This window comes from Streptomyces sp. NPDC059256 (genome assembly GCF_042753785.1).
In the GTDB taxonomy this organism is placed as follows: Bacteria; Actinomycetota; Actinomycetes; order Streptomycetales; family Streptomycetaceae; genus Streptomyces.
On the sequence record NZ_JBHYZO010000008.1, the window covers coordinates 231,966 to 289,459 of the forward strand.

Below are 57,494 nucleotides of genomic sequence, written 5' to 3' on the forward strand. Positions count from 1 at the left end.
CCGCCGTGGTCCCCGCGCATGCGGGGGTGGTCCCGGGCTGGCTAGGGTCGTTCCTGGCGTTGTCGTGTGGTCCCCGCGCATGCGGGGGTGGTCCCGCCTCTACGCGTGGGAGCTCACGGCCCGATTCGTGGTCCCCGCGCATGCGGGGGTGTCCGCGCAATCGCGCGGGCTCACGTCAGGCTTTGCGGAAGAAGACCAGAACGGGAGCCACACGCCTCAACACACGGTGGACAGTCACGGACGACAGTAGATGCGATGGCCCCGGCCCAAGGCGCATGGGCCACGCCTCCAGCAGGAGGCTTCCAGACTCTGATGACACAAGAGGTAATGCCCGCACTGACGTGTCAGCGTCATGGGGTGCTGACAAGGCACGTCGCTGATCCGGAGAATGGTCCAGGTCAACGCTCGATCCACCCTCGTTCCACGGCTGCTCCGGATCCACCGCGGCCGGGGGCGCGTCCGATGGGAGTTACCTTGGCAGCATCACCCGACCGCGGCCGGCAGATCGCCGATTTCACCCTCCCCGGGGGAGTTCTGGTGGACGGGGCCTTCGAGCGTCGCGACTTCACCCTGAGCGAGCAGCGGGGGAAACCGCTGGTGCTCGCCTTCTATCCCGGGGACGACACGAGCGTCTGCACCAAGCAGTTGTGCTCCTACTCCAGTGGGCTCGATGCCTTCACCGACTGCGGTGCGCAGGTCTGGGGCATCAGCCCGCAGGGTGTGGACAGTCATGAGGCGTTCGCCCGGAAGCACGGACTGCGGATGCCCCTGCTCGCCGACACCGACAGGGCGGTGACCCGTGCCTTCGGGGTGACGATGCCCGGGCTGGGGGTGCGGCGCTCGGTGTTCATCATCGCCGGCGACGGCACCTTGCACTGGAAGCACATCGCCGTGATCGGTGCGACCTTCCGCTCCACGCGGACACTGACGGAGCAGTTGGCCGCGCTCGGCTGACCCGGCGGGGCGGCCGGTCACCGCCCGTCGCGCTCCGCCCGACACGCGACGCCCTTCGGCCCGGCGAGGTTCCTCGTCGGACACCCACCCATCAGCCGAATCAACAACGCTGCGGGGCAATACAGCTAGCGGTCTCCCGGCGGGTAGGGCTCCAGCGAGCGCCGGAAATCCTCCTGCTCCGGGTCGCCCCCGATCTCCGTCACCGGGATCTGCGGCCCGGTGCACTCGCGCAGCCAGCGCTTGAGCACCCGGTGGAGTTGCTCCGCGCCCACGAGTTCACCGCCCGTGTCTCCCTCCCCTTCGAGCGGGTCGCCGAGTTCGACCGGTGCCATGAGGAACGGTTGGGACTGCTCGCCGCCGAGCCCGCCGTGCGAGCCGATCTGCTGCTCGAACGCGTGGATCCTGCCGGTCGCCGGGTCGTACATGGAGTTGACCATGATGTCGGCGACATGGGGGAAGGTGTCCGTGCGGCGTACCGCGTCGGCGGCGCCCTTGCCGAAGGGTGCGAGTGGACCGTCGTCGGTCAACTCGGCGATGGGCACCTCGGCTCCCGCGGGGCCGAGCACGACCGAACCGTGCCGCTCGCTGGCGACCAGGAGGAACCCGATGCCCGGGTGGTTGGCGAGCGTGCTCAGGAGGGCGGGGTGGCGGGCTTCGATCTGCTCCCGGGTGAGCCGGCCCGGCTGGTCCGGGAAGGAGATCAGCCCCAGGTTCCCCGAGGCGAGCACGATGGGGTCGGCGCCTGCCTCGCCCCGATGCTCGCGCTGGGCGCCGGCGTCCGAGCCCGGGCCTGCCGGCGGCGAAGTGGCGAAGCCCTGTTCGTCCTCCTGGTGCCGTCGGTGCAGACCGATCCGCAGGGCGTCAGCCGCCGCGTCCCGGGCCTCGGCGCCACAGGCCGTTCGCCCGGCGCGCCGGGACACCGGTAGTCCGCAGCCCGCCCGGACCAGGTCCTTCAGACCGAGCCCGTACTCCCCTTCGAAGGTCTCGCCGGGGCTCTGTCCGTGGTCGGACAGCAAGACGATCCGATAGGCGCGCGGCGCATGGGCGGCGGCCTTGGCCAGCAGCGCCACCGAGCGGTCCAGGGACTCCAGCACCTTGGCCGCGTCCCGGCTGTGCGGCCCGGAGTGGTGGGCCACCTCGTCGTAGGCCACCAGGTCGGCGTAGACGGCGGTGCGTCCGGCGAGCATGTCGCCGATCACCGCGGCGACCACGACGTCCCGTTCCACCACGGTCGCGAAGGCCCTGATGAGGGGGTACGTGCCACCGCGCGCCACCCGGGGGCTATCACCGCGGAATCGGGCCCGGGTGGCCTGCTGGATCTCCCGTACGACCTCGGCGCAGAAGGACAGCGCCGTGCGGACGGCGTTGGCGGGATCGGAGAAGTACGCGAAGTACCCGGCGCGGGACCGGTTCTCCCGGCCGCGGCGGGTGGAGACGGAGAGCACCAGGGCGACCTGGTCGGCTCCCCCGCTGAAGAGGTTGCCGCGGCTCGCCCCGTCCAGGGTGAGCAGCCCGCCGTCCCCGGTCCGTTCGATCGCGCGGCGTTGGAGTTCCACGGCGCTGGCGGGCCGGTTGCTCACCACGATCCGCCCGGTGTCCTTCTCGTACCAGCGGAAGGCGGGTACGTCGTGGTTGGAGCCGTGGAGGATGCCCAACTGGCTCGCCCCGGTCTGGCTGGACCAGTCCGTACGCCACGGTGTGAGGCGGTGGGTGCCGTCGAGCCAGCCGGCGAGCGTCGGCATCAGTCCGTCCTTGACGGCTCGGAGCAGCACGTCGTGTCCGACTCCGTCGAGTTGGAGGAAGACCATGCCCGGGCAGTCCGCACCGGTGCCGTTCGCGCCCTGTCTGCGCCGGCGCCTGGTCGCCAGCCGGGAGAGCCTGCGGCCGTAGGCGTCGTCGTCCCTGACGGCGAGTGCGGTGGAGGTCGCGGAGGCCACGGCGGACATCACCGCGGCGACGACGACCGCGGTCTCGGGCGCCGCGTCGCCCCGGTCGTCGGGGATGAGCCTGAGGGCGATCAGCAGCAGCGAGCCGTTGAGGAAGAAGACCAGCAGACCGAGCACCAGTGCGGGTACGAGGAGCAGGGCCCGCACGACGAGTGGCCATACGAGGGCGGACAGCAGGCCGAACGCGCCGGCGCCCCAGGCCGCGGTCACGGCGGTCCGGGTGGCGCTGTCGCCGTCGTCGGACTGCAACTGGAAGTCGGGCAGCAGCCCGGCGAGCGCCAACAGTGTGAGCGTGGACACCGCCCACACCACGATCACCCGAAGCAGGGCACTGCCGGCCCTGCGCCACCGCCTTTCGGCCACTCCGATACCGCCTCACTCGGGAACAGGACTCCAGCGTGGCACAGCCCGGGCGGTGGTCGATCCGCAGATCGCAGGTCTCAGGGATGGCTCAGGGACGGGTCGGGACGGGGTTCGTCGATCGAGGACCAGCCATATCCGTACCGGGGCGGGCTGCGGCGCTCACGGGGGCGTACGCGGGCCGTCAGCAGCCGTCGTAGCCGGCGGTCGGCATGGAGAGCCGTCGATGGACATCCGCCTTCATCGTCGCGTCGTACACCGGCTCGGGCAGGTCCGCGGTCCGTACGTCCACCCCGCGCCGGGCGCACTCCGCCATGAAGTCCGGCACCGATACCAGAGCCCGTGCCAGTACCCGCTCATTGGGCGCGAGGAAGAAGTCGACGCGGTCGTCCTCCACGTCCGCCCAGAGCGCGCAGAGATCGTGGCGCACCCCACAGAACACCAGCTGTCTGGTGATGGTGTGACCTTGCTGACCTGCCCAATGGGCGCACATCCGCTGCTGGCTGCGGGTGTCCACCAAGAAGGGGTGCCGGTCGAGTTCTTCGAGGGGTGTGAGGCTCGCGATCGCCGCCACCCGTAGGCCGCCCATGGTCGTCCCCTCCGATTTCGCCGTTGGCCCGCAGACCCTACTCCGGCCGAGGCCCTAGGCTCGTACCAAAAGCCCGTACGAACGAGGGAGGACGGACGTGCCGGTCGACGTCACCTGGTGGGGTCATGCGACCTGCACGGTCGAGGACTCCGGGGTGCGGGTGCTGACCGATCCGCTGTTCGTGCGCAGGCTGGCGCACCTGCGCCGACGCCGGGGGGCGGTACCACCCCCCGAAGCGGCCGTCGCGGACGCGGTGCTCGTCTCGCACCTCCATCGTGACCATCTCCATCTGCCGTCGCTGGCCCGGCTGGCCGGCGGCACCCGACTCGTGGTGCCCCACGGGGCCGCCAGGGCGGTCCCGGGGCTGAGTCGGCTGGGGCTGGAGCTCACCGAGGTCTCCCCGGGCGAGGAGACACGCGTCGGGGACGTAACCGTACGGGCGGTGCCGGCGCTCCACGACGGACGGCGGATTCCGGTGGGGCCGCACCGCTCCCCCGCACTGGGTTATGTGATCACCGGTGAGGCGCGCACCTACTTCGCGGGGGACACCGGACTCTTCGACTCCATGGCGGCGGAGGTCGGTCCGATCGATCTGGCGCTGCTTCCGGTCGGCGGCTGGGGGCCCTATCTCGGGCACGGCCATCTGGATGCCGGGCGGGCGGCGCAGGCGGTGGCCGCGCTCGGGCCGCGCTCCGCGGTGCCGGTCCACTACGGCACCTACTGGCCGATCGGGATGGACGGGGTACGGCCCCATGAGTTCCACGCCCCGGGCGAGGAATTCGTCCGCAAGACCGCCCGGCTCGCCCCCGAGGTGGCCGTGCACCGGCTCGGTCACGGCGAACGGTGGAGACCGGAGGTCAGCTGGTGACCACCCTGTTCTCGGACGCTCTGGCGGGGATCTCGGACCTCGTGGAGCGGTTTCCGCCCGAGTCGACCCAGCAGGCCGCGGGCTATCCCTCGCTCTTTCTCCTGGTGGCGCTGGGGGCTTTGGTTCCGGTGGTGCCCACGGGTGCGGTGGTGAGTTCGGCAGCGGTGGTGGCGATGCACCAGACGGCCCCGCTTGCCTTGCTGTACGTCTTCCTGATCGCCTCCTTCGCGGCCTTCCTCGGGGATGTGACGCTCTACTGGCTGGGCCAGCGCGGAGTGCGTTCCAAGAGCGGCTCCCGGTGGCTGGAGGAGTTGCGCGGCCACGCCGATCCGGACCGGCTGGAGCAGGCACAGCGCAAGCTGGAGGACCACGGCGTGGCCGTCCTGGTGCTGTCCCGGCTGATTCCGGCCGGGCGGATACCGGTGATGCTGGCGTGCCTGTTGGCCACCATGCCGCTGCGCACCTTCATCCGGGGCAACCTCCCGGCGTGCCTGGCCTGGGCGGCGACGTACCAGTTGATCGGCATTCTGGGTGGGTCGTTGTTCGACGAGCCGTGGAAGGGGGTGGCCCTCGCGGTGGTACTGACGGTGGTGATCAGTGGGGCGCCCGCGCTCTGGCGGGGTGTACGTCGACGGTGGCCGGGTTCGTCCGGTCAGCACGCCTGAGCGGGCCGGCGCATCCTGCCGTCCCGGACGGTTGCTCGGCTGCTCAACGGGGACCGGCGTACCCGAACCGATGGGGCCGGCCGGTGGAGGCGCGTCGGTCGACCGGGCCCCGCACCGAGGCAAACAGTTCACCCGGCTCCGGGCGGTACGGATCTCAGGCGGTCAGCACTCGGGAGCCGCCGACCGGCAGGTCCCAGAGCTGCCCCCGCGGCCGTCCCGTGTGCGCCCAGGCCGCTCTGACTCGCGCCAGGGGTTCCAGCACCGGTTCGCTGGAGAGGACGAAGGTCGCCCAGTGCATGGGGGCCATGTTCCGCGCCCCCAGGTCGACGAAGGCGCGCACGGCCTCCTCGGGGTCGGTGTGCACATCCCGCAGCCACCAGCGCGGCGCATAGGCGCCGATCGGTAGGAGGGCCACATCCAGGTTGGGGTGGCGCCGGCCGATCTCGCGGAACCAGTGTCCGTATCCGGTGTCACCGGCGAAGTACACCGACTGCCCCAGCCGGTCCGTGAGCACCCAGCCGCCCCAGAGCGAGCGGTTGGTGTCGGTGAGGGTGCGTTTGGACCAGTGGTGGGCCGGGACGAAGTCGAACCGGACACCGGCCAACTCCGCCCCCTCCCACCAGTCGAGTTCGGTCACCCGGGTGAAGCGGCGGCGGCGGAACCAGCGGGCGAGGCCGGCGGGGGCGAAGACGGGGGTGCGTCGGGGCAGCCGCTTGAGGGTCGGCGCGTCGAGGTGGTCGAAGTGGTTGTGGCTGATCACCACGGCGTCGACGGTCGGGAGATCTGTCCAGCGCACGCCGACGGGGGTGATCCTGGCCGGGGTGCCGAGGATGCGCCGGGACCACACCGGGTCGGTCAGGACGGTCAGACCGCCGATGGAGAGCACCCAACTGGCGTGGCCCGCCCAGGTCAACGCGATGGTGGTGTTGTCCACCGCGGGGAGGGGACCGGGAGCGAAGGGCAGGAGGGGAATGTCCCGCAGTCCCTCCGCACGGGGGCGGGCCGCGCCCTCACGCGCGAGGCGGGCCAGGGCCCGGACACCGGGCAGCGGGGCGGTGAGCCGATCGGTGAAGGAGCGCGGCCAGTGACGGACCTCGCCCAGCGGGCGGGGGGCGGACCCGGAGGTGCGCGGGAGCCTCCGCCCGCCCCGACCACCGAGCGTCCCGATACCGCCCGGGGCCGGTTCCCCCTCCTGAGGCGGGTCCATCGGGTCCGTCGGCGTTCCGTGCTCGGCCATCCTGCCTCCGTTCACCGCAGTTCGTCGAAGGCCGTTCCCAACATGCTCAACGCGGTGGCGACATGGGGCAATTCCAGGGGCGCCGGTGAGGTGAGGGACTCCTGCCGCTCCGGTGCGGTCGCCCCAAGGAGTGGCGCGGTCGCCAACCGGGTGCGGAGTGCGCCCAACTCGTCGCCGAACCGGTGCCCTCCTGGTGCGGGTGTGCCGAGACGGGCGGTCAGATACTCCTCCAGCTCCATCGAGTCGGCGACGCCGTTCTCGGCGAGCCTGCGGCGCAGCGGTCCGAGGTCCGCATAGAGGTGGCGACCGGCCTGTGGTGGACGGGACAGGACACCGCGGGACAGGACGGTCCGGTGCAGGGCCCCGGCGACTGCTGCATGGAGGGCCACGGCGCGCTCCCGGTGGGCGGTCAGCGCTGCGGGTTCGCCGAGCGCGTGGGTGGCGGCGGCGGCCAGGGGTTCGGCGACGAGCGCGCCGAGGGCGGTGAGCACGTCGAGGGTGCTGGCCCGGTGGGCTGCGCCGGAGGCGGTCGCCGGGAAGCGGGCCATGGCCACGGGCCAGGAGGAGGGGAGGAACCCGCCCGCCAGGTCACCCACGACCGTGACGTCGTCGGGGCACATCTCGGCCGGGCTGAGCAGCACGGTTCCCGCGGGCCGGTGCAGGGTGTCCCGCCAGGTCTCGTCGCTGATGATGTGCAGCCCCTCGCCGATCGCGGCCTCACATGCCTCGCGCACCGTCTCGGGCGGCGGGACGGTCGCGGTGGGGTCGTCGGCGACGGACAGCAGCAGCAGCCCGGGACGGCCGCCTTCGGTCCGTACCCGTCGGATGGTCTCAAGGAGGGCGTATGGATCGGGTACGCCACCACACTCGGCGGGGGTGGGCACGTGGTAGGCCGGACGGCCCAACAGTCTGGCTTGCGGGGTCCACCAGGCGGGGCAGGGGCGGGGCATCAGCACATCCCCGTGATGGGCACCGATGATCGCGAAGAGGAGTTGTTGGGGACCTGCGGCTGCGACCACCTGGTCGGAGCGGGTGTGCAGCCCGCGCCGCCACCAGTAGCCGGCTGCCGCCTCGCGCAGGAGTGGGCCGCCGCCGGGCGGTTCGCCCTCGGCGCTGTTCGCGGCGGCGGCCAGGACCTCGGAGAGCTCGGGCGGAACGGGCAGCCCCGGCTCGGGTGCGGGCGGGCCGTAGCGGACGGGTCCGTGCCCTTCGGTGTCCGTCCGCCGCATCCTGCTCCTCCGACCGCCGGTGCCGTACTGCCGGAGCCGGCCCGTCGCCTAGCTCACGTGCGCCTAGCTCACGTGCCCTTTATACGGAGGTTCGGACCGGGCTGCCCGGTGAGCGTTCGCACTGGCAGCGACGACGGTGACCGGGTGTCGCACGACTGCGTCGAAGAGATACCCCTGGGTGTTGTGGGGAGTGCGCTCGGGTTGGCGGTTCCCGGCCCGGTCGGTGGTCCGGGCGAGCAGCTCGACGGGACCGGTGCGGCGCGGGTGCCAGGGCAGTGACCAGCGCACCCAGCCGTGTCGACGCGGGGTGTCGTGCAGTTGGGCCCGGCGCCAGTGGGCACCGCCGTCGGTGCTGATCTCGACCGCCCGGACGGGGGCCGCGGCCGACCAGGCCCGTCCGGTGAGCCGATGGGGCCTGTCGGCCTCCAAGGCGGCTCCGAGGGGGAGTTCGAAGGCGCTCTTGAGGGTCTGCCGGCTGAGCGGCTGGCTGCCCTCGGGCGGATGGTCGGCGCCGAAGAGGCGGTAGAACTGGGTGTTCCACGGCGACTGCAGCGGTGTGTCGCTGACCTCGATGTCGCCGAGCCACTTGATGGAGGCGATGCCGATCCAGGAGGGGACGATCACCCGCACCGGGAAGCCGTGGTCGTACGGCAGGGGTTCGCCGTTCATCTCATAGGCGAGGATCACATCGTCGAGCGCTTTGGCGATGGGCAGCGGACGCCGCACCCGGCCGAGGTTGACCCCGCCGCTGATGAACTCGTCGTCCAGGCCGCGCGGCATGACGTCGACGGCGGCCGAGGAGACTCCGGCCCGGTGGAGCACATCGCGCAGCCGGACTCCGCGCCAGCGGGCGGCGCCGATCGCCCCGAGCGTCCAGGAGGTGCCGCTGACGGTTTCGCCCTGCTGGGTGGTGAAGAAGCTGCGGCCGTTGCCCGCGCACTCCACGACGGCGGTCCGGGTGACCGACGGCAGGGACCGCAACTGTCCGTAGCTGAAGTCCACGGGCCGGCGACGACCCAGCGCGCTGCCCCACACGGTGAGTCGCCAGTCGTTCTCGTCGAGGCGGGGTGTGGAGGTGTGGTTGCGGACGAAGAACCGGTCGACGGATGTGAGGGCGCCGGTGTCGCGGAATGCCTCGAAGCGGGTCTCCGCGTTGGTGCCGCGGATGGTGAAGGTCTCGGGCGGGAGGGGTTTGACGATGCCCGGGGCGGTCACGGTCGCGGTCAGAGCCGGAGCCGGAGCCGGAGTCAGAGCCGGAGTCGGAGTCGGAGCGAGGGGGTTGGCGCGGGCGGGTAAGGCGGGCAGCACCCCTGCGGCCAGCGGGACGGCCCCGATGAGTTTCAGCAGTTCGCGACGGTGCGTGGGGAGAGCGGACAGGGACGGCATGGGGTGCTCCTCGGAAGTGGGTACGTGTGCAGCGCGCGATGAGGGTCGATGGGGATCGTCGAGGTACCCGGCCGCGCCGGCGGTTCGACACGGTCCCCCGCGCGGCGTGACGCGGGATGAGCGGACGGCCCTGCGCTCACCCATCGCGGCGGTGGGTGAGCGGAGCACAGCGGCCAGGGCTGACACGGCGGGCCGCAGGCTCGGAACCTCTCAGGTCAACAACAGGGACACGGGCGCGGTCGACGCGGTATCGCTACCGGGAGGGCCCTGGCGCCTCGGTTGATGACCATGCGGGCGATCCTAGCCATGCCTTCGGTGCTTTCAACAGGGCGAGGACGCCCGGAGCACCGACAGCGGGGTGGTCGGCGAATGGGGGGCACGGTGCGTGGGGAGCGCCCGGGCGGGGTACGCGCGATCCATGTCTCCTGCGCACGCACAGCCCGACCCGAGGTTGCGGACGGATGTCCCCGGCCTGCTCAGCCGTCTGGACCGCCAGGTGTTCCAAGCCGTCGCGGCCCGGGAGTGGCCAGGGGCCGAGCCGGTGCTGCCCCGGCTGAGCCGCAGCGCCAACCACGGGCTGTTGTGGTTGGGGGCCGCGGCCGGCATCGCGGCGCTGGGCAGCAACGCCCGCGCACGGCGGGCGGCGGTGCGCGGGATGGCCTCGCTCGCCCTGGCGTCCGCCACGATCAACACCATCGGGAAGCGGTCGGTGCGCAGGGCGCGCCCGGTACTCGACGCGGTACCGGTGATAAGGCAACTGAAGCGCCAGCCCTTCACGACCTCGTTTCCGTCGGGCCATGCGGCATCGGCTGCCGCGTTCGCCACCGGTGTCGCGTTGGAGTCCAAGGGTTGGGGTGCGGTGGTCGCTCCGGTGGCCGCATCGGTGGCGTTCTCCCGGGTGTACACCGGTGTCCACTACCCCAGCGATGTGCTCGCGGGCGCGGCGCTCGGGGTGGGTGCGGCCTTCGCCATCCGGGGCTTGGTCCCGACGCGGTCGCAGTTGCCGACACCCGGCAGGCCGCAGACGAGCGCGCCTGCGCTGCCGGACGGCGCGGGACTGGTGATCGTGGTGAACCGTCGCTCGGGTTCGGCCGAGTCGGCGGATCTGATCGGTGAGGCGTTGCCGCTCGCCGAGGTGGTGGAGTGCGGACCGGGTGAGCTGGGTCCGGCGCTGGAGAAGGCGGCCCGCAACTGTCGGGCCCTGGGTGTCTTCGGCGGTGACGGCACGATCAACCTGGCGGCGGCGACCGCCATCGAGCAGGGTGTGCCGTTGGCCGTGTTCCCGGGCGGGACGTTCAACCACTTCGCCTATGACCTGGGGATCGAGACCCCGGAGGACACCTATCGGGCAGTGGTCGCAGGGGACGCCGTCAAGGTGGACCTGGGTCGGTTCACCCCTGGTCCCGAGGAGTGCGGCGGCCGGCCCGGGTACTTCCTCAACACCTTCAGCCTCGGTGTCTATCCGGAGTTGGTGAACATCAGGGAGCGTTGGTCGCCGCGGATCGGTGGCTGGCCTGCGGGTGTGCTGGCAGCCACCCGGGTGTTGCGTCACGGGCGTCCGTTGGAGGCTGCGGTACAGGGGCGGCACCGGCCGATGTGGTTGCTGTTCGCCGGCAACGGAATCTACCAACGGGTGGGGCCGACGCCTGGGCACCGTCAGGATCTGGCGGACGGGCTCCTGGACGTCCGGGTGGTGCACGGGGGCCGCTGGCCCGGGCTGCGGCTCCTGGCCGCGGCGCTCGCAGGACCGATCAGCCGTTCGCCCGTCCATGCGGCGGAGCAGTTGCACCGACTGCGGATCACGGGAGTGGAACCGGGGACTCCGTTGGCGTACGACGGTGAAGTGACCCTGGCCCCGGCGGAGTTCACCGTGGACAAGGTGGTGGGCGCACTGACGGTCTATCGACCGCAGGCACTGCTCTAGTCGTCCATATATCAAGACACTCATCTCATTATTTGGCAGGCGGCCTTACGGTGGAGCTCCCAACCACCCCAGGGAGGTCCGCCATGCCGCAGGAGTCCGCCGTCTACACCCATGGCCATCACGAGTCGGTGCTGCGTTCGCACACCTGGCGTACGGCCGCGAACTCCGCGGCGTACCTCCTGGATGAACTGCGCGATGACATGCGCATCCTGGACATCGGTTGCGGACCCGGCACCATCACGGCTGACCTGGCGGCACTGGTACCCAACGGCCATGTCACCGGCGTGGACATCGCACCGGAGATCGTCGACCAGGCACGGAAGCTGGCCGAGGAACGGGGGCTCGCCCACACCGACTTCGCGGTGGCCGATGTCGGTGAACTGGACTTCCCCGATGACTCGTTCGACGTGGTGCACGCCCATCAGGTGCTGCAACACCTGGGAGATCCGGTGGGCGCCCTGCGGGAGATGCGGCGGGTCTGTCGTCCAGGTGGCATCGTGGCCGTGCGGGACAGCGACTACGGCGCTTTCACCTGGTTCCCCGAGGTGCCCGTGCTGGACGAATGGCTGGCGCTGTACCGCAGGGTCGCCCGGGCGAATGGCGGCGAGCCCGACGCGGGCCGAAGACTGCTGTCGTGGGCCCAGGACGCCGGTTTCACCGAGATCCGCTCCACCGCATCCACCTGGTGCTTCTCGACACCCGAGGAACGCGCCTGGTGGAGCGGGCTGTGGGCGGACCGTACGACCGCATCGGTGTACGCCGCCATCGCGGTGGACAGCGGCCACACCACGGCCGAACGCCTCTCAGCCATCGCGGACGGCTGGCGGGAGTGGGGTGCACAGGGCGACGGCTGGTTCCTGGTGCCGCACGGTGAGCTGATCTGTCGGGCGTGACACCACTGCGGCCCAACCCCCCACCCGGCCGGCGCGGGGAGCGGAACGCCGCCGCCTCCGGCCGGGCTCGCGCGCTCCGAAAGAAAAGCCCTAGGCTTCTGATATGGAGATCCTCGGAACGACCCTGCGCGTCTGCGTCGACGACTTGGAGGCCGCAGCAGCCTTCTACCAACGCCTCACCGGCACCACTCCGTTGCGCTTCGAGCGCGGTGGTGTGTCCGTGGCGGCGGTCGGGTGCTTCTTGCTGATGAGCGGGCCCGAGTCCGAGTTGGAAGTGCTGCGCAAGGTGACGGCGACCATCGCCGTCAGCGATGTGGACGAGACCCTGGCCACGCTCAACGAGGTGGGCGCCAAGGTCATCGCCGGACCGGTCCCGACCCCGGTGGGGCGCAATTTGATCGCGGTGCATCCGGACGGATCGGTCTTCGAGTACGCCGACCGCAAGCCGTCCCTGTAGAGCGGCCCAGGCCCCGCGTCCCGTGCGTGGTGCCCGCAGGCCGACCGGAACGCCCGATGGCGTACCGGCCCGGACCGCGGGCACCAGGGCTGCCGACCGTCGCGGGTCAGAACACCGCACCCCGTGGGGCCTGAGCGCGAGTTGTGATGACCGTCAGTCGGCGGGACGCATCCGGAAGTCGTACTCCTCGGGCAGCGGCTCGTCCGAGAGCTCGGACCAGAGCTGCGCCAACAACTCGGATCCCTCATCGAGATCCGCCACCTCGAAGCCACCTTCGAAGATCGCCCGTGCCTCGTCGCGATACCCCTCGGCGAGCAGCAATCGCGCATGGACCAGTCGGAACCGACCGCGTTGTTGTACGGCCGGCCGCAGCCTCGCCCACACCAGACGGGCTTCCTCCGTACAGCCCGCCGCGAGCAGTGCTTCGATCGCTTCGCGGCCGAGTGCCGCCGTCGCAGCCGTCCAGGTCTCCCCGTTGTCGCGGCGCTCCTGACAGAGGTCGTCGAACGCCTCGGCGAAGCGCTCGGCCGCCCGTTTGGGATGTCCCCCCACCTGGTCCGCCACCGCAAGGCAGCGCAGCAGCGGCCAGCGGGAGGGGGCGAGCTCCAGGCCACGTTCCCAACTGCGCACCGCCTGGGCGAGATCGCCCGCGTGCCATTGGGCGACGCCGAGGTGGTACTCCGTCAGCGGGTCCGCGGGGGCGGTCTCCAGCATGTCGCGCCAGTGCGGGGCGACCAGGGACGACCCGGGTGGCAGCACTCGCCGCGGCTCGGGGAAGACCCCGGTGGTGAGCAATTCCTGCCAAGGCGCCTGCTCCTCGCCGAGCGTGGTCGCGTCGAAAGGGGTACCGGGCAAGGCGAATCCGGCGCGGAGCACTTCGAGTGCGCCCCACCCCGATCCGGCCGCGAGCGAGCGGAACGGTTCGGTGTCCGCATGGGGCAGCCAGGCACGGTACGCGGCGTCCACGGCCTCGCGGGGCAGTGCGTCCGTCAGCCGTGACTCGACCTCGGCGCGTGCCGCGGCCCAGTCCTCGCCGTGTGTCACCTGGGCGTCGGCGCTCAGCGGTCCGTACGCCTCCAGCCAGCTGAACTCCTCGCCCCCTTCGAGACGCACGTGTTCGAGTTGGGTGCGGGCGAGCCCGGCCTGGATCTCGGCGTATCCGGGGGTGTCCGGTTCGGTGAGCCAGCGCTGCCAGCGTGCACCGCCGCGTCCCGATCCCCAGTGGAACAGCTTGCGTCCCCGAAGCGTGTCGGTCGAGGTCTGGATCAGACCGTGGCCCTCGCCACCGACCGCGGCGATCCAGGTGCGGTCCCCGGTCGCCACATCGTAGAAGTGGTCCGCCGAGTGTTCACTGCGGGACGGATACGTGCGGTCCACTCCCTCGTGTTCGGGTACGGGCACCGAACGGAGCGGGCCGGAGTGCTCACGGTGCCAGGCCCGATCGGCGGGGGCGAGGACACGAATGTCGGGGTGCTCCTCCACTGCGGTGTTGGACCACCAGTAGACGGGGACGGTCCGCTCGTGCGGATTGCGGATACGGACGCCCACATGGAGGAAGGCGGAGTCCTCGGGGAGCCATAGGTCGATCTGGAAGGGCAGATCACGCAGCCGCTCCCACTCCCAGAGCCTGAGCATCTCGCCCCCGTCAGGGGCGGGGACGACGGCGGCGTGCAGGGGGGCACACGAGAGGGGCGAGTGCCCGGTGGCGCCGATGTTCCATTCGATGCCACCGGAGAACCAGGCTCCGTTGAGGGCGAAGTGCGCGGGTTGGAAGACGGGGTTGCGGTAGAGGAGTTCACGTCCCGTGGCCTTGTGGTGCAGGGAGTGGACCCGGCCGCCGAATCCCGGTAGCACGGTGGCGCGCAGTTGGTCGTTCTCGATGACCAGCGCGTCGAGTTCGGTGGGCGTGCGCTCGCGGTCATAGCCGTCGAGCATCCGCACGGGCAGCAGGCTGCGCAGGGGCTCGTACCCTATCTGGCGGGCCATGTCCCGGGGCAGTCCGGCCGCGGCACGCTCGTCGAGTGAGTACGACGTGGGGAGCGGTCGCAGTGCCGGCAGCGGATTGGCCGGGCCCACCGGGGCCGCGGGCAGGTTCAGTACGGTACGCCGCACGGATGTGGCCAAGGCAACCTCACTTCGCTTTCCAAAGGCCGCCGACTCCAGCAGACGACGGCCCGATGACCATCGAACAGGGTCATCGGGCCGTGGAACAGGGGGGTCGGGGGGTCAGTCTTCGGCGCGGGAGTTCGTCCGGGCCACGATCATCTCGCTGGTGAGGGCCCAGCGCTCGTGATCGCGCCATGCCCCGTCGACGTGGAGGAAGGCCGGTGAGAACCCCTCGTGGCGAAAGCCGGCGCGGCGCACGAGGGCCAGGGAGGCGTGGTTCTCCGGTTGGATGTTGGCTTCGAGCCGGTGCAGGTGCAGGCGGCCGAAGGCATGGCGCACGACCAGGTCGAGCGCCTCGCTCAGCAGACCGCGCCCCACGGCGTGGGCGAAGGCCCCGTATCCGAGGGCCCCACAGCGAAAGGCGCCGTGCACGATGTTGTTGATGTTGATGAAGCCGGCGAGGCGGTCGGGCACCGAAGGAGACGCGGACGTACCGCGGGATGCATCGCCGTCCCGCCCGCCGTGTCGCTCGTAGACGAGGAAGCCGATCCGGGCCGGGTCGTCGATCAGGCGCTGGGCGTAGCCGCTGTAGGTCTCGGGGGTCAGCGGCGGGAACAGCCAGGGTCGGTGGTGGCCGGTGCTGGCGCGCGCTGCCGCAGTGAACTCGGTGCCGTCCTCGTGGGTGATCTCCCGGATGCCCACGTGGGGGCCGAGGGCCAGATAGCGCGGGCCGGTCGGCCGTGCGGTGGACGGAGGAGGCATCCGGCCAGGCTAGGCGGTGCGTGAGCGGCCGGCCTCAGCGGGGACGTCGACGGAAGAAGTACCCACCGCACAGTGCACCGATCACGAACATCGCCAGCAGGGCGAAGTAGAGCGGCATGGTGACTTCGGGAATCAGGAGTCGGATCTTGACCTCCCGGGTGTTCTCGAAGATGAAGATGATGGCCAGGATCGTGAGCACGCCGACCGCGATCCGCGCCGGCGTCAGCCGATCCCTGAAGCCCCTCTTCCTGCCTCTCGATGCATCCTGAGCGCTCATGGCACCAGGATGGTCCGTGCCGTGCGGTGCGGTGCGGTGGAGCGGTCCGTTCGGGTGAGGGCAGGCCCGCATCGACGACCCGCATGAGCCGCACATGAGCTGCAGGAACCGCAGGAACCGCAGGAACCACAAGAACTGCAGGAACCACAAGAACTGCGCGACCTGCGCGACCCAACGCACGGCAGAAGGTGCATGCTGTCTGACAAGTAGCAGGGTCCCCGTTGTCTGACAAGCTTGGGCCTCAGCCCGTGATCTCCGATGATCCCGGTGACTTCGTGTGCGAGGAGCGGACCGTGGCCGTCAACCGACCTCAGCGCCGACCGGTCGTGGCGCTGTACGAGCGCATCGCCGACGCCATCCACGAGGGGGTCTATCCCCCTGGCTGCACCCTGCCGTCGGAGCCCCGGTTGGCGAGCGAGCTCGGGGTCAGCAGGCCGGCGCTGCGCGAGGCGCTGCTGCTCCTCCAGGAGGACGGGTTGCTGACCGTGCGCCGCGGGGTGGGCCGGACGGTCAACCTCAGCCCACCGCGCCGGGGCCATGAGCGCATCCAGCCACTGGAGGAGACGCTCTCCGGCAGTACGCCGGTACGGGTGCGTCCGCTGCTGAGGGCCGTGGAGGAGCCGACCGACTTCACCACCGGGCAGTTGCTCGCCCCGGCCGACAGTGAACTGCGGTTCTGGGAATCCGTGCTGGAGGCGGAGGGCACGGCCGCGGCGCTGAGCCAGGAGTGGGCCGCTCCGGACGGTGTGCTGGAACGCGCGCACCCCGCCTTCGCCGAGGCGCTGCGGTCGGCCGCGGGCGAGGCGGGTTCCATGCTCGCCGCGCTGGTCGGAGCCTCGCGCGCCCTGCCGCTCGCCGGACACAGCACGGTGACCGCGACCCTGCTCGGCCGACGCCGCGGCGAGCAGTTGGACCGGGCACCGCAGACCCCTGCGGTGCTGATCACACAGGTGGTGCGGGTGGACGGCGTGCCCGTACTCGCCGCCAAGCACATGTTGCCGACGGGCGCCCCCGCCCTCCCGATCGTGCAGTCGGGCTGACCCGCCGACGGGCTGTCCCCCAACCCCGGCGGCTGCCCCCTGCGGGCGCCCCACCCGCACGCCGGCCTGCCCGCGCGCCCGCTCTGGGGGGCACCCGCAGGGGGAGACGGCCGTCACGGCGCCGCATCGAGAGGTGCCGTACACTCCCGCTGCATGCACTTGTCTGACATCACCCGCGCGCCCAAGGCTGTTCTCCATGACCATCTCGACGGTGGTCTGCGCCCCGCCACCATCATCGAGCTGGCGCGGGAGCACGACTACCGGGGACTGCCCACCGAGGACCCCGCGGCGCTGGCCGACTGGTTCCGCGACGCGGCGGACTCCGGTTCGCTGGAACGCTATCTGGAGACCTTCGCCCACACCTGTGCGGTGATGCAGACCCGGGACGCCCTGGAGCGGGTGGCGGCCGAGTGCGCGGTGGACCTCGCTGCGGACGGGGTCGTCTACGCCGAGGTGCGGTACGCGCCCGAACAGCATCTGGAGCGCGGTCTGACCCTGGACGAGGTCGTGGACGCGGTGAACGCCGGTTTCCGTGAGGGCGAGCGCCATACGGGCGGACGGATCACGGTCCGCGCCCTGCTCACCGGGATGCGGCACACCGACCGTTCACTGGAGATAGCCGAGCTCACCGTCGCCCATCGCGACCGCGGAGTGGCCGGCTTCGACATCGCCGGTGGTGAGATCGGCAATCCCCCGGCCCGTCATCTGCCGGCCTTCCAGCACCTCAAGCAACACAACTGCCACTTCACCATCCACGCCGGCGAAGCCGTCGGCGCCGAGTCCATCCATGAAGCCGTACAGGTCTGCGGTGCGGAGCGGATCGGACACGGCGTGCGCATCACCGACGACATCGTGGTCCACGAGGACGGCACGGCCGACCTCGGCCGGCTGGCCTCCTACGTCCGGGACAACCGCATCGCCCTGGAGGTCTGCCCGACCTCCAACCTCCAGACGGGCGCCGCGAAGGACTACGCCACCCACCCCATCGATCTGCTGCGCCGCCTCGGCTTCCGCGTCACGCTCAACACGGACAACCGCCTGGTCTCCGGTACCACCATGAGCCAGGAGTTCGAGCACATGGTGCGTGCCTTCGGGTACGGGCCCGAGGTCTTCGAGGAGTTCACCGTCGCCGCGGTCGAGTCCGCCTTCCTCCCCCTGCCGGAGCGCCGTCGACTGATCGACGAGGTCATCCGCCCGGGGTACGCAGCGCTGACCGCCACGTCGGCCAGCTGACCGAGCGCCGCTCGCAACGGCTCCCGGGCGCTCCGTCGGCCCCTACCGGCCGCGGAGCGCCCCGCTCCCCCGAGGCCGCAGCAGCCAGCCCATGACCGTGCTGCGTTCCTGGTGGTGACCGATCAACCCCGCGGCTGCGCCGGCGGTCGGCTCTGGGTGTAGATGTCATTGACGGTCTTGCGCATCACATCCGCGTGTTCCTCGGCGACCACGGTCCGCAGCCCCAGCAGGTAGTGGCGACCGTCCAGGCTGAAGGCACGTACCAACTCGACACAGCGCAGCCCGTCCGGATCCGGCCGGTCGGTGGTCGGCTCGTCCCGGCAGGAGAAGTCGGCGATGACAGTCGTGGCATCCGCCCACGACCAGTCGGTCGCCGTGGTGCGCCGGGTGGAGACGGCATCGAGGTAGCGCTCGATGGCCTCGCCGTCGCAGGGCGCGGCACCGCACGGGCGCAGGTCAGCGGTCAGCCGGCCGTGGAGCGATCCGACGGCCGTGGCGGAGTCGACGGATTCGGTCCGGCACACCGGACCGCGCTCGCACTCCATCGGCGGCCCCCGGAAGACGAAGGGGAAGCCTTCCAGTTCCAGCAGTTGGGAGCGGTCGTTCGGCTGCCAGACCGGGCCCGCGAGCGAGCGCGGGCCCTCCTTGCGGTAGCGCAGGTACTTGGACTGCGCCGACAGCGGGGGGCTGGATACGGCGTCGAGGGCGGTGCCCGGGGAAGGGCCGAGTCCGGCGTTGTGCAGCACCTGACGGGTCAGGATGCCCGCCATGGAGGCGACCCGGGGCCGGTCGGACGCCTGTTCGCGGTAGTGGAGGTCCACGACGACGTTCTTGGCCCGGGCCCGTACCGACGCCGTGGCCTCTCCCGGCCGCAGGTCGTCGGAGCGGATCTCTGCCGCGTCGCCCACTCCGCTGAGCCGGTCGCCGCGATGGGACTGCACCCGGCGGTCGGCCACGGTGAGAGCACTCCGCCCACCGTCGGGCCGCTCGACGGTGACGGTCAACTCCACGCGGACATCGCGGTGGAAGGGCGCGAGTTCGGTCCACCGGCACCGATCCGGGCCCCCGATTCGACGGTCCGGTTGGCTGTGCGGGTCGCTCATCGCGGGCGCGAGTTGGCCGGGGGTGAGCAGGGAGCACGCCGACGCCACGGTGTGCACGGGTCCGGGCGGGCCGAGGGTGTGCACCGCAGCGGCGAACAGCCAGACCATGATGGTCAGCCCGGCACCGATCTCCAGGGCGGCCCGGTTGACACGGCGCTTGCCGCGCGGGGGTGCGGCCCGCCGCGGGAGGTCATCCCCCGCGAGCCGGTTCAGGAGTGCTCCATGGCGGAAGCGGTAGCGGCCACCGCTCTGTCGTAGTACGCCGCGGCGGTGCGCATCGTGCAGGAACGCGCTCAGCTGCCACGGCAGTTCGCCCCGGGCCGCGAGGTAGATGCGCGCCACGGTGTAACGCCCCCAGGCCGAGAGGGCGACTCCGTACAGCAGCCAGGCGATCAACCCCAACAGTACGGGGGCGGCCCAGGCCCGGTCCCCGCTCTGGTCGGCTCCCGCGGACAGCAACCACAGCAGTACGGCGATCGGGGTGAGGATCAGTGCGGTGCGCAGCGCGCCGAGCCAGCCGTCCTGGCCGAGCGGTCGCTGTACCCCGGTGAGGAAGGCCGCGGTCCGGTCCTGCCCGAGCAGTTGCCAGGGGGTGCTGGCCGCCGTGGTGTCCGCGGGCTCGGTCAGCGGCAGCGGGCGGGAGAGCCGGGCGCGCCAACGCCGTGGCGCCGGCAGCACGGCTGCGTCGATCACCCGCCACCCCAGCACCAGGGCGATCAACGCCAGGAGCGCCAGGGTCGGCCAGACCGTGCCGCCGGGGGCAACGGTCGTACGGGCGGCGCCCAGGCCGATCCCGTAGACGACGGCGGTCATGGCGGCGATGGCCGGCAGGAATCCCAGCGGCCCCGTCCAGCGGGGAGCGGCCAGATCGAGCCGCCACCACTCCAGTTCCTGCGTGCCGCCGGCGCGCACATGGCGGGCGAGGAAGCGCAGCCAGCGCTCTGCCGCGACCGGGTTCCAACTGCGGTCGGCGAGCGGGCCCTGGTAGACGGAGGGCAGGAAGCGGTCGAAGAGGTGGGCCCGGATGGTGTCGGCGTCGGGGAACTTCTCGGTGTCGTGGAGCAGTTCCGCGGGATCGGCGCGGGTGTCGCTGTAGGAGGCGCGGGCGAGCGCGACCATGAGGGGAGTGGAGAGGACGCTGCGCAGCCGATCGGCGGCCCCTTCGCCAAGCTCGGCCTCATCGGTGGTCCCACGGTTCGTCCCGGTGCTGGTCCCATCGGTGCGGAGCCGGTCGAGGACGGGGTCCCACTGGGGGGCTATGCGGCCGGCGGCGCTGGTGGGCCGGCTCGTACGCGGTAGGTATTCGGCCAGTTGGGCGACGGTGAGCCGCTCCAGTTCCACGACGGCGGCAGCGGTCAGGACCTGACTGCCTGCGACGGTGCTCCGGTAGGCGTCCGTACGGCTCGTGAGCACGAATCCCGCGGCGGGGCGCAGGGTGGCCTGGAACTCGGCGAGCGCACCGGGCCGAAGCGCGGTCGGGATGTCGTCCCATCCGTCGAGCACGGGCAGGATACGACCGCTGCGCAGCAGCGCGGAGGCGAGCGCCCGCCGCTCCTCGTCAGGGCCGGCGAGCCGGGGGTGTCGGTCGGCGATGTACTCGGCCGCCCACTGCCACAGGGACTGGCGCCCCGGCTGCCAACAGGCCAACGGGAGGATCACCGGCACGGGCCCCTTGCCCAGGGCGCGCCGGGCGAAGCGCAGGGCCAGCACCGACTTCCCGGCCCCCGTGGCGCCGAGCACCACCAGTCGACGCGATGGCAGCCGCGCGAAGACGTCGTTGATGTCGTCGAACTCTCCGCCGAGGTCGGGCATTTGACTGCTGCCCCGGCTGATGCTCGCCACATGGTCCGACAGCCGTGGGTCGGCAGCGCGCCAGCGGACCTGGAGGGGGATCGGATCGTGGAGGCGAGCGCGCCGTTCTTCCTGGTCGTAGGCCGTGCGCAGCCAGTCGCCTAGTCGTGCGGCGGCCAGGTCGAGCCGATCGGCGCCGAGGTCGAAGTCACGGCCGCGTCTGGACCATGCCGCACGGGTCAACTGCCAGAGCCCGATGGCGAGCACACCACCGCCGAGCCAGAGGGGCCCGGTCCAGTGCGGATCGACGCGCCACAGCGTCAGGGCACCGCCGGTCGTGGCCAGGAGCAGCGCCACCACCATGTGCAGCGGCTGTGGGCGATATGGCCGAGGCGGATCGATGCGAAGGTGCGGCTCGTCTTCGAGTGAGCCGGTCCGGGTGAGGTTCGCGGCGTGTCCGCCGCTCGCGGGGTGGACGACCGTGCTGGGGACAGGGCGGGTCCGCCGTGCGCTCCACGACTCCAACTGCCCCTTCATATGCTCATCGTGCCACCCCGACGATCAGTACACGCCACCTTTGCGAACGTCTACGCGCCCGCACCGTCCCACCATGCGGAACGCCATGGCTCAAGGCACGGCCGCAGCGTACCCCCGAATCCGCTCCCACCGCCCCGAGTGGGCCCACTCCACCGGGCTGGCGTTGAGAGCAGGGCGGGCGTTTGAGGCAAGGCGGGCGTTCAGAGCAGGGCCGGCTCGTCCAGGGTCAGGGTCGCCGCGTCCGCGTCCAGCACCGCAGCCACGCCGAGCGGCATGGTGAGGTTCTGCCCTCCGTGGCCAAATCCCAGTTCCTCGACGACGGGGACACCGAGTCCGCCGAGTCGGTCCACCAGTACCCGCCGTACGCGGTCATAGGGTCCGCACTCCGCCCATGAGCCCAAGGCGATGCCCTGCACCCCGTCCAGCCATCCCGAGCGCAGCAGTTGGGTCAGGATGCGGTCGAGGCGGTAGTCGTCCTCGCCGACGTCTTCGAGGAGCAGGAGTCCACCGGCCGCGTTCGGGCGGGCGTGGGGCGTGCCCAGGTCGGCCGCGAGGAGGCTGGCACAACCGCCGAGCGTGATGCCGCGGGCCCGGCCGGGCACCAGGGTGCCCGCGGTCTCCAGTGCGAGGACGCGTACCGACTCCGGTTCGAAGAGGGTCGCCCGGAGGGACTCCCGGGTCGTCTCGTCCTTGAGGAACGTCAGGGCGCCTGGCATGGCGCCGTGCAGGGTGGCCAGTCCCATCCGGGTCGCGAACGCCTCGTGCAGGGCGGTGATGTCGCTGTAGCCGGCGAACACCTTGGGCCCTGCGGCACGGATCGCCGTCCAGTCCAGTAGGTCGACCATGCGCTGTGCGCCGTAGCCGCCGCGGGCGCACAGGACGGCGGAGACGGTCGGATCGCACCAGGCTTCGGTGAGGTCCCGGGCCCGCTCGTGGTCGGTCGCCGCCAGATACGGGAAGTTCTGGTGGCCACCGCGGACATGCGGCATGACCAGCGGGTCGAGCCCCCAACCGCGCAGCACCTCAAGTCCCTCGTCGAGCCGTTCGTCGGGTACCGGACCGCTGGGTGCGACAACGGCGACCTTGGCCCCGGGCCGCAGTCGGGCGGCCCGGGTCAGGGGGGTGAGGGTCACTTCTTGAGCTCCAGTGGGGGAACGTCGGACCGTTCGAAGCCGAAGGTCTGGGCGTAGAGGGAGATTTCGGCTTCGATCGCGCGCACCATCGTGTCCGCCCGGCGGAAGCCGTGGCCCTCGCCGTCGAAGGCGATGTAGGCGTGCGGAACGCCGCGCCCCGCCATCTGTCCCAGGAACCGTTCGGCTTGTACGGGCGGGCAGATGACGTCGTCGAGCCCTTGGAGCAGCAGGAAGGGGGTGGTGATGCGGTCGGTGTGCTGGAGCGGTGAGCGCTGCCGGTAGCGGTCCGGTACCTCTGCGAGGGGGCCGATCAGGGATTCCAGGTACTGCGATTCGAAGTCGTGGGTTTCGCCGTCGGCCCATCCGATGAGGTCCAGTACGGGGTAGCTGATGCTTCCGCAGGCGTAGACATCGGTGTGGGCGAGGGACGCGGCGGTGGTCCAGCCTCCGGCGCTGCCGCCGCGGATGGCGAGCCGCGAGGCATCGGCGGTGCCCTCGGCGGCCAGTGCCCGGGCGACGGCCGCGCAGTCCTCGACGTCGACGACGCCCCATTGTTCCCGCAGGCTGTCCCGGTACTCACGGCCGTATCCGGTGGATCCGCCGTAGTTGACCTCGGCCACCCCGATGCCGCGGGAGGTGAAGTAGGCGATCTCCAGGTCCAGTACGAGCGGGGAGTGACCGGTGGGGCCGCCGTGGGCCCAGATGACGTACGGGGGCAGTTCGTCGTCGGGCGCGGTTCGGTCGGGGCTGTGCGGCGGATAGATGTGCGCGTGGATCGCGCGGCCTGCGGGCCCTGCGAACGTACGGATGTGGGGTTCCGGGTAGTACGTGGGGTCCACGGGGTCGTCGTGGGGTGCGCCGATGACCCGGGTGTGTCCGGTGCGGGTGTCGAGTTCGACGATCTCGTACGCGCTGCGGGGACTGGCGGCGATACCGACGATCCGATCGCCCTGGACGGCGAGGGAGGACGCCCATTCGGTCCAGGGGCCGGTGGCGTCCACCACTTCCCCGGTCTCCGGGTCGAGGACGCCCAGCGCCGTGGTGCCGGTGCCGTGGACGACGGCGATCAGCCCGTTGTCCAGGGGCTTGAACCACTGGAGGCCGATCTTCCACAGCGGTCCGCCGAACTCCTCGCGACGTCCCGGGCACAGGGCCTCGCCCGCGCCCGCGACGGGAGAGGACTGCGCCGAGGACTCCGTCAGGGCGTCGGGGGTCAGTCGTCGCGGTTCCCACCAGCCGGTGGCGTCCGACAGGAACAGCAGTGAGCCGTCAGGGGCCCACTCGACCTGGCAGATGGATTCCTCGGTGCCTCCGGCGACCGCGCGCACCTCGGAGAACGGGCCGTCCGGGGCGACATCGCCCACCATCGCCAGGGTGCCGTCCCAGGGCATGCGGGGATGGTCCCAGACGATCCAGGCGACCTGCCGCCCGTCGGGGGAGAGCCTCGGGCCGGTGGTGAAGCGGTGCCGGTCGTCGGTGAGTTCGCGCACGGCGCCGCGGTCGTCGGCGGCCGAGCCGTCCAGCGGCACCGCGGCGATCACCCGGCGTACGTCGGTGAGGGAGGCACCGGTGAACTCCTCCAGCACGCACCACACCTCGCCCCGGTCCAGGTGCAGTTGCGGATCGGCCCAGCGTGCGCCGTCTCCGACCGGTGAGAGAGGGGTGAGCGGCCACGGTTGGGCACCGGGGACGTCCGGTTCGTAGGCGTAGAGCCGCTGGTCGGGGAAGTGGACGAAGACGACAAGCGGGGTGCCGTCGGGGCGCAGGGCGCCCGCCCAGGGGTGGCCCCCGTACTCGATGACCCGACTGCGGACGTTCCAGGGCGCGGGGAGCACCGATTCCTCGGCTCCGTCGGTTCGCCCCCGCACCAGGGCGCGTCTGCCTCCCTCCGCGGGCCGGGGTGCGGTCCACCACAGTTCGTCGCCGACCGTGCCGAGGTACTCGGGCCGACCGTCGTGCGAGGCGGCGAGCGCGGCGTCGATCGGTGACGGCCAGGTACCGAAGGCGGCGGTGGGTGCCATGTCCGACTCCCTTGTCAGCAGTTTCACTCGGAGTTCACGCGGATCGGAGGTAGTGGTCGAGCACCTGGACGCCGAAGTGCAGGGCTTCGACGGGTACCCGCTCGTCGACGCCGTGGAACATCGCCGCGTAGTCGTATCCCGCGGGGAGCTTCAGCGGTGAGAAGCCGTAGCCGGTGATGCCGAGGCGGGAGAACTGCTTGGCGTCGGTGCCGCCGGCCATGCAGTAGGGCACCACATGGCCGTCGGGGTCGAAGCGTTCGACGGCCTCGCGGAGCTTGGCGAAGGTCGGGGAGTCGACCGGTGCCTGCAACGCCACCTCGCGGTGGTCGAACTCCCACTCCACGTCGGGTCCGGTGAGCCGGTCCATGGTCTGTGCGAACTCGTCTTCGGCGCCGGGCAGCATGCGTCCGTCGATGTAGGCGGTGGCATGGCCGGGGATCACATTGATCTTGTAGCCAGCAGCCAGCATGGTCGGGTTGGTGCTGTTGCGCACGGTGGGTTCGACCAGTGCGGCGGCGGGTCCGAGCTTGCCGATCAACTCGTCCACGTCGAAGTCCGGGGCATGTACATCTGCGGGTACGCCGTGCAGCCGGGCGAGTTCTGCCAGTGCGGCACGGACGGTCGGGGTGAGCCTGACCGGCCAGCGGTGGTCGCCGATGCGGGCGACTGCGGCAGCGAGCCTGCTGACCGCGTTCGACCGGTTGACCTTGGAGCCGTGTCCCGCCCGGCCGTGGGCGGTGAGCTTGAGCCAGGCGGTGCCCCGCTCGCCCGCGGCGATGGGGTAGAGCGTCATTCCGGGGCCGGCGTGGAAGCTGAAGGCACCGGATTCGCTGATCCCTTCGGTGCACCCCTCGAAGAGGTCCGCGTGCTTCTCGGCGAGGAAGCCGGAGCCGTCCTCGGCGCTGGCCTCCTCATCGGCGGTGAAGGCGACCACGATGTCCCGGCGGGGTCGCACCCCGGCCCGTTCCCAGGCCCGGACGACCGACAGGATCATCGCGTCCATGTTCTTCATGTCGACGGCGCCGCGCCCCCAGACCACCGAGTCGCGGACCTCCCCCGAGAAGGGGTGGACCGTCCAGTCGTCGGGCTCGGCGGGGACCACGTCGAGATGGCCGTGGACCAGCAGGGCGGGTGCGGTGGGATCGGTGCCCTCGATGCGGGCGACGACATTGGTACGACCGGCGGTGCGCTCCAGCATCGCGGGCTGGAGCCCCGCGGCGGCGAGCCGTTCGGCCGCGTACTCGGCGGCGGGACGCTCACGGCAGTCTCCGCCGCCCCGATTGGTGGTGTCGATCCGGATCAACTCGGAGGTGAAGGTCACCACCTCGTCCAGGGCCTGCGCATCGACGGGGCTTGCGTCGATGGGCTCCTGGCCCTGGGCGGTTGCGTTCGTGTTAGCCATACTGCTCCTCCACGGCCGCCGAAACGATGGTGGTGACCGCCTTGAACGTGCGAATGGTGTCGTACATCGTCTCGTTGGTGTACGAGACGCGGCGCTCGCCGTCGATCGCAACACCGGGGACCACGGTGGCGGCGGCGGAGAGGTGTTCGGCGTCGAACTCCAACTCCACGGTGAAGGGGCCGGCCGGCACCGGTTCGTACCGCACGGCGAGAGCTGTGGCCTGGTGGGCGGCGGCGCGGATGTCGGCGGCGGTTCGGGTGGGGGTGCGGCAGACGGCCGCGTACCGCGAGACATGGTCCTTGACGGCGACCTTGCGGGCGTCCGGTGCATAGCCGTCGGCGTCCACGCAGGTCAGGTCGTCGCCGGTGACGAGGACGACCGGGACTCCGTACTCGGCGACCACCTGGGCGTTGAGCAGGCCCTCGCTGGCGCGGGTGCCGTTGAGCCAGACACCGGTGATGGAGTTGGCGAGGTAGGTGTGGGCGAGCACTCCTTCGGCGCCGGCGGCGGTGTGATAGCCGATGAAGGCGATCCCGTCCACATCGCCATGCTGGACGCCCTCCACCATGGAGAGGGATTTATGCCGGCCCGTCAGCATCTCCACGCGCTCGTCCAACTGCTCCAGCAGCAGGTTGCGCATGGACCAGTGCGCCTCGTTGATCAGGACCTCGTCGGCGCCGCCGTCGAAGAAGCCGAGCGCCGCCGCGTTCACATCCGAGGTGAACATGGTGCGACAACGCTCCCACTGGGGTGTGCCGGGCAGCACATCGGCCGGCCAGGTGACACCGGTGGCGCCCTCCATGTCGGCGCTGATGAGGATCTTCACAGCTCGCCCTGCTCTTCCCGGATCAGTGGGGTCCGCTGACCCACCGACCTCCGTCGTTGGCATCGGTCGCATCGGCTTCGAGTAGATCATCCGTACCGTCCGAGGCGGGCGCTGGGCCCGTGCCGTGTCCTGGCGCGACCGCTGGAGGCGGTATGACCCGAACGGCACCCGATCGCCCGATCCAGCCAATAGGCCACGGCGGGGTCGAGCAAGTCGCCCGGGAGGCCGTTCCCTCCCCGCCTACTCGACGGTATGGCACCTTGACCTGGGAAGAATCATATGCGTACCTCAAGAGGGAGGGCCGGGCCGGACAAGGCGACCCTGCTCGTCGCGCGGTTGCGGAGAGCTGCTCGCCGACACACGGCAGCGGCCCGATCGGTGACGACCTGCTCGTAGACGCGGTGCGGCATCCGGATGGCACCTGACGGTCCAATGAACCATGGGTCATCTCGTACCCAGACCCGGTACCGCGAGCCCATCGGGGGTACGTCGATGATGTGTGTCGATGCGGGCGGCGCGGGCCCACGCCCTCGCACTCCGATGCAACCTCCCCTGCACCGGGGGGAGTTCAGAGGCACCCGGGATGAACAGGCATGGGGTTTTATGGGCGGTTGCGTTGGGATGACGTCCGACGGCCGGTCTGGAGACGGTCTGGAGTACTACGGGTGCGGTGTCGACGCGAACTGGTCGACACACACAAGGAACGGGTATTGGTCCAGACCTTTACGGACATGGGCCGAAGCTTATAGCGTGACGCCAGATTCGAACGCATAGCTCAGTCACATCCCCCCACCCCCCACGAGGAACCATGCGTTTGACACAGAGCCGATCGGCGCCCCCATGCGCCCCCACACTACGGACCCCTGGCCGACACACCGTTGAATGTCATGCCCCCAACATGATCAGCGCTCGTACGGCGGCACTCCCCCAACATCCCCGGGTGCCATCACGTCCCACTGCGAGACCGCAGTCACCCACGGCGCCCGCCCCGGCTCCTGCGCGAGTCCCTCGTTCCGGGCGGTCGTCACCGTGGCCATCGCAGGGCGTCGGCGGCCCCCACCGCCGCCGCTCTGCCCGGCCACCGATCGGTAAGGGCGCCATCTAGCCCCAGAAACACGCACACAGCGCATCACCGCGGGATTGCCCTGCCATGGCCGTCATGCCCTCCGGTTCCCTGCCGGTGACCGGACGGACCAGCCGGATCGGCCAGCAGGGCAGTCGCCGTTTCCCATGCGCGCAAGACCGGCGGTCGCACCCCACGAGCGATCGTCAGGAATGACACGAGACCGAGGCGTTGGCGGACCGCTCCCACGGTGAGTTCGGGACATCGGGAGCCGGGACGGCGCCATCGGGAAGGACGGACACGATGAGCTACACCGAACGGACCAGCAGCACCACCCGGCGGATGGCCGAACGGCCCCTGGTGATGACCCCGACGGGGAGACGACGACGCAGCAAACCCCTGATCGGCGCCGCGCTGGCCCGCTATCAGGTACACAGCACCACCGTGCTCAGGATCTCTGTCGGACTGGTCTTCTTCTGGTTCGGAGTGATGAAGTTCGTACCGGCGGCGAGCCCGGCGGAGGACGTCGCCACCCGGACCATGAGCGTACTGACCTTTGATCTCGTACCACCGGAGTTCTCCAGGCCGTTGCTCGCGCTCTTCGAGACCGCGATCGGCGTGGGACTGATATCCGGAGTCCTGTTGCGCCTGGTCCTGACGGCGTTCTTCCTCCATATGACGGGAGTCTTCGCCGCGCTGTTCATCCTGCCGGACGAGATGTGGAACGGGCAGATGGGCACCCCGACCCTGGAGGGGCAGTACATCATCAAGAACGTGGTGCTGATCGCCGCGTGTCTCGCCGTGGCCGCGGATCGACGCAGTCCATAGACGCACCGGGTGGGGCGAAACCTGGTCGTACGGGAGCAGAGTGCCCGTACGACCAGGCCCGGCCCAGGTCAGGCGAACTCGGCGCAGCTGGATTCAGGACATCCATACATCCGGCGACACCCGTCTGTGGAACGACGGTCCCGCCCGACGCACGGACGGGACCTGCCACAGCCCTTCAGCGGGGACGCCCCAGGACGAGCCACTTCGACGGTAGTTCGACGCGAGAGCCGTCGAGTTCGTACTCCGTCGTGATCAGAGGCAGATCGCCGCTCGCCAAGGTCGAGAGCCCGGACCGGGCGAAGAGCTCGATCAGTTCCTCGTCCGGCAGTGCACTGGGCACGATCCCGTGCCGGAACACCGGCAGGAGTTTGGCCGGCGGCCCCGACGGCGAACTGACGAGCTGGGCGAGCCGGGTCCCGGCGACCTCCGTCAACTCCACCACGAAGGCGCGTCCACGCTCACCCACCAGCAGGCCGACCGCCTCCGCGAGATGTTGCCGATCTCCGGGGTCTGCCTGGTGGAGCACCCCGCGCACATAGACGTTGCAGTCGCCCACCTCCTCGTGCAACCGGGCGACCGACTCCATGTCCACGGCGTCGAACGTCCGGAAGGAGAGCAGCCCCGAACACCGGGACGGTCTGGCCTTCTCCTGCTGCCGTCGAGCCAGGTCGATCGCCGCGTCCGCGAGGTCGAGACCCAGTACCGCGGGGAATCTGTCGGCGAGGAAACGGGCCTGGGTGCCGTTGCCGCAGCCCAGGTCGACCATGGTGAGGCCGGCGTCCTCCACCAGTGGTTCGTAGCGCGCCAGATGGCGGCTCGCCGTCAGCGCGGGCTCGGCGTCCCAGAAGACGGCTCCCGGCTCATCGGGCACCTCGGCCCAGAATCCTTCCCAGGCATCCCGATATCGGCTCGTCACGCTCATGGCCAGCCCCCCAGGGATATGACAAAACGTCAACAGGGGTCTATCGCCTGTGCGTTCCCAGGGCAAGTGTGCGGTACGAACCGTCACTCGACTTACCGGGGCCATCGAGGCGGGCGGTCGTCGGCAGTGAGCTGCCCGGGAGGATCATAGACGCCTCCCACGGCGAACGCGGGCGGGCCTGGAGTACGGTCCGCGACCCCGGGGTCAGGACCTTGTGCTTCTGCGTCCCGGCGTCCTGTTCGCTCCTTCACGGGCGCGGAGGCCCTACCAGGGGCGAAGGACCGGGGAAACCGGATCGGCCCGGTGCGCACGGGGGGCCGACAGAGGCTTTCCCGCGGTCCACGGCGCACCCGGCGCAGCACGGCCCCGCGGGAAAACCACTCGAAGAAATGAGTGTTACGACGATCCGAACGGGAGGGCTACCGCTTCGCCTCCTTCTCGACCTCGGTGGCGAGGTTGGCGAGCACCAGGTCGTAGATGCGGGCGAGGCCCTTGGGCGCGAAGGTCTTCTCGAAGAATCCGCCGATGCCGCCGGCACCGGTCCAGACCGTGGTGACGACAGCCTGGCAGGAGCCCTCACCGGCCGGGGTGACCGTCCAGGTGGTGACCATGGAGGAGTTGCGGTCCTTCTCGATCAGCTGGCCGTCGGTCGGCTCGGTGACTTCGAGCAGACAGTCCCGGATTCGCTTGCTGGTGGCCTGGAGCTTCCAGTGGACGAGGGTGCCCTCGCCGTCGCCACCTTCGCGGACCTCGTACTCGCTGAACTGCTCGGGCAGCAGCTTCGCACGGGTGTTCTCATAGTCGGCCAGTGTGTCGAACACCGTCGCCGCGTCCGCCGCGATGGTCCGTTGCGTCGTGGACTCGACCTGCGCCATTGCTGTTCCTCCAGCACTCGGTTGTTCGGGGGTGCCTCCAGGGGCGCCTTAGCCAATCACCTTGCGTGCGGCGACCCAAATCCGGGGCCAACCCACCCCACATTCGAGGTCGGCCCAGGACGTGGAGCAAAAGGCTTGCACTCCGCATGCGAACAGTTGTTCTATTCTAGGTGTGGGGGACGGAACTACTCAGGAGGCGACCATGCGCTGGGACCATCTGACCGAGACCCCTTCGGCGCCACGGACCACGGAGGACGCCGCCCTCTTCGCCACCTCGGCCGTGACGACCAGGACTTTCGACACCCCCGAGTTCAGAGGGATCACCTTCCACGAAGTGCGGGCCCGGTCGATCATCAACCGGGTGCCGGGAGCCTCCCGGATGCCGTTCGAATGGACGGTGAACCCCTATCGGGGCTGCACCCACGCCTGCGTGTACTGCTTCGCCCGCAAGACGCACAGCTATCTGGACCTCGACACCGGCCTCGGCTTCGACTCCCAGATCGTGGTGAAGACCAACGCGCCCGAACTGGTCCGCCGCCAGCTCGGCTCCCGTCAGTGGCGCGGCGCGCACATCGCGATGGGCACGAACGTCGATTGCTACCAGAGGGCGGAAGGACGGTACGGATTGATGCCCGGCATCATCGCCGCCCTGCGCGACTACGCCAATCCCTTCTCGATCCTGACCAAGGGAACGCTGATCCTGCGCGACCTCGACCTGCTGGTACAGGCGGCGGAGGTGACCGATGTGGGCATCTCCGTCTCGGTGGGATTCATCGATGAAGCGCTCTGGCGAACGGTGGAGCCGGGCACTCCGGCGCCCGAGCGACGTCTCGACGTCGTCCGCACCCTGACCGACCACGGCATCGCCTGCGGGGTGCTGATGGCGCCCGTCATCCCCTTCCTCGGCGACCACCCCGACCAGTTGCGGGCCACGGTTCGCGCAATAGCCGAGGCCGGTGCCACCTCGGTCACCCCGCTCGTCCTCCATCTGCGGCCCGGGGCGCGCGAGTGGTTCATGGCCTGGCTGGAGGAACACCATCCGTTTCTGGTGCGCCGATATGAGCGGCTGTACGCGGACGGGGCGTACGCGCCCACCTGGTACCAGCGGCGCATCACCCGCCAGGTGCATGAACTGGCGACCGAGTTCGGCATCGGCCCCACCGGGCCAGGAATGCCACGACGGATCCGGCCCTCGTCCGCGGATGCCGAAGCCGGGGTGGAACAGACACAGCTCACCCTGCTCTGACCTCGCCGCGCGGCGTAGACCTGCTGACCCGCGCTGGCCTGCTGGCCTGCTGATCTGTTGGTTGCCGGTCTGCCGGTCTGACCAACCGCAGATCCAGCGGTGTCAGTGGCGTAGGCAAGGATGAGCGGATGAACTCTCACCTCACCCATGTCACCGCTCCGGAAGGTGTCGCCCCGGGCCGGGGCTACAGCCATGTCGTCTGGGGCACCGGCCGGTTCATCGCCGTCTCCGGGCAGTGCGCCTTCGACGAGGACCGCTCAGTGGTGGGCATCGATGACCCCGAGGTGCAGGCACGGCAGGTCTTCGAGAACATCCGGCGGTGCCTGGCCGCGGCAGGCGCCAGCCTGGACGACGTGGTCAAACTCACCTATTTCGTGACGGACATCCAACATCTGACGGGCATCCGCACCGCCCGAGACGAGGTGTTCGCACCCGACCGGCTGCCGGCCAGCTCCGCCGTCCAGGTCTCCGCGCTGATCCTGCCGGAGCTGCTCGTGGAGATCGAGGCGTACGCCCTGGTCCGGGACGAGGAGCGGTAGGGCCATGACCGTAGGGATCAGGGACATGACCATCGAGGACTGCGACGCGGTCGCCTCGATCCGGGTGCGCGGATGGCAGTACGCCTACGCGGGGCTGATGCCGCAGTCGTACCTGGACGCGATGGACGCCGCCGAGATGGCGGTGAAGGTGCGGGGCTGGCTGAGCGCCGCGGGCCCGAGCCGTGTCACGCATCTCGTCGCCGAGCGGGCGGGTGAAGTCGTGGGCTGGGCCTGCCTCGGCCCCTGTCGGGACGAAGGCACCACATCGCAGCAGGGCGAGATCTATGCGCTCTACGCACACCCCGAGGTGGTGTCGACCGGAGTGGGGCGCGCCCTGATGGCGGAACTGACGACCCGGGCGCACGACCAGGGACTGCACGAACTCCTGCTGTGGGTGGTCGAGGGAAACGACAGGGCCCGCCGCTTCTACGCCAAGGCGGGCTTTGAGCCCGACGGCCTGGAGGAACCCTTCGAGATGGCGGGGATACAGATTCCGGAGCTTCGCTATCGCCGTGCCCTACGCGCGATCCCCGACTCCTAGGAGTACGGGACGACCGCGAGGCCCCGTCCGAACGGGTGCCCCTGCGGCCGGTGGTTCAGGGCTGCGGCGAGGAGCTTTCCGCCCCGCCCCTGCCCTCGCTCGCGCTCACAAGCCGCCAGGCACGCCCGATCGTGTCGTACTCATAGGTCGGCAGGCCCCGGATGCCGCTGGTACGGAACGGGCGTCCGCGGTCGTCGATCCGTACCGTTCCGCTCTGTGCGCCGCTGCTCCACTCCAACTCCAAGTACCAGTCGCAGTCACAGCGGACGGCGCGACCGGTGACCAGCAGGACCTCCGGATCAGAGGCGGAGACCCGATAGGGAAACGAGACCGCGGGAATCTCCACCCCGGCGTCACTGCCGGCCACCGACCGGGCCAGGGGGCGCGGAGCATCGAGATCGACGTCGAACATCCTCGGGGTGAGCGAGCCGCCGCACCCCACGCTCATCAGATACACGTTCTCCTGCGGAGGCGTCCGACGGGCCACGGTCCGCACGCTGAGCGATTGCAGGACGACCGCCTGATCGGTCTTGCCCTGGACGGAGATCCGCACCATGGTCTCGCCACCGTGCACCGCTCCGAGGGAGCCGGCCCAGGGCGCGGCGTCGGACTCGGCCGGGGGCGGCGGGACCCGGGAGGGCTCCCGGTCGACGAGATAGGCGTGGTCGCACTCGTTCTTCCAGACGTGTTGGTCCAGCGTCCAGGAGAACGGCGTACCGACTGGGGCCGCGGGGGAGGTGGTCCGCCCCTTGGGCGCAGTCGGGGAACCGCTCACGCCCGTACCGGCCATCGGCGGTCCACCCTTGGGCGCACCCGAGGACGGGACGGGAGCGGACGCAGAAGGGGACGGGGGCGGGGTCGAGGCGCTCGGGCGACCGTCGGGGGTGGTTGACGTAGGCCGGCCGGTCCGGGCGCCGTCCGGCTGCTCGACCGTGGTGCGCTGTCGATCGGCCCGGGAGAACGGTGAACGGTCGAAGGCCAGCAGGAGAACGAGGCCGACCGCGGTCAGCACGAGTGCGGCCGAGGCGTACACGGCCCGGTGGCGGCGCTGTGGCCGACGCGCACCGAGCACCACAGTCGTCTCCGACGCGCGGCCGTCCGAACGTGCCTCGGAATCGGAAGCCGGCTCAATGACTTCGGTGACCTCGGGGACCAGGGGCGGCACCTGTGCGTCATGGACGACAGACCGACCCGCTCCGGACTGACCCGCTCTGGACTGATCCGCTGCACAGCCATCGGTTCTGGACTGATCCGTTGCATGGAGAGTTGCATGGAGATCTGATCCAGGTTGGTCTGATTTGTTTTGGCCCGTTGTCGATGCGCCCTCACCGGGGGCGGACTGCTCAACCGCAGCCGGTCGTTGGTGGGGCGCTCGCGACTGCTCGGCGCCGTCCTCCGAGGACTCGGCCGGAGCAGTGTTCTCCGTGGCGGGCCGTTCGACGGCCCGTTCCCACCCCGCGTCCGAGCCGGAGGGCGGGGCCGCGCGCTCCGGCCGGTCCCCCGGTGCCGGAACCGTGCCCTGGCCCAACGGCCGTCCGCCCGGCTCGGAGTTCGGCGGTCCCTGCGAAGCCAGTTGGCGCCTGGTGCGTTCGGCGTCGGCGAGCACCCAGAGGCGGTGCAGTGCGACCAGGTCATCGCCCCGGCATCCGCACAGTCGGGCCAGTCGCTCGATGGGGGCGAACTCCATGGGCACGGTGCGCCCGGAGCAGTACCGGTGCAGGGTCGATGCGCTCACCCCCATCCGGCGCGCCAGTGCCCCGTAACTGCGTCCCGATGCCTCCCGCATCTCACGCAGCCGCTGCGCGAACGCCTCCGTGTCATCTGTGCTCACCCGTACAGCTCCCCGGTCCGTTCCAGGACGGCGTTCCACCCTCCCGAGTAATCCCACGTCAGTGGGGGTGGAATGGTTCCATCGTGTCACCCACGGCAGGAGTGCTTGCCGATCGGTCGAGTGGCCGTTGAAGCTGATGGCCGTTCCACCAACCATCATCAGGGGGAAGCACTTCCATGAACATGCTCCGTACCGCTGCCGTGACCGCCGCAGCCATCGGGATGACGATCGCCTCGATGTCCGCCGCCACCGCGGCTCCCGCTCCCGCTCCCGCCTTCCTGACGGCGAAGCAACTGCCCGCCTCGCTCACCCCGTGGACGGCCGGTGCGATCAAGTCGGGTGCCGCTGCCGACTTCTGCACCAAGAACATCGCCCCCAAGGCGTCCAGCAAGCACCGGCTGTTCCAGACGGAGTTGGACACCAGCGCTCACCAAACGATCACGGTCGCCGCCACGGAGGCCAAGGCGAAGACGCTGGTGACCCAGTTGCGCAACTCCATCAACGGTTGCTTGAAGCGCCTCCAGCAGGAGTACCCGGGGTTGAAGGGCACCTCCAAGTACCACGGGAAGATCAATGTGGAGGAGGGTGCCCACGTCTACAGCGTGGACACCGCCGATCCCCAGGTCGGCTCGACGGACATCGCGCTCTACTCGGTGGGACGTGACGGCCGCACGGTGACCGTCGTCGGCTGGAGCCAGTTGGGCGACCTCAGCGGTGCGCCGCTCGCGGGCTTCAAGAAGACCACGCAGACCGCGGTCGCCAAGCTCTACTAGGGACGTCCCCGGCGAGGGGCATCAACGCCCCCACCGCCGCCGGTCTTCCGGTCCAGGTGGGGGAATCGGGGGAGCCGCGGGCTCCGCACCGCGAAGGCGGCTGCGGGACCCGCGGCACTGTGCGTGGGGCACTCCCCCGGGCCTGTCAGGTCGGCGGAGGGAGGTGCCATGCGTACAAGGGGGAGATGAGGGCGGGTCAGCGCAGTCGGGCGAGTGCTGCTTCGGCAGCCGCCGAGAGCCTCGGATGCCAGCGGGCCGATTCCAGCACCGTCCTCGCCCGGGCGTCACCGAGAGCCCCCAGCCCCTCCACACAGGCGAGGGCCACCCGCGCATGGGGATCTCCCGGGGCCAGTCTGCGCCGTAGCACGGTGATCAGGGCCGGTGCGGACTCCGGTGCGCGCAGCCGGGTCAACAGTCGAACGGGCACAAGGGCGTAGGCGACCCTGCGCTCGTTGGTCGCGAGGGCCGCGGCGGCACGGGGGGTGCGGGGGTCGGCGAGCTTGGCGAGTGCGTGGGCTGCCGCGACACAGCGGTCGGGGTCGCGGTGGTTCAGCAGGAGGACCAGCGGTTCGAACGCCCTGGGGTCCTCTCCGCATCCCAGCCGGAAGGCGGCCAGTTCCCTGGCCCACAGGGGCCGTTCGAATTCGATGAGGACCCGGGCCAGTTCTTCGCGGTCCGCGGTGGTCAGCAGCTGCTCGAAGGCCGGCGATCCGCCGGACTCGGACCGTAGGCGCCTGGCCAGCGAACGTAACTCTTCGTCCATGGGGCATCAGCGTAGCGCCACGAAGAATCGGTTCGCTGGCGACCCAGATCACAGTCGTCGGGGGCTGGCGCGCTCGTTACTCGCCAGTTAATCTCAAGTGAGCGGGTAACCCCCGCATTCTCCCGGTGGCCTGGTGACGCAGCCACCGCGAGTGCAGTCGGTTCGGCAAGCACCAGCGGTGCATGAGTCGGTCATGCATCGCCGTACGACGAGGCTCCGGGACAGAGCCCGTCGACCCTTCTCCGCTGGCGACGGGCTCATGCCGTCGCCCAGTTGAAGCTCTTGGTCGATACCCCCGCACGACCTTCGTTCCGTGCGTCCTTCGTTCGGTACGTCCTCCCTCCCGTATGTCTTTCGCTGGGTACGTCTTTCGTCCTGCGATCGCACGGCGGGGCATCCCCAACGCCTTCGCGCGCCTCCCCCGGCACCTCGTGCCAGCTGGTCTGCGCGCACCCGCCCCTTCAGTCGTCACTCACCTGGAGTCCCCCGATGGACACCCCCCTGAGCACCATCGCCGTCGTCGGCCTCGGCACCATGGGCACCGGCATCTCCGAACTCCTCGCCACATCCGGCCGCGAGGTCATCGGCATCGACATCAGTCCGAGCGCCGCCCGCGGGGCCGTGGCCCGGCTGGAGGCTTCCACAGCCCGCTCGGTGCGGTGCGGTCGGATCACCGAGGCCGAACGCCAGGACGTCCTGGCCCGGTTCCGGACCTTCCACGAGTTGGAAGCCGCGGCGGAAGCCGATCTGGTGATCGAGGTCGTGACCGAGTCGTACGAGGTCAAGCGTCAGGTCCTCCGGGCCCTGGACGGTCTGGTGCGCCCCACCACGATCCTGGCCACCGGAACCAACGCCCTGTCGGTCACCCAACTGGCCGCCGAATCAGGGCGGTACCCCGAACGAGTGCTGGGCCTGCACTTCTTCCATCCGGTGCCCGTGATGAAGCTGGTGGAAGTGGTCTCGTCGGTGCTCACATCGCCGGCCGCCGTCGAGGCCGTCACCGCGCTCGCCCGCGAACTGGGAAAGGAACCGGTCTCCATCGGCGACCGACCCGGTTTCATCGCGGACGGGCTGCTGTTCGGCTACCTCAACCAGGCCGCGGCGATGTACGAGTCGAAGTACGCGTCCCGCGAGGACATCGACGCGGCGATGCGACTGGGCTGCGGGCTGCCCATGGGGCCGCTCGCGGTGCTGGACCTGATCGGTGTGGATACCGCTCTCACGGTGCTGGAGGCGATGTACGCACAGTCCCAGGACCGGTTGCACGCCCCGGCGCCGATCCTGCGACAACTGGCCGAGGCGGGGTTGACCGGGCGGAAGGCGGGCCGCGGTTTCTACACCTATACCGCTGCCGACACGACGGGTGACCCCGATGCCTCCACGGTGGTCCCGGACACACTGACCGTGCGGCCCGGGCTGAGGGAACCGGTGGGCCGCGAGGTCCGCTCGGTCGGAGTGGCCGGCTCGGGCACGATGGCCAGCGGGATCGCGGAGGTCTTCGCCCGGGCCGGACACGATGTGGTGATCGCCGCCCGCTCCCTGGAGAAGGCCGAGAACGCCAAGGCCCGCATCGCAGGGTCCCTGTCCCGTTCCGTCGACAAGGGACGGATGACGGCCGAGGCGCGGGACAGCACCCTGGGGCGGATCACCCCGTCGGGCTCCTTGGACTCCTTCCGCGAGGTGGATCTCGTCCTGGAGGCCGTCGCCGAGGAGCTGGAGGTCAAGCGGCAACTGTTCACCGCTCTGGACAGGATCTGCCGACCGGGCGCCATCTTGGCCACCACCACCTCATCGCTGTCCGTGGTGGCCTGTGCGAAGGCGACCAGCCGACCGCAGGACGTGATCGGGATGCACTTCTTCAACCCCGCGCCGGCCATGAAGCTGGTCGAGGTCGTCCGTACGGTGCTCACGTCGGACGAGGTCCACGCCACTGTGCGTTCGGTGACCGCGGGGATCAAGAAGCATCCCGTCGACTGCGGCGACCGGGCGGGCTTCATCGTGAACGCGTTGCTCTTCCCCTATCTCAACAATGCGATCAAGATGCTGGAGGACCACTATGCGAGCCCCGACGACATCGACGCGGCCATGAAGCTGGGCGGCGGCTATCCGATGGGGCCCTTCGAACTGCTCGACGTGGTGGGGCTCGACGTGTCCCTCGCGATCGAAAAGGCGCTGCACCGGGAGTTCCGCGATCCGGGGCTCGCGCCCGCGCCGCTCCTGGAACACCTGGTCGCCGCGGGGTGCCTGGGCCGTAAGTCAGGGCGTGGCTTTCGCGAACATGCCCGGCGCTGATCTTCGGACCGATGGGGGCGGGCCCTTTCACCCGCCGCCCGGCACACAGCCACCGGCGGCCTCCGCGAGTCCTTCGCGGGGGCCCGCCGAGGGCGTCCGCACCGGCCTCCCGAAGGCGCGCCCTCCTGCGCGGATGCAGTACGTTCGGGGCATGCCCCAGCCCTCCGACCCCAGCCGTCGGTCACCCCGTCCGAAGTCCGCCGCAGACGCTCCCGAAAGTGCCGCGGGCAACCGCGCTGCCGCCCAGCGGCTCAAGATGCGTCGAGAACTGGCGACCGCGGCCATGGAACTGTTCGCGACCAAGGGGTACGAGGCGACCACGGTCGATGAGATCGCCGCTGCGGCGGGAGTCGCCCGGCGCACATTCTTCCGGCACTTCCGATCCAAGGAAGAAGCCATCTTCCCGGACCACGACGACACCCTGGTGCGGGCCGAGGCGGTACTGAACGCGGCGCCGGCGCACGAGCACCCGTTGGACACCGTGTGCCAGGGAATCAAGGAAGTCATGCGGATGTACGCGGCATCGCCCGCCGTCTCCGTGGAGCGCTATCGACTGACCCGCGAGGTGCCCACCCTGCGGGAGCGGGAGATCGCCTCGGTGGCCCGCTACGAGCGGTTGTTCACGCGCTATCTTCTGGGCCACTTCGACGAGCGGGACCACCACGACGGCAATGACGATCCCCTGCTGGCCGAGGTCGCAGCCTCGGCGGTCGTCACCGCGCACAACCATGTGCTGCGCCGTTGGCTGCGCGCGGGCGGCGAGGGCGATGTGGAAGCACAACTCGACCACGCCTTCGCCATCGTCCGGGAGACGTTCGGCTCGGGGATAGGAGCCGGGCGGGCCAAGGTCGGCGAGCCGGGGGCGGACACCGCCGCGGACCCGGCTTCGGAGACGCACGCGCAGCGAGGTGCCACTGCCCAGGGCGGGGCGTCCGCCGTGGTGACCGGCCAGGACAAGGTGCTGGTGGCCGTGGCCAGGACCGATGCCCCGCTGGACGATGTGATGCGCACCATCGAGCGCGCTCTCCTGAAGCATCGGAGCTGATCCGCGGCCCGTACGGGCGCTGACCCACCCGGCGACCAGTGCGTCGCCCATGACCTTCCGGACACACAGCAGGGGCCATCCCACCAGGGGTGGCCCCTGCTGTTGCTCATTCGTGTCGCCGGGATGACACTTGAGAGAAATTAGTGGCACGCAGTGTCTTGTCACTTGGCACACCGTGCCATAGCGTGAAGAACGTCCGGGCGGCCGGCGTGCAGAGACCTTTCGTACGCCGGCTGTCCCAGCAAGCCATCGAGCTAGCGCCCGGACGCCTGCGTCACAGGCTCCCGCCGCGCCCACCCGCGCTGCCCCAGGCACCACCCGCCGAACCGACGGCACACCTCCACAGCAGAACGCCCTCAATTCCGCATTCCGCGGGGCATCTCCCCCCTGGACTTCCCCGATGCGCTTGGCCGGAGGCAACACCGTGAAGGAAATCCTGGACGCGATCCAGTCGGCGGACACCACGCCGGCCGACTTCGCCGCGCTGCCCGTGCCCGAGTCCTACCGCGCGGTGACCGTGCGCAAGGACGAGACCGAGATGTTCGCCGGATTGGCGACCAAGGACAAGGACCCCCGCAAGTCGCTCCACCTCGACGAGGTGCCGGTGCCCGAACTGGGCCCGGGCGAGGCGCTGGTCGCCGTGATGGCCTCGTCGGTGAACTACAACTCGGTCTGGACGTCGATCTTCGAACCACTGGCGACCTTCGCCTTCCTGGAGCGGTACGGAAGGCTCTCGGAGCTGACGCGACGGCACGACCTGCCGTACCACGTCATCGGCTCCGACCTCGCGGGTGTGGTGCTGCGCACCGGGCCCGGGGTGAACGCCTGGCGGCCGGGTGATGAGGTCGTGGCCCACTGTCTCTCCGTTGAGTTGGAGTCGTCGGACGGGCACAACGACACCATGCTCGATCCCGAACAGCGCATCTGGGGCTTCGAGACCAACTTCGGCGGTCTCGCCGAACTCGCCCTGGTCAAGTCGAACCAGCTGATGCCGAAGCCCGCGCATCTCAGTTGGGAGGAGGCCGCGGCTCCCGGTCTGGTGAACTCCACCGCGTACCGGCAGTTGGTCTCCCGCAACGGCGCCGGCATGAAGCAGGGCGACAACGTGTTGATCTGGGGCGCCAGCGGTGGACTCGGCTCGTACGCCACACAGTTCGCCCTCGCCGGCGGCGCCACCCCCATCTGTGTGGTCTCCAGCGATCAGAAGGCCGAGATCTGCCGGGCCATGGGCGCGGACGCCATCATCGACCGCACCGCCGAGGACTACCGGTTCTGGCGGGACGAGCACCACCAGGACCCACGGGAGTGGAAGCGGTTCGGCCAGCGCATCCGTGAACTGACCGGCGGCGAGGACGTCGACATCGTCTTCGAGCACCCCGGCCGGGAGACCTTCGGCGCCTCCGTCTACGTCACCCGCAAGGGCGGCACCATCGTCACCTGCGCCTCGACGTCGGGCTACACCCACGAGTACGACAACCGCTACCTCTGGATGTCCCTCAAGCGGATCATCGGCTCCCACTTCGCCAACTACCGCGAAGCCTGGGAAGCCAACCGACTGGTGGCCAAGGGCAAGATCCACCCCACGCTCTCCCGCGTCTACTCCCTGGAGGAGACCGGACAGGCCGCCTACGATGTGCACCGCAATCTTCACCAGGGCAAGGTCGGCGTCCTCGCCCTCGCCCCCCGCGAAGGTCTCGGAGTCCGCGACCATCAACTGCGCGCCGAGCACCTCGACGCCATCAACCGCTTCCGCAACGTCTGAGGTCGCTGATGACCGATCGTCGCAAGGACCGGCCATGGCTGATGCGCACCTACGCCGGCCACTCCACCGCAGAAGCATCCAACGAGCTCTACCGGCGCAACCTCGCCAAGGGACAGACCGGCCTCTCGGTCGCCTTCGACCTGCCCACGCAGACCGGATACGACCCGGACCACGTCCTGGCCCGCGGCGAGGTGGGACGCGTCGGAGTGCCCGTCTCCCATCTGGGGGACATGCGGCGGCTCTTCCACGACATCCCGCTCCAGCAGATGAACACCTCGATGACCATCAACGCCACCGCCATGTGGCTGCTGGCCCTCTACCAGGTGGTCGCGGAGGAGCAGGGCGCGGAGGTCACCGGGCTCCAGGGGACCACGCAGAACGACATCGTGAAGGAGTACCTGTCCCGTGGGACGCATGTCTTCCCACCGGGCCCCTCGCTCCGGCTGACCACCGACATGATCACGTACGCGGTGGCCAACATTCCCAAGTGGAACCCCATCAACATCTGTAGCTACCACCTCCAGGAGGCGGGGGCCACTCCCGTCCAGGAGGTCTCCTACGCCCTGTCCACGGCCATCGCCGTACTGGACGCGGTCAGGGACTCCGGACAGGTCGCGCCGGAGCAGTTCGGCGACGTGGTCGCCCGCATCTCGTTCTTCGTGAACGCGGGCGTGCGGTTCATCGAGGAGATGTGCAAGATGCGGGCCTTCTCCCGCCTCTGGAACCGCGTCACCCAGGAGCGCTACGGGATCGAGAACGCCAAACAGCGCCGCTTCCGCTACGGCGTCCAGGTCAACTCGCTGGGCCTGACCGAGGCGCAGCCGGAGAACAACGTGCAGCGCATCGTCCTGGAGATGCTCGCCGTGACCCTCTCCAAGGACGCACGGGCCCGTGCGGTGCAACTCCCCGCCTGGAACGAGGCGCTGGGCCTGCCGCGCCCCTGGGACCAACAGTGGTCGCTGCGCATCCAGCAGGTGCTGGCTCACGAGTCCGACCTCCTGGAGTACGAGGACATCTTCGCCGGTTCGCACGTCATCGAGGCGAAGGTGGCCGAACTGGAGGAGGCGTGCTCCACCGAGATCGACCGCATCCAGCAGATGGGCGGTGTGATGGCGGCCGTGGAGTCGGGCTACCTCAAGTCGCAACTCGTCGCCTCGCACTCCGAGCGCCGGGCGAGGATCGAGGCCGGCGAAGAGAAGATCGTCGGCGTCAACATCTTCGAGTCCACCGAGGACAATCCGCTCACCGCCGATCTCGATGCCGCGATCATGACGGTCGACCCGGCGAACGAAGCACGCGTCGTCACCGCGCTCCACGCCTGGCGCACCGAACGCGACGAACCCCGGGCCAGCGCGGCCGTGACCGCGTTGAAGAAGGTCGCGGCGGGGACGGACAATCTGATGCCGGCCACCGTGGAATGCGCCCGGGCCGGTGTCACCACCGGGGAGTGGGCAGGGGCCCTGCGCGAGGTGTTCGGGGAGTTCCGGGCGCCGACCGGGGTGGCGGGAGCCCCCCTCGCGGTGGCGGGGGAGTTGGGACCCGCCCTGTCGGCCGTACGCGAGAAGGTGGCCCTGACCGCCGGTGAACTGGGGGTGGGGCGGCTGCGACTGCTGGTCGGCAAACCCGGTCTGGACGGACACTCCAACGGCGCCGAGCAGATCGCGGTGCGGGCCCGTGACGCCGGCTTCGAAGTGATCTACCAGGGAATTCGTCTCACGCCCGAGCACATCGTGTCCGCCGCCCTGGCGGAGGACGTGCACTGCGTGGGGCTGTCGATCCTGTCCGGATCGCACACCGAGTTGGTGCCCGATGTGCTGGCGCGCCTGCGCGCCGCGGGCGCCACGACCCCGGGGCCTGGCGGACCGGGAGACACTCCGATTCCAGTGATCGTCGGCGGGATCATCCCGCAGGCGGACGCGGTCGCCCTCAAGGCGGCGGGAGTGGCCGCGGTCTTCACACCGAAGGACTTCGGCATCACGGAGATCATCGGCCGTATCGTCGCTGTGATCCGAAAAGCGAACAAGCTCGACCCTCTGGAGGTTTCCGCATGACCCGGTCCGTGAACCGTCTGCGTCCGCGTCGTTCGTGCCTGGCGGTGCCCGGCTCCAACCCGCGCTTCCTGGAGAAGGCCCAGGGGCTCGCGGCAGACCAGGTCTTCCTTGACCTGGAGGACGCCTGTGCTCCCCTGGCCAAGCCGGAGGCGCGCCACACCATCGTGAAGTTCCTCAACGAGGGCGACTGGACCGGCAAGACCCGGGTGGTACGGGTCAACGACTGGACCACCGAGTGGACGTACCGCGATGTGGTGACCGTCGTCGAGGGCGCGGGCCAGAACCTGGACTGCATCATGCTGCCCAAGGTGCAGGACGCCCAGCAGGTCGTCGCGCTCGACCTCCTGCTCACGCAGATCGAGAAGACCATGGGCCTGGACGTCGGCCGGATCGGTATCGAGGCGCAGATCGAGAACGCCAAGGGCCTGGTGAACGTGGACGCCATCGCCGCCGCGTCCCCGCGCATCGAGACGATCATCTTCGGCCCCGCCGACTTCATGGCATCGATCAACATGAAGTCCCTGGTGGTCGGTGAACAACCGCCCGGCTATCCCGCGGACGCCTACCACTACATCCTGATGCGCATTCTGATGGCCGCCAGGACCCACGACCTCCAGGCGATCGACGGCCCCTACCTCCAGATCAAGAACGTGGACGGCTTCCGCGAAGTGGCGGGGCGCGCCGCCGCACTGGGCTTCGACGGCAAGTGGGTGCTCCACCCCGGTCAGGTCGAAGCGGCCAACGAGGTCTTCTCGCCGTCGCAGGAGGACTTCGACCACGCCGAACTGATCCTGGACGCCTACGACCACTACACCTCGGAGGCGGGCGGTCGGAAGGGCTCCGCGATGCTCGGTGACGAGATGATCGACGAGGCGAGCCGGAAGATGGCCCTGGTGATCTCCGGTAAGGGCCGCGCCGCCGGGCTGAGCCGCACCTCCGTGTTCGAAGCTCCGGAGGGATGAGCCCATGCAGTTCGGCCGGACCTACGAAGAGTTCACTGTCGGCGATGTGTACAAGCACTGGCCCGGGAAGACGGTCACCGAGTACGACGACCACCTGTTCTGTCTTCTCACGATGAACCACCACCCGCTCCACCTCGACGCCCACTACGCCGAGAACTCCACCGATTTCGGGAAGAACGTCGTCGTGGGGAACTACGTCTACTCGCTGCTGTTGGGCATGTCCGTGCCTGATGTCTCGGGGAAGGCGATCGCCAATCTGGAGGTCGAGTCACTACGGCATGTGGCCCCCACCTTCCACGGGGACACGATCTACGGCGAGACGACCGTCCTCGGCAAGACGCCGTCGAAGTCCAAGTCGGACCGCGGGATCGTTTCGGTGGAGACCCGCGGCCACAAGCAGGACGGCACCCTCGTGTGCGTCTTCCGACGCAAGGTGATGGTCCCCACCGAGGCGTACGTCAAGGAGCGCGGCGGGGAGCAGCCCGGCCGTCCCGTGCCCCTCTCCCCCATCGACAAGCCCGCGGCCACCGCCGAGAAGACGGAGAAGTGACGCCATGAGCCGACTCGCCCAGACGCACGGGCTCACCGACGTCCAGGAAGAGATCCTGGCGACGGTCCGTGACTTCGTCGACAAGGAGATCCTTCCCGTCGCGACGGAGTTGGAGCACCGGGACGAGTACCCGCAGCAGATCGTCGAGGGGTTGAAGGACCTGGGCCTGTTCGGCCTGACGATTCCCGAGGAGTACGGCGGTCTGGGCGAGTCGCTGCTCACGTACGCCCTGTGCGTGGAGGAGATCGCCCGGGGCTGGATGTCGGTGTCGGGGATCATCAACACCCACTTCATCGTGGCGTACATGCTCAAGCAGCACGGCACGGAGGAGCAGAAGGCGACCTTCCTGCCACGGATGGCGTTGGGCGAGGTGCGCGGTGCGTTCTCCATGTCGGAACCCGCGCTCGGCTCGGATGTGTCGGCCATCACGTCGAAGGCGGTGCGGGACGGCGACGACTATCTGCTGACCGGCCAGAAGATGTGGCTGACCAACGGTGGCACGTCATCCCTGGTGGCCGTTTTGGTGCGCAGTGACGAAGGACACCCGGCCACCGCGGCGCCGCACAAGTCGATGACGACCTTCCTGGTGGAGAAGGAGCCCGGGTTCGGCGAGGTCCGTCCGGGGCTGACGATCCCGGGGAAGATCGACAAGATGGGGTACAAGGGCGTCGACACCACCGAGATGATCATGGACGGGCTGCGCCTGCCTGCGGATCGCGTGTTGGGAGGGGCCACCGGCCGGGGTTTCTACCAGATGATGGACGGGGTCGAGGTGGGCCGGGTCAATGTTGCAGCGCGTGGTTGCGGGGTCGCCCAGCGCGCCTTCGAGCTGGGGATCTCCTACGCACAACAGCGGCACACCTTCGGCAAGCCGATCGCCCAGCACCAGGCGATTCAGTTCAAGCTGGCCGAAATGGCCACCAAGGTCGAAGCGGCCCATGCGATGATGGTGAATGCAGCACGCAAAAAGGACTCTGGGGAACGAAACGACCTAGAGGCCGGAATGGCGAAGTACCTCGCCTCGGAGTACTGCAAGGAAGTCGTCGAGGACGCCTTCCGCATCCACGGCGGGTACGGCTTCTCCAAGGAGTACGAGATCGAGCGCCTCTACCGTGAGGCGCCCATGTTGCTCATCGGTGAAGGCACCGCTGAGATTCAAAAAATGATCATTGGCCGTCGACTGCTTGAGGAGTACCGATTCCAGGGGTAATTGTCGCTTTTGGGTTGATTCGTTCGCAAACAAGATCACACCTGATCAACACGTTTCGATCGTCGACTCGGCTGCTGGCTTTCCCAGTTGCGGCTCGCAACCGATAGCATCGACGGAAAGCCGCCATCCCCGTTGCCAGCGCGGCCTCATCCGCTACGAAGGTCATCCATGCCCCACAGCCAAACCTCTGCACCTCGCGGCCGTGTCCGCCTCGCACGCGGAGCATCGCCGTGGCTTCTGCCGACCGTCGCCACCGCCGCACTCAGCCTGGCCCGTGCGCGCCACTCCCGGCGCGCCGCCGCCATCGCCGTGCCCACCACCGCGCTTGCGGCGGGGATGCTGTGGTTCTTCCGCGACCCCGAGCGTGAGATCACCCAGGGAAGGGTCATCTCACCCGCCGACGGTGTGGTGCAGAGCATCATGCCGTGGAAGGACGGCCGCACCCGCGTCGCGATCTTCATGAGCCCGCTCAACGTTCATGTCAACCGCGCGCCGCTGGCCGGAACGGTGACATCCGTCGAGCACATCCCCGGCGGCTTCGTCCCCGCGTTCAACAAGGAGAGCGAGAACAACGAACGCGTTGTCTGGCACTTCGACACCGAACTCGGCGACATCGAGATGGTGCAGATCGCGGGGGCCGTGGCCCGTCGCATCGTGCCGTACGTGCCCCAGGGCACCAAGGTCGAGCAAGGCGATCGGATCGGTCTGATCCGCTTCGGGTCACGCGTCGACATCTACCTTCCCGAAGGTGTCGACGTCGCGGTCGAAGTCGGGCAGACCACGACCGCGGGGGTGACTCGCATTGACCGTGATTGATCCAGAGACACAGGCCGGCTGGGTCGCCGAGGCGGAGGACGAGGACGACGCGGAGGAGATGCCGCTCTCACTGCGGCTCTCGATAGCGGACACCCTCACACTCGGCAATGCGACCTGCGGATTCATGGCGGTGTACTTCACCACCACCGGAATCCTGATCCCGCATCTCACCGGCAGCCAGGAATCGGGCATGGCGCGGCACAGTGCCGCGACCGCCGTGATCCTGATGCTGCTGGCCGCGATCTTCGACCTCTTCGACGGACTGGTGGCTCGCAAGCTGCGCAGCTCGCCGATGGGCGCGGAGCTGGACAACCTCTCCGATCTGATCAGCTTCGGTCTGGCCCCGGCCTACTTCGTGCTGGTGTACGGCATGGTCGCGGAGGACGCGCATCCACAGGTCTCGGCGGTGGCCGCGATCGTGGTGCTCCTGGCGGTGGTGCTGCGGCTTGCGCGGTTCTCGTGCGTGACGATGAAGGACGGCATGTTCCAGGGGATGCCCAGTCCCTTCGGTGCGCTCACCGTCGTCTCCATCGTCCTGCTGGAGCTTCCGTTCATTCCGACGCTGCTCGCGATCATCGGTACGGCGTGGCTGATGGTGAGCCGGGTCGAGTACCCGAAGCCGCGAGGAGTCCTCGCGGTGGCGATGCTCGGCTGGATAGTGTCCGCGATGGGCTTGCTGGCCGCATGGGCCTTCGATGCACCGGGCGGACACCTGCTGCTCCAGACGGGCTGTGCGCTCCAGGTGGTGCTCGGTGCGGTGATACCGCTCTTCGCCACCGCACGGCGGGTCAACACCTTCCGTGACAATCGCCGCGAGGCACGGGCGGCACAGCACCTCTAGTACGTACTGCACAGTGGGTGAGGGCCCGGACACCAGGTGTCCGGGCCCTCACTCATGTCCGGGGCACCCGTTGTGCCGACCGCAGCACCCGCTTGCTGGGGGCGCCGGGGCTCAGCCCAGCAGGTCCCGCGCCAGCGTCGCGGCCACTTCCTCAAGGAGCGGGCCGGCCTCATGCATCGACCGCGCCGCGTCGGGCTCGCGCTCCAGCAGGGAGTACGCCCGCTGAATGCCCAGCCCGGCCAGTTCCTCCGTGGTCAGCTCCAGCCGACCGCACACGGCGACCACCGGGACGCCCTTGCCGCGTGCAGCCGCAGCCACCCCTGCCGGTGCCTTGCCCTGGAGGGTCTGCGCATCCAGGGCACCTTCGCCCGTGATCACCAGCGTCGCTCGGGACAGGGCCCGGTCGAAGCCGACCACATCGAGAACCACCTCGATGCCCGGCCTGACCCGCGCCCCGAGCGCGGTCAGAGCCGCATAGCCGACGCCGCCCGCCGCGCCCGCACCGGGCGTGTCCACCGCCGCGGGCCCGAGCAGGGACGCATAGTGCGCCAGGCCCGCATCCAGGGCCGCGATCTGCTCGGGAGTGGCTCCCTTCTGGGGGCCATAGACGTATGCGGCCCCCTGGGGGCCGGTCAGCGGGTTCGCCACATCGCTGGCGAGGATCAGTTCGGCCGCCAGGACTCTGGGGTCGAGATCATGGAGGTCGACATCGGCCAAGGTGCCCAGCGCTCCACCACCCGGCCCAGGTGGAGTACCGTCCCGGGTGCGAAAGCGGGCGCCGAGTGCCGTGAGCATGCCGATGCCGCCGTCGGTGGTGGCGCTGCCGCCCACCCCGAGGACGATCCGGACCGCACCCGCGTCCACGGCGGCCCGGAGGAGCTCCCCGGTACCGAAGGTCGTCGCCGTCATCGGAGCACGGACCCCGGCGGGGAGTCGCTGGAGGCCCGACGCCTGTGCCATCTCCAGGACCGCTGTGCCCTCCCGCAGGGCGTAGCTCGCCATCACCGGATCGCCGAGCGGACCGCAGACCCGTGCGTGGTGCGGGACGAATCCGGCTGCGATCGTGGCGGCGACGGTGCCTTCGCCACCGTCGGCAACGGGCAGCGCCTCGACGATGAGGTCCGGAAGGACTCGCCGCAGCCCCGTCGCCACGCGTTCGGCGACCTCCACCGCGGTGAGCGAGCCCTTGAACTTGTCCGCCGCGACGAGCACCCATGGTGGTCGAACCACCGCACCGATCGTCACTTCGCATCCCTTGCCGTTGCCCAGGAAGCCGCGTCGCAGCCGACCCTATCCGGCGCCCGGTGGCTCCTCCCGGCACCGCGGAACCCGGTGTCGGGCCTGGAGTGCGGCGGGCCGTGGGATCGCCGCACTCCGGGTGCAACAGGGGACGAAATGGGCTCGCGGGGCCCCGGGGCGCTGCGTACGCTCGCCGCATGACTCTCGTGGCCATCTTCAGCGGTGCCGGCATATCCACGGACTCCGGCATCCCGGACTACCGCGGACCTGGCGGGCTGTGGCGGCGCGATCCCGAGGCCCAGAAGCTCGTCACGTACGACGCGTACATGGCGGACCCCGACGTGCGTCGGCGCTCCTGGCTGATGCGCCGCGACAGCAGCACCTGGCGGGCGGAGCCGAATGCGGCGCACCGGGCGGTGGCCCGGCTGGAGGAGCGTTCGGGACACGCCGTACGGGTGATCACCCAGAATGTCGACGGCCTCCACCAGCAGGCGGGTACGCCCGAGCGGAAGGTGCTGGAGCTGCACGGTTCGGCGCACACCGTCGTCTGCACCCGTTGTGCGGCCCGTTCGACGATGGCGGAGGCGTTGGAGCGGGTGGCCGCCGGTGAGGAGGACCCTGCTTGCCCCGCCTGTGGTGGGATCCTGAAGTCCGCGACGGTGATGTTCGGTCAGCACCTCGACCCGTCGGTGTTGGCCGCGGCCATGAGCATCGCCAAGGCCAGTGAGGTGTTCATCGCGGTCGGCAGCACGCTCCAGGTACAACCGGCGGCCTCCCTGGTCGGGTTGGCGGCCGAGCACGGAGCCCGACTGTGGATCGTGAACGCGGAACCGACGCCGTACGACGCCTGGGCGCACGAGGTGATCCGCGAGCCGATCGGGACCTCGCTCCCCCGGCTCCTGGAGCAATTCGACTGACGGCAGGGGACGGGTTCAAGGATGCGGGCCCCTGAGGTGCCCGCATCCGGTTGCCGGCCCTGTCCTAGAAGAGGGAGTCCTCCGGGGGTCCCGATTCGAACTCCAGCAGTTGTTGCTTGCGTCCGAGCCCGCCGCCGTACCCGGTGAGGTTCCCGGAGGAACCGATGACCCGATGGCAGGGCACGATGATCCCGACCGGGTTCTTCCCGTTGGCGAGGCCGACGGCCCGGGAGGCGTTGGCGTTGCCCAACTCCTGGGCCAGTTCGCCGTAGGTGCGCGTCTGTCCATAGGGGATCGCCAACAGTCGCTGCCAGACGCTGCGTTGGAAGGGCGTTCCGTCGAGGTGCATCGGCAGGTCGAACTCGGTGAGTTCCCGGGCGAAGTACGCCTCCAACTGCCGGACGGCCTCGGTGAAGGGTGCGGCGTCCGGATCGCCGAAGGTCTCCTGAGCGGGCCGGTGGCGTTGCTCGGTCATGTACAGGCCGCTCAGCACGCCGTCGGTCGCCACCAGGGTCAGCGGACCATAGGGACTGTCGATGGTCGTGTGCGCTCTGGTCATGGTGCTTTCCTCGTCTTCCGCGGTCGTTCCGTCTCCCCCGGTCGTGCGGTCTCGCGCCTCAAGCCGGGAGGTGGTTGATGGGGTGGTCGTCGGTGGCCCAGAGGTACTGGACGGCGTACGCCCGCCAGGGTCGCCAGGCCGCCGCATGGGCGGTGAGGGCGGCCGGGGTGGCGGGCAGGCCGAGGTCGGCTGCCGCTCGGCGCAGGCCGAGGTCGCCGGGGAGGAAGGCGTCCGGATCGCCGAGGGCGCGCATGGCGATCACTTCGACCGTCCAGGGGCCGAAGCCAGGCAGTGCGAAGAGTCTCGCCCGGGCCTCGTCCCAGTCGCTGTCGAGGCCCAGGCGGAGCGAGCCGTCGGCCAGGGCGCCGACGAGGGTGGTGAGAGTGGTGCGCCGGCTCCGGGGCAACGCCAGGGCTTCGGGGTCGAGGCCGGCCAGGGCCGCGGGATTCGGGAAGAGATGGGTCAGTCCGCCTTCAGGGTCCTCGATCGGCTCGCCGTGGGCGGTGACCAGTCGGGCCGCATGGGTGCGGGCCGCCGCGGTGGACACCTGCTGACCGAGCACGGCCCGGACCGCGAACTCTGCCGCGTCCACGGTCCGCGGCACCCGTCGTCCAGGGGCCTTGTCGACGAGCGGGGCGAGCAGCGGGTCCGTACGCAGTTGGTCGTCGACGGCGACGGGATCGGCGTCGAGGTCCAGCAGCCAGCGGCAGCGGCTGATGGCGATCCGCAGATCGCGGGAGTCGGTGAGGGAGAGCCGGCAGGCGATGTGGTCGGGGCGGGGTGAGAGGGAGGCGATCCCCTGGCCGTGCGGTAGGCGCAGGGTGCGTCGATAGGCACCGTCCCGCCACTCCTCCACACCGGGGACCGCGGTGGCGGCGAGGTGTCCGAAGAGGTTGTCGGGGTTGAGGGGGGCGCGGAACGGCAGCCGTAGGGAGATCACTCCGGGGGTGCGGATGCCGCGATCATCGCCGGTGCGCCGGCTGGCACGGGTGCGCAGCTCTCCCGGGGTGAGGGCGAAGACCTCGCGCACGGTGTCGTTGAAGGAGCGGATGGAGGCGAATCCGGCGGCGAAGGCGACCTCGGCCATGGGGAGGGCGGTGGTCTCGATCAGCACCCGGGCGGTCTGGGCGCGCTGGGCCCGGGCGAGGGCGAGCGGGCCCGCGCCGAGTTCGGCGTTGAGTTGCCGTTCGATCTGGCGGGTGGAGTAGCCGAGCCGGGTCGCCAGTCCCGGGACGCCTTCGCGGTCCACCACTCCATCACCGATCAGCCGCATGGCGCGGGCGACGGTGTCGGCGCGGGCGTTCCATTCGGGCGAGCCGGGGCTGGTGTCGGGCCGGCACCGCTTGCAGGCGCGGAAGCCGGCCTGCTGACAGGCGGCGGCGCTGGGGTAGAAGGTCATGTTCTGGACCTTGGGCGGTACGGCGGGGCAGCTGGGACGGCAGTAGATCCGGGTGGTGAGCACGGCAGTGAAGAACCAGCCGTCGAAGCGGGCGTCCTTCGACTGGACGGCGCGTACGCAGCGCTCGGTGTCGGTGTGCATGACTCAAGCATCCGTCACGGGAAGGGCCGGCGGCTGGCGAGAAAACGACATGAACCTTCGACTGCCTGGGGTTGTGATGTGCGCGAGTGATGTGTGCAGCGGCCCGATGCGGTGACTGTCGTACACCCCGGCTGAGCGGGGCGTCGACCGAGGGGCACCCTAGCGGAGACGGTCCCCGTGCGGGCGCGGACCTGGTGATCCGGGGCGTACGCTCCTTGCCCATGGATGACACGGGCGGTCTTCGGGAGCGCAAGAAGCAGCAGATGTACCGGCGACTCTCGGACACCGCCATCACCCTCTTCGTCGAGCGGGGCTTTGAGCAGGTGACCGTCGCCGAAGTGGCGGCCCTGGTCGACGTGTCCAAACCGACCCTCTTTCGGTACTTCCCGACGAAGGAGGACCTGGTGTTGCACCGACTGGTCGACCACCAGGGGGAGGCGGCCCGGGTGGTGGCCGGCCGTGGCGCGGGCAGTTCGGTCCTGGAGGCGCTGCTGAGGCACTTCCTGACGGGGCTGGAGCGGCGGGATCCGGTGACCGGCCTGAACGATGAGGCCGAGGTGCTCGCCTTCCATCGGCTGCTCTACGGGACTCCTTCGCTGCTGGCGCGGCTCCACCTTCATGTGGAGCGTGACGAGAACGCGCTGGCCGCGGCTCTCGGTGGGGGGTCGGGCGGTGTCGGGCGGCTGCTGGCGGCGGGGCAGATCGTGGCGGTCCGCCGCATCCTGGCCCAGGAGAACTGGCGGCGGATTTCGGCGGGTGCGAGGGCGGACGACCTCTGGCCTGAGGCGGTGGCAGCGGCGGAGGCGGCGTTCGCCCAGTTGGAGAACGGCTTGGCCCATCTTGGGTGATCGTAAAATTTAACCAAGTTAAAAATCTTCCCGAGTTACATTATCCTGCCGGGATGACGCACCCCGACGCATCCGGCTGCCACGCGTTCGAAGCCCTTCACGCACCCGACGCACGCGAAGCACCCAAAGCACTCGACGCACTCGACGCACTCGACCGGGAACGCGCCCACCACAACCGATGCCGCGCCGCGCTCACCGCCATGACTGATGACGCCAACCAGCAGGTGGTCATCGGCGAGAACGCATCGGCCTCCGGCGCGGACGCCGAGGTGCTGGGCTACCAACTGCGCACCCGGGCCAAGGAGTTGCGGGCGATCCCGCCCGGTCCGCTGTTCTTCGGGCGCCTCGACTTCACCCCGGAAACCACCGCGACGGCCGAACACGCAGGCCAGAGCTATCACATCGGCCGGCTGCGCATCGCCCCGCAGCCCGGCGAACCACCACTGGTCCTGGACTGGCGCGCCCCCGTCTCCCGCGCCTTCTACCAGGCCGGTCCGCAGGACCCCCAAGGCATCGCCGTCCGCAGGCGGTTCGGTTGGCGTCCCGGCAGTGCGGGGGACTCCACCGATCTGACCGGTTGGGAGGACGAGCACCTGCTCGCCGGTGACACCCACGCGAGCACCCTGCTCACCGAGGAGATCGAGCGCCCGCGGATCGGGCCGATGCGGGACATCGCCGCCACCATCCAGCCCGAGCAGGACCACCTGGTGCGGCAGGAACTCGGCGCGTCCCTGTGCGTACAGGGCGCGCCCGGCACCGGGAAGACCGCCGTGGGGCTACACCGCGCCGCCTATCTCCTCTACACCCACCCCCAACGCATCCAGCGCAGCGGGATGCTCGTCCTCGGCCCCCACCCCGTCTTCCTCGACCATGTCCGCGAGGTGCTGCCTGCGCTCGGCGAACACGACGTGCGGCACTCCACCCTGAAGGACGAGATCACCCGCCGTCCGGTGGGTGCACAGGACCGCGAAGAGACGGCGGTCGTCAAGCACGACATTCGCATGGCCGGCGTCCTGCGGCGCGCGCTGTACGCCCGGGTGCGGCCCGAGCGCGCCGAGGGCCTGGTGGTGAAGGACGGCTCCGCGCGCTGGCGCGTCGCGCCGGAGGAGGTTCAGCACTGCGTCCGAGTGACCCTGTCCGAGGAACTGCCCTACGCCGTGGGGCGGGAGCGGGTACGGACCAGACTGGTTGACCTCGTCCAGCAGCAGGCCGAGCGGCGGGCCGGGCCCCGCCCTTCCGGCTGGGTGCAGAAGACGACCAGGTCACGTGCCCTGACCGCGCTCCTGGACACGGTCTGGCCCAAGGTCTCGCCCGAGGTGGTGCTGACCGAACTACTCGGCCGGCGGGCAGTGCTGGAGCGCGCGGCCGACAACCTCCTGAGCAAGGACCAACAAGAGGCGCTCCGCTGGGCGCACCCCGAGGGGACGATCGCGTCGGGACGCTGGACCGAGGCGGACGCGGTACTCCTCGATGAACTCGCGGGCTTGATCGAGCACCCTCGGGGCTATGGGCACATCGTGGTCGACGAGGCACAGGACCTGTCGCCCATGGAGTGCCGGGCCATCGCCCGCCGCTGTGCCTTCGGCTCGCTCACCGTGCTCGGAGACCTGGCGCAGGGCACCACGCCATGGGCTGCCCGCAACTGGAGCGACACACTGGCCCATCTCGGGCGACCGCAAGCCCCGGTCGTGGTGCTGAACACCGGATTCCGGGTCCCCCGGGGAGTCGCGGAACTCGCGAACGGCCTGCTGAAGAAGCTCGATGCGGCCGTGCCGCCCATGCGCTCACTACGACGGGACGGTGAAGTGCGGATCGAGCGGGCCGACCCCACCACCGACGCGACCGGCACCGCAGCCACCATGGCCGCGGTCGTCGGTGCCGTACGGGCCGCGCTCCTCCGGGAGGGCTCGATCGCCGTGATCGCGGCGGACGCCCAGGTGCGCTCGGTGCACCAGGCGCTCAGCGCTGCCGGGGTAGCCGTACCGCAACCGGGTGCGGGGCAGGAGCGCGTGAGCCTGCTCCCGGCGTCCGCGGTCAAGGGACTGGAGTTCGACCATGTGGTCGTGGTCGAACCGGCGGCCATCGCCCGGGCTGAGCACCGCGGTCTCCCACGGCTCTACGTGGTGCTGACCCGCGCGGTTTCACGACTCCACATCGTGCACAGCCAGCCGCTGCCCTGGGCGCTTCCCGATCCGAGCTGAGTGCCGGTGCCGGTGTCAGCGGCGCGGGGCACGGCGCAGTGCCCGCCACACCGCTTTGGCCGCGTTGTGACCGGACATTCCATGGACACCCGGCCCGGGCCAGGCCGCCGACGAGCACAGGAACACCGCCGGATGACGGGTCGCATAGGGAAAGAGCGTGGGTCCCGGACGCAGCAGCAGTCCCAGACCGCCCGTGGTGCCGCACGCGATGTCACCGCCGACATAGTTGGCGTTGCGTGCGGCGAGTTGCGGCGGTCCGGCCGTGGCCCGGGCCAGTACCCGATCGCGGAACCCCGGTGCAAAACGCTCGATCTGCCGCTCGACGGCATCCGTGAGGTCCCCCTCCCAGCCGTGGGGGACGTGTCCGTACGCCCAGAACACCTGCCGGCCCGCCGGAGCACGGGATGGATCGACCAGACTGGGCTGGGCGGTGATCAGAAACGGTTTACGGGGTGGGGTGCCGGTCACGGCCTGGTTCAGCGCCGCGCCGATCTCGGCGCTGGACGGGCCGATCTGTACGGTGCCCGCACGGCGCGCATCCGGTGCCGTCCACGGCACCGGCCCGTCCAGGGCGTAGTCGATCTTGAAGGCACCCGCGCCGTAGCGGTACCGGTCGAAGGCACGACCCAGCCCGGCGATGCGTGCGAGTGCCGTGGGTGAGGTGTCGAAGACATAGGCCCGGGCGGGCGGGAGATCATCGAGCCGCTTGACCTCGAAGCCGGTGTGCACCGCACCCCCGAGGTCTTCAAGGTAGGCGGTGAGCGCATCGGAGATGGATTGCGAGCCTCCCCTCGGCAACGGCCAACCCTTGTCGTGCGCTGCGAGGGCGAACAACAGGCCCACCCCGCTCGTGGCCACTCCGTTCAGCGGGGCGATGACATGCGCCACCAGACCCGCGATCAGCGCCCGCGCGCGGTCGTCCTGGAAGCGGCGCATCAGCAGGGTGGAGGGGGTCAGACCCACGCTCCCGAAGCGGGCCAGTTGCCAGGGGTGACGCGGCAGTGTGGTCAGCGGCAGTGCCATGAAGTCCTGGGACAGCGTGTCCCAACGCCCCAGGAAGGGGGCCATCAGCCGGCGGTAGGTTCCTGCGTCACGAGGTCCGAAGGACGCGGCGGTCTCGGCGACCGAACGGGAGAGCACCGCCGCGGTGCCATCGTCGAAAGGATGCGCCATCGGCAGTTCGGGGTGCAGCCACTCCAGGCCGTAGCGCGCGAGCGGCATGCGTCGAAAGGCCGGGGACCCGATGCCGAGCGGATGCACCGCCGAACACGGGTCGTGGCGGAAACCGGGCAGGGTCAGCTCTTCGGTGCGGGCACCACCCCCGACGGTGTCCCGCGCTTCGAAGACCTCGACGGAGAATCCTCGGCGGGCCAGTTCGACGGCGGCGGTCAGTCCGTTGGGGCCCGCCCCCACGACCACGGCATCGAGCATCGACGGCACGTTCGGGCTCCTTCGTCAGACGACGGCAGGCAACCAGGATATTCCGCCGGGTGTCAACGGGTGGGGACCGGTGGTGCGGACGACTGCCCACGTCGGCACGGACCGTGAGTGCCGACCCGGGTGCCGAACCCCGGAAGGGCGGCGCAGCCGGGGGCAGGCAGTGTCTGCACCACTGGCCGGCCGCGCCGATCCTTCCTGGAGTGACCTGGCGCGCCGCCTCCGTGCTATCCGGAGGCCAGCAGGGCGCGGATCCGCTCCGCAACCGCTGCGGTACGTGCGGCAGTGAACGGCAGGACGTTGGATCCGCCGATCCGGAACCTCTCCCCCGCCAGGGTCAGATGCGCTCCCTGCGCCTCCTCCACCAGCAGTAGCCCGGCAGCGTGGTCCCACGCCTGCTCCCAGGAGAACGCCACCGCGTCGAGGTCTCCCCGGGCCACGGCCAAGTACTCCAGTCCGGCCGACCCACAAGGGCGCGCGGCGACCCCTTCGGTGTCCAGACCGAGGAGCGCCCGCTTCTGGGCTTCAGTGGTGTAGTCGGGGTGGGACATGGCCACCCGCAGCACGGCACCGGGCGCCGGCTCACCCGGAAGCAGGCGCACACCGTCCAACCACGCGCCCCTCCCCCGTACTGCGATCGCCATCTCCTCGCGTACCGGTGCATAGGTCCAGGAGGCGAACACCTCACCCTGCACGGCGAGGGCGACCAGGGTGCAGAACCCGGTCTCACCCCGGACGAACTGACGGGTCCCGTCCACCGGGTCGACGATCCACACGGGAGCGTCCCGCCCGAGGGCCTCGTACACCGAGGGGTCGGCGTGCACCGCTTCCTCACCGACGACGACCGAGCCGGGCAGGATAGCGGTGAGGGAGGCCGTCAGATGCTCTTCCGCCTTGCGGTCGGCGATCGTCACCAAGTCGTGCGGACCACTCTTCTCGACGATCTCGTGCGTGGCCAGCTGCCGGTAACGCGGCATGATCTCGGCAGCCGCAGCCTTGCGCATCGCCTCTTCGACAACGGACAGGTCCCCAGCGAGAAAGTCATCGATCATAGGACCAGCTAAGCACGGGCACCGGGACGGCCGACGCCGGGTCCGGTTCGAA

Annotated in this window: 47 protein-coding genes; 25 read left to right on the forward strand and 22 right to left on the reverse strand. The window is 70.0% G+C overall.

All coding sequences use genetic code 11. The features are described from left to right. The first annotated feature begins 474 nt into the window (after positions 1-474). Positions 475-954, forward strand: coding sequence for a peroxiredoxin (locus ACFXJL_RS20310; protein ID WP_384694281.1), 480 nt, complete (start codon positions 475-477; stop codon positions 952-954). 125 nt (positions 955-1,079) lie between these two features. Here the strand turns inward: ACFXJL_RS20310 and ACFXJL_RS20315 are convergent, their stop codons facing one another. Beyond that, positions 1,080-3,263 carry an alkaline phosphatase family protein gene (locus ACFXJL_RS20315; protein WP_384694284.1) on the reverse strand — a complete coding sequence of 728 codons (2,184 nt, stop codon included), beginning with the start codon at positions 3,261-3,263 and terminating at the stop codon, positions 1,080-1,082. Positions 3,264-3,444: 181 nt separating this feature from the next. Beyond that, entirely contained in the window at positions 3,445-3,849 is a 405-nt protein-coding gene (locus tag ACFXJL_RS20320; protein WP_358877835.1) for a hypothetical protein, read from the reverse strand. Positions 3,850-3,946: 97 nt separating this feature from the next. Between ACFXJL_RS20320 and ACFXJL_RS20325 the strand changes: the two genes are divergently transcribed. Both ACFXJL_RS20325 and ACFXJL_RS20330 read left to right on the forward strand, forming a co-directional pair. Beyond that, positions 3,947-4,717: an MBL fold metallo-hydrolase gene (locus tag ACFXJL_RS20325; protein WP_358877836.1), complete on the forward strand. Its 771-nt coding sequence runs from the start codon at positions 3,947-3,949 to the stop codon at positions 4,715-4,717. After that, positions 4,714-5,382, forward strand: a complete 669-nt coding sequence (locus ACFXJL_RS20330; RefSeq protein ID WP_384638536.1) for a DedA family protein — start codon at positions 4,714-4,716, stop codon at positions 5,380-5,382. The genes ACFXJL_RS20325 and ACFXJL_RS20330 overlap by 4 nt, the downstream gene beginning before the upstream one ends. 154 nt (positions 5,383-5,536) lie before the next feature. Here the strand turns inward: ACFXJL_RS20330 and ACFXJL_RS20335 are convergent, their stop codons facing one another. The 3 genes from ACFXJL_RS20335 to ACFXJL_RS20345 form a co-directional block, all read right to left on the reverse strand. Further along, a complete protein-coding gene (locus ACFXJL_RS20335; RefSeq protein WP_384694288.1) occupies positions 5,537-6,619 on the reverse strand; it encodes an MBL fold metallo-hydrolase in 1,083 nt (360 codons plus the stop codon). Positions 6,620-6,630: 11 nt separating this feature from the next. Further along, positions 6,631-7,848 (reverse strand): aminotransferase class I/II-fold pyridoxal phosphate-dependent enzyme, encoded by a 1,218-nt coding sequence (locus ACFXJL_RS20340; protein ID WP_358877838.1) that lies wholly within the window; start codon positions 7,846-7,848, stop codon positions 6,631-6,633. Positions 7,849-7,911: 63 nt separating this feature from the next. Next, positions 7,912-9,234, reverse strand: coding sequence for a sulfite oxidase (locus ACFXJL_RS20345; protein WP_384694291.1), 1,323 nt, complete (start codon positions 9,232-9,234; stop codon positions 7,912-7,914). 418 nt (positions 9,235-9,652) lie between these two features. Here ACFXJL_RS20345 and ACFXJL_RS20350 point away from each other — a divergent pair, with 418 nt between their 5' ends. The 3 genes from ACFXJL_RS20350 to ACFXJL_RS20360 all read left to right on the forward strand — a co-directional run bounded on the left by ACFXJL_RS20350 (position 9,653) and on the right by ACFXJL_RS20360 (position 12,508). Continuing rightward, on the forward strand, positions 9,653-11,158 hold the full coding sequence (locus ACFXJL_RS20350) for a phosphatase PAP2 family protein (protein WP_358877840.1): 1,506 nt from the start codon (positions 9,653-9,655) through the stop codon (positions 11,156-11,158). 83 nt (positions 11,159-11,241) lie between these two features. Beyond that, a complete protein-coding gene (locus ACFXJL_RS20355) occupies positions 11,242-12,051 on the forward strand; it encodes a class I SAM-dependent methyltransferase (protein WP_384694294.1) in 810 nt (269 codons plus the stop codon). 103 nt (positions 12,052-12,154) lie between these two features. Further along, on the forward strand, positions 12,155-12,508 hold the full coding sequence (locus tag ACFXJL_RS20360; protein WP_329024857.1) for a VOC family protein: 354 nt from the start codon (positions 12,155-12,157) through the stop codon (positions 12,506-12,508). Between the two features lie 153 nt (positions 12,509-12,661). Here ACFXJL_RS20360 and ACFXJL_RS20365 read toward each other — a convergent pair whose 3' ends face one another. From ACFXJL_RS20365 to ACFXJL_RS20375, 3 genes are all read right to left on the reverse strand, one after another. Further along, positions 12,662-14,632 (reverse strand): DUF5107 domain-containing protein, encoded by a 1,971-nt coding sequence (locus tag ACFXJL_RS20365; protein WP_384694297.1) that lies wholly within the window; start codon positions 14,630-14,632, stop codon positions 12,662-12,664. Between the two features lie 102 nt (positions 14,633-14,734). Beyond that, positions 14,735-15,376: a GNAT family N-acetyltransferase gene (locus ACFXJL_RS20370; protein ID WP_384694300.1), complete on the reverse strand. Its 642-nt coding sequence runs from the start codon at positions 15,374-15,376 to the stop codon at positions 14,735-14,737. Positions 15,377-15,410: 34 nt separating this feature from the next. Continuing rightward, positions 15,411-15,653: a LapA family protein gene (locus tag ACFXJL_RS20375; protein WP_329024852.1), complete on the reverse strand. Its 243-nt coding sequence runs from the start codon at positions 15,651-15,653 to the stop codon at positions 15,411-15,413. A 293-nt stretch (positions 15,654-15,946) separates the two neighbouring features. On the opposite strand from ACFXJL_RS20375, the gene ACFXJL_RS20380 reads away from it, so the two are divergent. Both ACFXJL_RS20380 and ACFXJL_RS20385 read left to right on the forward strand, forming a co-directional pair. Beyond that, positions 15,947-16,693: a GntR family transcriptional regulator gene (locus ACFXJL_RS20380; RefSeq protein ID WP_384694304.1), complete on the forward strand. Its 747-nt coding sequence runs from the start codon at positions 15,947-15,949 to the stop codon at positions 16,691-16,693. Positions 16,694-16,846: 153 nt separating this feature from the next. Continuing rightward, complete coding sequence (locus ACFXJL_RS20385) at positions 16,847-17,926, forward strand: adenosine deaminase (RefSeq protein ID WP_384694307.1); 1,080 nt, start codon at positions 16,847-16,849, stop codon at positions 17,924-17,926. A 122-nt stretch (positions 17,927-18,048) separates the two neighbouring features. Here the strand turns inward: ACFXJL_RS20385 and ACFXJL_RS20390 are convergent, their stop codons facing one another. The 5 genes from ACFXJL_RS20390 to ACFXJL_RS20410 form a co-directional block, all read right to left on the reverse strand. After that, positions 18,049-21,357 (reverse strand): NACHT domain-containing protein, encoded by a 3,309-nt coding sequence (locus tag ACFXJL_RS20390; protein WP_384694309.1) that lies wholly within the window; start codon positions 21,355-21,357, stop codon positions 18,049-18,051. A 200-nt stretch (positions 21,358-21,557) separates the two neighbouring features. After that, entirely contained in the window at positions 21,558-22,490 is a 933-nt protein-coding gene (locus ACFXJL_RS20395) for an LD-carboxypeptidase (protein ID WP_384694312.1), read from the reverse strand. Continuing rightward, entirely contained in the window at positions 22,487-24,511 is a 2,025-nt protein-coding gene (locus tag ACFXJL_RS20400) for a prolyl oligopeptidase family serine peptidase (protein WP_384694315.1), read from the reverse strand. Before ACFXJL_RS20400 ends, ACFXJL_RS20395 begins: the two co-directional genes overlap by 4 nt. 34 nt (positions 24,512-24,545) lie before the next feature. Beyond that, positions 24,546-25,913, reverse strand: coding sequence for a M20/M25/M40 family metallo-hydrolase (locus ACFXJL_RS20405; protein ID WP_384694318.1), 1,368 nt, complete (start codon positions 25,911-25,913; stop codon positions 24,546-24,548). Then, a complete protein-coding gene (locus ACFXJL_RS20410) occupies positions 25,906-26,739 on the reverse strand; it encodes a M55 family metallopeptidase (protein ID WP_358877850.1) in 834 nt (277 codons plus the stop codon). The genes ACFXJL_RS20405 and ACFXJL_RS20410 overlap by 8 nt, the downstream gene beginning before the upstream one ends. Positions 26,740-28,105: 1,366 nt before the next feature. Between ACFXJL_RS20410 and ACFXJL_RS20415 the strand changes: the two genes are divergently transcribed. Continuing rightward, positions 28,106-28,630, forward strand: a complete 525-nt coding sequence (locus ACFXJL_RS20415) for a DoxX family protein (protein WP_329024841.1) — start codon at positions 28,106-28,108, stop codon at positions 28,628-28,630. Positions 28,631-28,805: 175 nt separating this feature from the next. Here the strand turns inward: ACFXJL_RS20415 and ACFXJL_RS20420 are convergent, their stop codons facing one another. Next, complete coding sequence (locus ACFXJL_RS20420; protein ID WP_358877851.1) at positions 28,806-29,552, reverse strand: class I SAM-dependent methyltransferase; 747 nt, start codon at positions 29,550-29,552, stop codon at positions 28,806-28,808. A gap of 419 nt (positions 29,553-29,971) precedes the next feature. Beyond that, on the reverse strand, positions 29,972-30,427 hold the full coding sequence (locus tag ACFXJL_RS20425) for an SRPBCC family protein (RefSeq protein ID WP_384694322.1): 456 nt from the start codon (positions 30,425-30,427) through the stop codon (positions 29,972-29,974). A 202-nt stretch (positions 30,428-30,629) separates the two neighbouring features. Here ACFXJL_RS20425 and ACFXJL_RS20430 point away from each other — a divergent pair, with 202 nt between their 5' ends. From ACFXJL_RS20430 to ACFXJL_RS20440, 3 genes are all read left to right on the forward strand, one after another. Then, entirely contained in the window at positions 30,630-31,673 is a 1,044-nt protein-coding gene (locus tag ACFXJL_RS20430) for an Rv2578c family radical SAM protein (RefSeq protein WP_358877853.1), read from the forward strand. Positions 31,674-31,801: 128 nt separating this feature from the next. Beyond that, positions 31,802-32,212: a RidA family protein gene (locus tag ACFXJL_RS20435; protein ID WP_358877854.1), complete on the forward strand. Its 411-nt coding sequence runs from the start codon at positions 31,802-31,804 to the stop codon at positions 32,210-32,212. A gap of 4 nt (positions 32,213-32,216) precedes the next feature. Further along, positions 32,217-32,753: a GNAT family N-acetyltransferase gene (locus tag ACFXJL_RS20440; RefSeq protein ID WP_358877855.1), complete on the forward strand. Its 537-nt coding sequence runs from the start codon at positions 32,217-32,219 to the stop codon at positions 32,751-32,753. A 55-nt stretch (positions 32,754-32,808) separates the two neighbouring features. Here the strand turns inward: ACFXJL_RS20440 and ACFXJL_RS20445 are convergent, their stop codons facing one another. Further along, entirely contained in the window at positions 32,809-34,584 is a 1,776-nt protein-coding gene (locus ACFXJL_RS20445) for a helix-turn-helix domain-containing protein (RefSeq protein WP_384694327.1), read from the reverse strand. 176 nt (positions 34,585-34,760) lie between these two features. Here ACFXJL_RS20445 and ACFXJL_RS20450 point away from each other — a divergent pair, with 176 nt between their 5' ends. Continuing rightward, entirely contained in the window at positions 34,761-35,357 is a 597-nt protein-coding gene (locus ACFXJL_RS20450; protein ID WP_384694330.1) for a hypothetical protein, read from the forward strand. 196 nt (positions 35,358-35,553) lie between these two features. Here ACFXJL_RS20450 and ACFXJL_RS20455 read toward each other — a convergent pair whose 3' ends face one another. Continuing rightward, positions 35,554-36,120 (reverse strand): adenylosuccinate lyase, encoded by a 567-nt coding sequence (locus ACFXJL_RS20455; RefSeq protein WP_358877858.1) that lies wholly within the window; start codon positions 36,118-36,120, stop codon positions 35,554-35,556. 489 nt (positions 36,121-36,609) lie between these two features. On the opposite strand from ACFXJL_RS20455, the gene ACFXJL_RS20460 reads away from it, so the two are divergent. The 9 genes from ACFXJL_RS20460 to pssA all read left to right on the forward strand — a co-directional run bounded on the left by ACFXJL_RS20460 (position 36,610) and on the right by pssA (position 47,649). Beyond that, positions 36,610-38,412, forward strand: coding sequence for a 3-hydroxyacyl-CoA dehydrogenase family protein (locus ACFXJL_RS20460; RefSeq protein ID WP_384694333.1), 1,803 nt, complete (start codon positions 36,610-36,612; stop codon positions 38,410-38,412). 133 nt (positions 38,413-38,545) lie between these two features. Beyond that, on the forward strand, positions 38,546-39,457 hold the full coding sequence (locus tag ACFXJL_RS20465) for a TetR family transcriptional regulator (RefSeq protein ID WP_384694336.1): 912 nt from the start codon (positions 38,546-38,548) through the stop codon (positions 39,455-39,457). 424 nt (positions 39,458-39,881) lie between these two features. Further along, positions 39,882-41,219: a crotonyl-CoA carboxylase/reductase gene (gene ccrA, locus ACFXJL_RS20470; RefSeq protein ID WP_358877964.1), complete on the forward strand. Its 1,338-nt coding sequence runs from the start codon at positions 39,882-39,884 to the stop codon at positions 41,217-41,219. Positions 41,220-41,227: 8 nt separating this feature from the next. Next, positions 41,228-43,270, forward strand: a complete 2,043-nt coding sequence (locus tag ACFXJL_RS20475) for a protein meaA (protein ID WP_384694339.1) — start codon at positions 41,228-41,230, stop codon at positions 43,268-43,270. Continuing rightward, positions 43,267-44,232 carry a CoA ester lyase gene (locus tag ACFXJL_RS20480; protein ID WP_358877862.1) on the forward strand — a complete coding sequence of 322 codons (966 nt, stop codon included), beginning with the start codon at positions 43,267-43,269 and terminating at the stop codon, positions 44,230-44,232. The genes ACFXJL_RS20475 and ACFXJL_RS20480 overlap by 4 nt, the downstream gene beginning before the upstream one ends. A gap of 4 nt (positions 44,233-44,236) precedes the next feature. Then, positions 44,237-44,782 carry a MaoC family dehydratase gene (locus tag ACFXJL_RS20485; protein ID WP_358877863.1) on the forward strand — a complete coding sequence of 182 codons (546 nt, stop codon included), beginning with the start codon at positions 44,237-44,239 and terminating at the stop codon, positions 44,780-44,782. Between the two features lie 4 nt (positions 44,783-44,786). Next, the gene (locus ACFXJL_RS20490) at positions 44,787-45,992 is read left to right on the forward strand and encodes an acyl-CoA dehydrogenase family protein (protein WP_358877864.1); all 1,206 of its coding nucleotides are present in this window, start codon (positions 44,787-44,789) and stop codon (positions 45,990-45,992) included. Positions 45,993-46,160: 168 nt separating this feature from the next. Next, positions 46,161-46,808 carry a phosphatidylserine decarboxylase gene (locus ACFXJL_RS20495; protein ID WP_358877865.1) on the forward strand — a complete coding sequence of 216 codons (648 nt, stop codon included), beginning with the start codon at positions 46,161-46,163 and terminating at the stop codon, positions 46,806-46,808. Then, on the forward strand, positions 46,795-47,649 hold the full coding sequence (gene pssA, locus ACFXJL_RS20500) for a CDP-diacylglycerol--serine O-phosphatidyltransferase (protein ID WP_329024810.1): 855 nt from the start codon (positions 46,795-46,797) through the stop codon (positions 47,647-47,649). Before ACFXJL_RS20495 ends, pssA begins: the two co-directional genes overlap by 14 nt. 111 nt (positions 47,650-47,760) lie before the next feature. On the opposite strand, the gene ACFXJL_RS20505 is transcribed toward pssA, so the two are convergent. Beyond that, a complete protein-coding gene (locus ACFXJL_RS20505) occupies positions 47,761-48,879 on the reverse strand; it encodes a glycerate kinase (protein ID WP_384694345.1) in 1,119 nt (372 codons plus the stop codon). A 206-nt stretch (positions 48,880-49,085) separates the two neighbouring features. Between ACFXJL_RS20505 and ACFXJL_RS20510 the strand changes: the two genes are divergently transcribed. Then, positions 49,086-49,805 (forward strand): Sir2 family NAD-dependent protein deacetylase, encoded by a 720-nt coding sequence (locus ACFXJL_RS20510; RefSeq protein WP_358877867.1) that lies wholly within the window; start codon positions 49,086-49,088, stop codon positions 49,803-49,805. Between the two features lie 64 nt (positions 49,806-49,869). Here the strand turns inward: ACFXJL_RS20510 and ACFXJL_RS20515 are convergent, their stop codons facing one another. Together ACFXJL_RS20515 and ACFXJL_RS20520 are read right to left on the reverse strand one after the other, a co-directional pair. Then, entirely contained in the window at positions 49,870-50,364 is a 495-nt protein-coding gene (locus tag ACFXJL_RS20515) for a methylated-DNA--[protein]-cysteine S-methyltransferase (RefSeq protein ID WP_358877868.1), read from the reverse strand. Positions 50,365-50,422: 58 nt separating this feature from the next. Beyond that, on the reverse strand, positions 50,423-51,904 hold the full coding sequence (locus tag ACFXJL_RS20520; RefSeq protein ID WP_384694350.1) for a DNA-3-methyladenine glycosylase 2 family protein: 1,482 nt from the start codon (positions 51,902-51,904) through the stop codon (positions 50,423-50,425). Positions 51,905-52,125: 221 nt separating this feature from the next. On the opposite strand from ACFXJL_RS20520, the gene ACFXJL_RS20525 reads away from it, so the two are divergent. Together ACFXJL_RS20525 and ACFXJL_RS20530 are read left to right on the forward strand one after the other, a co-directional pair. After that, on the forward strand, positions 52,126-52,752 hold the full coding sequence (locus ACFXJL_RS20525; protein WP_358877870.1) for a TetR family transcriptional regulator: 627 nt from the start codon (positions 52,126-52,128) through the stop codon (positions 52,750-52,752). Between the two features lie 53 nt (positions 52,753-52,805). Beyond that, positions 52,806-54,953, forward strand: coding sequence for a HelD family protein (locus ACFXJL_RS20530; protein WP_384694353.1), 2,148 nt, complete (start codon positions 52,806-52,808; stop codon positions 54,951-54,953). 15 nt (positions 54,954-54,968) lie between these two features. Here ACFXJL_RS20530 and ACFXJL_RS20535 read toward each other — a convergent pair whose 3' ends face one another. Next, positions 54,969-56,393, reverse strand: a complete 1,425-nt coding sequence (locus tag ACFXJL_RS20535) for a phytoene desaturase family protein (RefSeq protein ID WP_384694356.1) — start codon at positions 56,391-56,393, stop codon at positions 54,969-54,971. A 224-nt stretch (positions 56,394-56,617) separates the two neighbouring features. Next, positions 56,618-57,442, reverse strand: a complete 825-nt coding sequence (locus ACFXJL_RS20540) for an inositol monophosphatase family protein (RefSeq protein WP_384638606.1) — start codon at positions 57,440-57,442, stop codon at positions 56,618-56,620. Between the last annotated feature and the right edge of the window lie 52 nt (positions 57,443-57,494).

Excerpts from the sequence above, each read along its gene's own strand:
- ACFXJL_RS20320 (WP_358877835.1), bottom strand. The coding sequence starts at position 3,849 with ATGGGCGGCCTACGGGTGGCGGCGATCGCGAGCCTCACACCCCTCGAA.
- ACFXJL_RS20425 (WP_384694322.1), bottom strand. The coding sequence starts at position 30,427 with ATGGCGCAGGTCGAGTCCACGACGCAACGGACCATCGCGGCGGACGCG.
- ACFXJL_RS20510 (WP_358877867.1), top strand. The coding sequence starts at position 49,086 with ATGACTCTCGTGGCCATCTTCAGCGGTGCCGGCATATCCACGGACTCC.
- ACFXJL_RS20340 (WP_358877838.1), bottom strand. The coding sequence starts at position 7,848 with ATGCGGCGGACGGACACCGAAGGGCACGGACCCGTCCGCTACGGCCCG.
- ACFXJL_RS20490 (WP_358877864.1), top strand. The coding sequence starts at position 44,787 with ATGAGCCGACTCGCCCAGACGCACGGGCTCACCGACGTCCAGGAAGAG.
- ACFXJL_RS20370 (WP_384694300.1), bottom strand. The coding sequence starts at position 15,376 with ATGCCTCCTCCGTCCACCGCACGGCCGACCGGCCCGCGCTATCTGGCC.
- ACFXJL_RS20540 (WP_384638606.1), bottom strand. The coding sequence starts at position 57,442 with ATGATCGATGACTTTCTCGCTGGGGACCTGTCCGTTGTCGAAGAGGCG.
- ACFXJL_RS20420 (WP_358877851.1), bottom strand. The coding sequence starts at position 29,552 with ATGAGCGTGACGAGCCGATATCGGGATGCCTGGGAAGGATTCTGGGCC.
- ACFXJL_RS20440 (WP_358877855.1), top strand. The coding sequence starts at position 32,217 with ATGACCGTAGGGATCAGGGACATGACCATCGAGGACTGCGACGCGGTC.
- ACFXJL_RS20525 (WP_358877870.1), top strand. The coding sequence starts at position 52,126 with ATGGATGACACGGGCGGTCTTCGGGAGCGCAAGAAGCAGCAGATGTAC.
- ACFXJL_RS20405 (WP_384694318.1), bottom strand. The coding sequence starts at position 25,913 with ATGGCTAACACGAACGCAACCGCCCAGGGCCAGGAGCCCATCGACGCA.
- ACFXJL_RS20465 (WP_384694336.1), top strand. The coding sequence starts at position 38,546 with ATGCAGTACGTTCGGGGCATGCCCCAGCCCTCCGACCCCAGCCGTCGG.
- ACFXJL_RS20400 (WP_384694315.1), bottom strand. The coding sequence starts at position 24,511 with ATGGCACCCACCGCCGCCTTCGGTACCTGGCCGTCACCGATCGACGCC.
- ACFXJL_RS20430 (WP_358877853.1), top strand. The coding sequence starts at position 30,630 with ATGCGCTGGGACCATCTGACCGAGACCCCTTCGGCGCCACGGACCACG.
- ACFXJL_RS20435 (WP_358877854.1), top strand. The coding sequence starts at position 31,802 with ATGAACTCTCACCTCACCCATGTCACCGCTCCGGAAGGTGTCGCCCCG.
- ACFXJL_RS20460 (WP_384694333.1), top strand. The coding sequence starts at position 36,610 with ATGGACACCCCCCTGAGCACCATCGCCGTCGTCGGCCTCGGCACCATG.
- ACFXJL_RS20355 (WP_384694294.1), top strand. The coding sequence starts at position 11,242 with ATGCCGCAGGAGTCCGCCGTCTACACCCATGGCCATCACGAGTCGGTG.
- ACFXJL_RS20450 (WP_384694330.1), top strand. The coding sequence starts at position 34,761 with ATGAACATGCTCCGTACCGCTGCCGTGACCGCCGCAGCCATCGGGATG.
- ACFXJL_RS20360 (WP_329024857.1), top strand. The coding sequence starts at position 12,155 with ATGGAGATCCTCGGAACGACCCTGCGCGTCTGCGTCGACGACTTGGAG.
- ACFXJL_RS20375 (WP_329024852.1), bottom strand. The coding sequence starts at position 15,653 with ATGAGCGCTCAGGATGCATCGAGAGGCAGGAAGAGGGGCTTCAGGGAT.
- ACFXJL_RS20530 (WP_384694353.1), top strand. The coding sequence starts at position 52,806 with ATGACGCACCCCGACGCATCCGGCTGCCACGCGTTCGAAGCCCTTCAC.
- ACFXJL_RS20520 (WP_384694350.1), bottom strand. The coding sequence starts at position 51,904 with ATGCACACCGACACCGAGCGCTGCGTACGCGCCGTCCAGTCGAAGGAC.
- ACFXJL_RS20390 (WP_384694309.1), bottom strand. The coding sequence starts at position 21,357 with ATGAAGGGGCAGTTGGAGTCGTGGAGCGCACGGCGGACCCGCCCTGTC.
- ACFXJL_RS20385 (WP_384694307.1), top strand. The coding sequence starts at position 16,847 with ATGCACTTGTCTGACATCACCCGCGCGCCCAAGGCTGTTCTCCATGAC.
- ACFXJL_RS20350 (WP_358877840.1), top strand. The coding sequence starts at position 9,653 with ATGTCTCCTGCGCACGCACAGCCCGACCCGAGGTTGCGGACGGATGTC.
- ACFXJL_RS20515 (WP_358877868.1), bottom strand. The coding sequence starts at position 50,364 with ATGACCAGAGCGCACACGACCATCGACAGTCCCTATGGTCCGCTGACC.
- ACFXJL_RS20335 (WP_384694288.1), bottom strand. The coding sequence starts at position 6,619 with ATGGCCGAGCACGGAACGCCGACGGACCCGATGGACCCGCCTCAGGAG.
- ACFXJL_RS20415 (WP_329024841.1), top strand. The coding sequence starts at position 28,106 with ATGAGCTACACCGAACGGACCAGCAGCACCACCCGGCGGATGGCCGAA.
- ACFXJL_RS20495 (WP_358877865.1), top strand. The coding sequence starts at position 46,161 with ATGCCCCACAGCCAAACCTCTGCACCTCGCGGCCGTGTCCGCCTCGCA.
- ACFXJL_RS20480 (WP_358877862.1), top strand. The coding sequence starts at position 43,267 with ATGACCCGGTCCGTGAACCGTCTGCGTCCGCGTCGTTCGTGCCTGGCG.
- ACFXJL_RS20485 (WP_358877863.1), top strand. The coding sequence starts at position 44,237 with ATGCAGTTCGGCCGGACCTACGAAGAGTTCACTGTCGGCGATGTGTAC.
- ACFXJL_RS20455 (WP_358877858.1), bottom strand. The coding sequence starts at position 36,120 with ATGGACGAAGAGTTACGTTCGCTGGCCAGGCGCCTACGGTCCGAGTCC.
- ACFXJL_RS20345 (WP_384694291.1), bottom strand. The coding sequence starts at position 9,234 with ATGCCGTCCCTGTCCGCTCTCCCCACGCACCGTCGCGAACTGCTGAAA.
- ACFXJL_RS20475 (WP_384694339.1), top strand. The coding sequence starts at position 41,228 with ATGACCGATCGTCGCAAGGACCGGCCATGGCTGATGCGCACCTACGCC.